The organism is Saccharothrix sp. ALI-22-I, assembly GCF_001984175.1.
GTDB lineage: Bacteria > Actinomycetota > Actinomycetes > Mycobacteriales > Pseudonocardiaceae > Actinosynnema.
In genome coordinates this window covers 57,672-112,430 of record NZ_MTQP01000063.1, presented here as the reverse complement: position 1 = coordinate 112,430, position 54,759 = coordinate 57,672, and the positions used below count along the sequence as shown (strand labels likewise).

Genomic DNA, 54,759 nt, shown 5'->3' with positions numbered 1-54,759 from the left:
CGACGGGGATGCCGGGGCCCCAGGTGCGCAGGGACACCGCGATGCGCAGCGACCGGGCGCTGGTGATGGCGGCGGTGTGGTCGGTTCCGGGGGCGAGGACGTCGAGGAGCAGGGCGGCGTCGGCGACGTGGCGGGTGATGGGTCCGGCGGCGACCAGGCCGTTCCAGACGTCGCGGTCGGGGTCGAGCGGGACGTGGTCGCGTTGGGGTTTGAGGCCGAACAGGCCCGTGCACGCCGAGGGGATGCGGATGGAGCCCGCGCCGTCGGTGCCGATGGCGGCGCCGACGAGACCGGCGGCGACGGCGGCGGCCGATCCCCCGCTGGACCCGCCCGGTGAGTGCTCGGGTGACCAGGGGTTGCGGGTGGCGCCGGCCCAGGTGGACTCGGTGTAGGGCCACAGGCCGAGTTCGGGCATGCGGGTGCGGCCGACGATGACGGCTCCGGCGTCGCGCAGGCGGCGGACGATCTCGCAGTCGGCGGGTGCGGGTGTGTCGACGGCGGCGGTGCCCTTGGTGGTGGGCAGTCCGGCGATGGCGAGGTCTTCCTTGACCGCGACGGGCACGCCGAGCAGGGGCGCGTCTTCGCCGCGGGCGCGTCGGGCGTCGGCGTGGTCGGCCTCGGCGAGGGCTCGGTCGGTGAAGACGGCCCGGAACGCGTTGAGGCTGCGGTCGTGGCGGTCGATGCGGCGCAGGCATTCGGCGACGAGGTCGCGTGAGGTGAGCGCGCCGGATCGCAGCAGCTCGGCCTGTCGGGCGGCGCCCGCGAAGCACGCGTCGGTCAGGTCCATGTCCGGACTCTAGGGCAGGACGGGGCAGGACGGGGTCGGGTGATCCAGTGGCGCGCAGCGTGATCCGCAGGCGGAGCGGATCGGAGGCGCGGTGGGTGGTCTGCGGTGGGTGATCCGTTGGCGGGGTGCCGGTGGTGGGGTCAGGGGTGGGCGGCCGGGTTCGGGGTGATCGGGTGGTGCCGGTGGAGGCGGCGGTGGTGCACGTTGCGCGCGACCAGCAGTCCGATCAGCAGGAGCGGCCACGGGAACGGCAGGGGTGAGGCGATCCAGGCGACGGTGAACAGCAGCAGGACCACGGGTAGCAGGGGCGGTCGGTGGCGTGCGGGCGCGGAGGGTGGCGGTGGTGGCGGGGCGGGTAGGTCGGCGGTGAGCGCGACGAGTTCGTGGCGGTGGACGGCGGTGTAGGCGGCGGCGATGCGTTCGTCGGCTTCGGCGAGGGTGAGGCGGCCTTCGCCGACGGCGTCGCGCAGGCGGGCGGCGGTGTGGTCGCGGTCGGTGTCGGAGGCGCGCTGCGGGGGATTCGGCTGCGGAATGCCGATCTGTGGGGTGCCGGTGTGGGGGGTGCGGATCGGTGGGGGGTTCTGCGGGGTGTCCATGTCTGCGATGGTCCGCTCGGGCTCGTGTCGCGGCGTCGGTCGGGAGGCGGTGACTGGAGTTACGTCCGTCGACGTACGCGTGCGGGCATGATCGGGGGTATGTCCTCGTGGCTGGTGCCGTTGGCGGTGGCGTTGGTCGTCGTCTGGGTGGGTGTGCGTCATGTGCGCGCGTCCCATTCGGACACGTTGCTGGACGAGCACGCGCGGCGGCGGGTGGGGTCGGAGGCGGCGCCCGCGCCGGTGTCGGTGTGGCGGGAGGCCAACCGGTTGTTCCGGTCGGGTGAGGAGGAGGGGTTGTTGCTGTTGGCCGAGATCGGCCGGCAGGCGCCCCGGCGGCGGCAGGCGGTGGTGGACACGTGGCTGGCGGCGTTGCGGGGCGGGGTGAGCCTGGGGTTGGACGCGCCGTGGCGCACGGCGGTGCAGCGGGAGCTGGTGGCGCACCTGCGGCCGGGTGAGGACTTCTGGCCGGGGATGGATCTGGTCGCGCCGGGCGCGATCCTGGTGGAGCTCGATCTGTCGGGGTGCCGGGTGAACCGGGTGGACCTGATGGGCGCGGTGTTCCTGGGCGACGCGCGGTTCGAGGCGATGACGGTGACGGGTGACGCGACTTTCGCGGGCGCCCGGTTCCTGCGGCACGCGGTGTTCACGGATGCGTTGTTCGCGCGGTCGGTGTCGTTCGGGGCGGCGGTGTTCACCGGGAACGTGTCGTTGCGGTCGGCGCAGGTGGCGGACCAGTTGGTGTTCGCGCGGGCGAAGGTGTCGGGTCGGGCGGACCTGCGGCGGGCCGAGGTGTCGGGTCGGGCGGATTTCCGGCACGTGCGGTTCGGCGGGCGGGCGTTGTTCGGTGACGTGGTGTTCCACCAGGACGCGTGGTTCCGGCACGCCTGGTTCCGGGGCCGCACGGATGTGGGGTCGGCGTTGATCGGTGAGGCGGCGGAGTTCGGCCACGCCCGGTTCGGCCGCCGCGTCATGCACTGACGGCGGCCGGTCGGGTGCGGACGGGCAGCGGCTGGATGCGCCCGCGCACGCGGCGACGGTCCCGGACCGGGACCCGCTGGAGTTTCATCGATGCGACCCGCTCCTGGCACAGCATGCGCCTCGGGGCCGTCGGTCGACCCTGCCTGGTCGACGCGTGGTTCAGCGGGCACACTGGGTAACTGGTCGGAGCGGAGGGAGGCGCGATGGTGGGGGACGTGCTGGACGTGGTGGTCGCCGGGCTGACCGCGGGCGCGGCGGCCGGGGTGAAGGACACCGCGTCGTTGGCGGTGAAGGACGCCTATGCCGGTCCGGTCGGCGGGTTGCGCCGGCGTTCCGGGCCCGCCGTGGCCAAGGAACTCCACGATGCCGCTCACGACGACTCCGCGCTGGACCGGGAGCAACGGGTCCGGGAGCAGTTGCTCCGGGCGCTGGACGGGGCGAGCACCACCCCGGACGACGGCCTGGTCATTGCCGCCCGCGACGTACTCGACCGACTCGGCCCGGCCGGCAAGTACACCGTCGATGCCCGCGAGGCGCAGGGCGTGCAGATCGGCGAGCACAACTCGATGACGCTCAATCCCGGCCCCCGACCCGGGCGGTGACCGTGCCCGCCGACGAGCCGGGGCGTCCGGCGGTCGACGCCCGGTACGGGCAGGGCATCCAAATCGGCGACCACAACACCCAGCACGTCCACCTCACGGCCTCGACCCCGGCAAGCAGCGCCGTGGTGACCACGATCCACGCCGAGCCCGGCATCGAGGTCTTCGTGGGGCGGGCGCCGCAGATCGAACGGTTGGCCGCGGCCCTGGCACCTGCCGACGGTGAGGCTTGCGGCCCGGTGGTCGTGTGCGCGGTGCAGGGCATGGGTGGGATCGGCAAGACCGCCCTGGCCCGGCGGGCTGCGGCGGAAGCGGTGAGCCGGGGCTGGTTCCCGGGCGGCGCGGTGTTCGTGGACCTGCGCGGCTACGACCTCGTCCTGGCGAACCGGATGCGCCCCGGGCAGGTGTTCGCCCCCGTGCTGCGGGCGCTGGGTGTGCCGCCCGAGGAGATCCCGGCCGACGCCGCGCAACAGCCGACCGCCTACCACCAGCACCTCGACGCGCTGGCCGCCCAGGGCCGGCGGGTGCTGGTGGTGCTGGACAACGCCGCCGACCTCGCCCAGGTCCAGGACTTGCTGCCCACCCCGATGGCCGCGCGTACCCACCGGGTGGTGATCACCACCCGGGACACCCTGCGGCTGCCCGGCGTCGACCGGGTGGAAGTGGGCGTGCTCGCACCGCCGGAGGCGGCGGAGTTGTTGCGGGCCACGCTGGACCAGCGTGCCCGGGTCCGCGGGCTGCCCGCAGACCCCCGGCCAGGTGCCGAGACCGCCGCGGTGGCGGAGGTGCTGCGGTGGTGCGGGTGGCTGCCGCTGGCGGTGGTGATCGCCGCCGGCGTTCTGGCCGAGGAACCGGACCTGGCCATCGGCGAACTCGCCGCCGACCTGGCCGATGCCCGCACCCGGCTGGACGTGCTGGACGATGGCGCCGGCGGCGTCCACGCCGCGTTCCTGACGTCCTGGCAGCGGTTGCGCGCCCGGGACCCGCAGGCGGCTCGGTTGCTGTGTCTGCTGACCACCGGGCCCGGCCCGGACATCGGTCTGCCCGCGGCGGCGGCGGTGCTGGGGGCGTCCGAGGCGGCGGCCCGGGTGCGGTTGCGGGTGCTGACCCGCGCGCACCTGTTGTCGGGCGGCCCCCGGCGCTGGGCGTTTCACGACCTGCTGCGCCTCGACGTCACTCGGCACGCCGTCCAGGACCTGGCGGTCACCGAGGCCGACCTGGCCGCCGCGACCGACCGCGTGCTCGGCTACTACCTGGCCACGACGCGCGCCGCGCTGAACTGGATGGCGACGGTGCGGGCACCCGTGCCGGCGCCGACGGACGGCCCGTTCGCCGGGTGGGAGGAGGGGCTGGCCTGGCTGGACGGCGAACAGGCGCCGCTGGTCGCCGCGGTGGCGGTGGCCGCCGACACCGGCCGGGACCGGCTCGCTGTGGACCTGGCTTCCGGCCTGGCGCGCTTCCTGTCCTGGCGGCGACAGGTGGCCGACTGGGTCGCCGTCGCGCAGATCGCCGACCGGGCCGTACGCCGACTGGCCGACGTGCCCGGGACGATACGGGCGATGGAGAACCTGGGGGCGGCCCTGGTGGAGGCCCGACGGTTCGAGGACGCCGTCTCCAATCTCACCACCGCCCGGCTGGCCGGCCGGGTGTTGTTGGACGACATGGCTACCGAAGCGCGGGTGTGCGACAGCCTGGGGTTGGCGCTGCAGGGCATGGGGGATTCCCTGTCGGCCGCGCACGAGCACGGCAACGCGGTCGGGATCTTCCAGGAACTCGGTGACCGGCGCGGCGAGGGGGCGGCATGGAGCAACCTGGGGATCGCGTGGCAGCACCTGGGCCGGTTCTCGGACGCCGTCGGCGCCCACTGCGAGGCCAGCGAGATCTTCCGGGAGCTCGGCGATCGGCGCAGCGAGGGAATGGCGCAGGGCAACCTGGCGGTGGCCTTGCACGCGATGGGCTGGTGGAACGAGACGATCAACGTGCTCTCGGCCGTCCGTGACGTTTTTCGGGAGATCGGCGACCGGCACAGCGAGTGCCAGGCGTGGACCGATCTGGGCGCGTTGTTCCGCCGGCTGCGCCGGTTCGACGAGGCCGTCACCGCGTTCACCGCCGTCGCAGACATCTGCGCGGAGATCGGGGATCGGCGCGGCGAAGCCCAGGCGTGGCGCGACCTGGAACAGACCTTCGCGGCCGCCGGCCGGCCCGACGACGCCCGCCGCGCCGCTGAGCGGGCGGCACCGGCGGTCGAGGCCGACGGCGCTGAGGAGCCGGTCCGGTTCCTGCGCGGGTGGCGGATCCGTTCGGAGTCTGAATAGGACATGCGGTAGATGGCCAAGCGCGGCGGCACTGCCTTGAGCAGGTCGGTCGCGGCGGTGCCGCCGGCGAAGGCCACCGCGACCGGCACCTCGGGGGATCCTGGGCAGCTCCGGGTCACGAGACGCGTCCGTCTGCCTGAACCCGTTGACCGATCCGGATTGTTCTATAAGAATTAGAACATGCTCTTCCGGGTTGACTCCAGCAGCAGCACCCCGCTGGGAGACCAGATCGCCGCCTGCGTCCGGAACGCCCTCATCAGCGCGACCCTGAGCCCGGGTGAGCGGTTGCCGCCCGCTCGGGAACTCGCGTCCTCGCTCGGGGTGAACATGCACACCGTGCTGCGGGCCTACGCGGCACTGCGGGACGAAGGGCTGATCGAGTTGCGGCGAGGACGTGGCGCGGTGGTCATCTCGGCCGCACCGGATGAGCGGGCACGGCTGGCCGACGCGGTGCGGGAGGTCGCCGCGACGGCCCGGCGAATCGGCATGGGCGCCGACGAGGTCGTCGCCCTGATCAGGGAGGCGTTCGCATGAACCAGGTCCTGCGGTGGCTGACCGGCCTCGTCCTCTTACCCGGTGCCGTGCTGGGCGTCACCGCCGTGGTGGTGTCGGGCTGGGCGGGCAGGCTGCCGGAACGGATTCCCAACAAGGGTGGGGGCGGCAGGCCGGTGCTCAGCACGCTGGCCACCGAACCCCTGATCACCGTCGGACTGACCGTGATCACCGGGCTGTGGCTGCTGGGGGTGGTGGTGTTCTTCCTGGCCCGGCTGCTGCCCGCCCCGGCTGTGCACTGGGCGCGCACCGTGACGCAACTGGTGGTGGCGGTGCTGGTCACCGCGTTGTGCGGTGCGCTGCTCCTCGTCCTGGCCTCGGCCCTGGACGCGCGCAGTCCCGAGGAAGTGCGGACGCCGTCGGCGCTGTTCACGGTCGGGCTGCCGGTGGCGGTGCTGGTGGTCGGCGCGTTCGCCTTCGCACTGGCCGGGCGGCGTTCCTCCGGGTTGCCCGTGGCCGGTGTGCCGCCCGCGGACGCGGTCCGGTTCCCGCTGGCCAAGGGTGAGCGGGTGCTGTGGAGCGAGCACCGCGTGCTGCGTCCGCTGGTGTGGGCCGCCGCCGGGCAGGCACTGATCGGGGTGGTCATGGCGGTGGTGTTCGGACTGTCGCTGGGCGCCGGGTACGCGCCGGTCGGTCTGGTCGTGGCGCTCACCGCGGCGATGACGCTGGCGGTCAGCCGGTACCGGCTGGTGGTGGACGAGCACGCGGTGCGGGTGGCCACCGGACCGTTCCGGCGCGAGTTCCCCCTGACCACCGTCGAGCACGCCACCAGTTCCCCCCTGGACGCCGGCGACTGGCTGGCGGCCGGGGTGCTTTACGGCTACGGCACCGTGATGACGCCCGCGCCGGGCTCGGCCGTGCGGCTGGTGTTCGCCGACGGCAGCAGGTTCACCGTGGGCTGCGAGGACGCCGACACCCTGGCCGCGCTGATCAACAGCCTGCGTCACCGTCAGCACACGGCCTAGCCTGCGCGGTGGTTGCCGTCGGCACGACAAGGCGACGTCCCTACACCCCGGCGATCAATCACAGCGACTTTCACGACGAACACGCGACAGATGAATACGCGACCTCACCAGTCGGCGACCCCTGATACCCGGCGCGTGAAGCGGTCCTCGGAAGGCTTCGGGCGACGCAGCCGGCGGGTGGGTTCCGGCCCGGCTTCGCGGACGCGGGCGTTCGGGTGGAGAGCCGGTGCGGTGCGGGTCAGGCGGTGCGGGTGCGGTGGTCGGCTACGTGGACGCGGTTGGCGCAGCGGGTGGTGCAGTAGCGGCGGCGGCCGTTGCGGGAGGTGTCGATGTAGACGGTGTCGCAGCCGGATCGGTCGCAGCGGCCGAGGCGTGAGGGGTCCTCGCAGACGGCGTGGGCGAGGCCGGCGGCGGTGAACGCGCGGAGCCGGTGCGGTGTGGGCAGGTGTTCGGATGCGAAGTGCAGGTGGGGGGCGCGGCCGTCGTGGGTGGAGATGTAGGGCTTGGCGGCGGCTTCGGCGAGCAGGTCGTTGACCAGGGCGATCTGGTCGGGGGTGCGGTCGAAGACGGGGGACAGGCGGGCGGCCCAGTCGGTGAGTTGCCGGGCCTCGTCGGCGTCGAGGGTGGTGACGGGGCGGTAGTCGTGCTCGCGCAGCAGGTCGAGCAGGGTGTCGGCGCTGCTGTCGGGGTCGGCGTTGACCAGCGCGGCGGCCAGTTCCGCGGCCGCGCCGCCGTAAGGGTTGAAATGCACTGAACCATGACATCACGCTGGTGGCGTGAACACCAGATGCCCTTGTTGCGGGTGGCCCAGCGCCGAGCACGTCTATCCGGTCTCGTCCCACCGCTCGGTGGACTACGTGCGCTGCGTGTGCGGGGTGTGGATGGTGGTGGAGGCGGGCCTGGTGGTCGCGACGGCGGGCGTGTCGGGATCGGCCGGGTTCGCGTCTCCGTGACGGGTCGGGGTCAGCCGACGGGGATGAGCTGTTCCACGGCGGTGACGACGAGCTCGGTGGCCTGGGCGGGGATCGCGCCGCAGCTCGCGGGCCGGGCGGCGGGCAGGTCGCGGGCGTCGACGGTGACGCGCCAGGCGCGGCCGTCGGTGTGGTGGACGGTGTCGCCGCGCACGGTGAGCACGTCGCGGTGTTCGCCGATGTGGTCGCGGACGGCGAGTTCGGCGGCCTGGCCGTGCGGGGTGTGGGTGGAGCGGCCGCGGCAGCGTTCGGTGACGACGTGTCCGCGGGCGGCCCGGTCGAGCAGCCCGGCGGCGAAGTCGGTGTCGAGGCGGCCGTAGGTGTAGCCGGTGGGCAGCAGCACGCCGGTGGGCGCGAAGCGGTGGCCGCCGGTGTGGGTGCACTCCCAGACGGCGTCGGGCCGGGTGGCGGCGAGGTCCTCGGCGAGGGGCCGGCCGCGCAGGGCGCAGCACACGTCACGGCGGCTGTTGGTGCACACCAGCAGCAACGGGTGGGTCACGGGCGTGCCGAAGCCGGTGGAGCGGCCCGAGCCGAGGGCGGCGAAGTCGAGGTCGAGCAGCGCCTCGGGTGCGGCGAGGTCGGTCTGTTCCAGCCACGGCCGGCCGGGGGTGGTGGCGGCGAGGTAGACGCGGCGCGGGGTGTCGTGGTGGGTGTCGGCGTGGCGGCCGGGGCGGCGGATGAGCAGGACGCGGACGCCGCGCTCGGCGGCGCGGCGGGCGAGTTCGGCGCCGAGCGCGGGGTCCAGGCGGCTCTGGGTGAGGGCGTCGCGTCCCCAGGGGCCGGGTTGTTCGAGGCAGATCCACGCGGCGGCGGTGGCGGCGGTGCCCGCCTGGGGTTCGTCGAGGTTCTCGGAGATCGCGGCGCAACGCGGCTCGGTCACGGCTCCAGAGTGCCCTGGCGGCACCATTCGAGTGACACCGGGGGCCGTATTCACACTTTCGTGCGCCTGAGGGCTGCTGTGAGTGGGTGTCCGGGTGGGTGTTCGCGTTGGGTGGACGCCAAGTGACCGCGGGAACCCGGGGGTGGGACGTAGGTTCGGGGGCATGATGATCACGGGTGAGGCGGCGGGGGTGCAGTTCGTGGCGGTGCCGCCGGCGGCGGGCGGTCGGCGCCTGGTGGTGGTGTGGCACCTGTTGGGCGAACCGGGGACGCCGGAGGCGATGGCCGAGGCGCTGCCGTTGACGGGCGTGGACGCGTGGCGGGTGTACGCGGCGCTGCCAGCGTGGGGCGAGGGCCCCGATCCGGTGGTGCTCGGGTACGCGCCGATGGTGGAGTCGGCGGTGGCCGCGATGCCCGCGCTGGTCGAGGCGGCGCGGGACCGGTTCGGGTGTGACGGCGGGCCGGTGGACCTGGTGGGCGGTTCGGCGGGCGGGCACATCGCGTTGACGACGACGGCGCGGGGCGTGGTGCCGGTGCGGCGGGTGGCGGTGGTGAACCCGGCGGTGACGGTGGAGGCCGTGGTGGAGGCGTCGATCGGGACGGGCGCCCTCGACTCCTACACCTGGACCGACGCCTCACGCGCGGCGGTGGAACCGCTGGACGTGCTCGCACGGGCGGAGAAGCTGACGATTCCGCTGCTGGTGGTGCGCGGCGAGCAGGAGTACCCGGCGTTCCGGCCGGTGCAGGCGGCGTTGTGCGCGGCGGCGCCGGACGCGCGGCTGGTGGACGTGCCGGGGTTGGCGCACATGCTGGTCACGCAGCAGGACCGGGTGGACGCGGAGATGAGCGCGTGGCTGGCCTGATCGTGGTGACCGGCGGCAGCCGGGGCATCGGCGCGGCGGTCGTGCGGCGCGTCGCGTCCGACGGGCACCGCGTGGTCATCGGCTACCGCGCCGCGTCGGCCGAGGCCGAGGCGTTGGCACGGGAGGTCGACGGGGTCGCGGTGCGGGCGGAGGTGTCCGACGAGACCGACGTGGACGCGCTGTTCGACACCGCCGCCGCGCTCGGCCAGGTCACCGGCGTGGTGGTCAACGCCGGCATCACCAGCCCGGTGGGGACGCTGGCGCAGCTGCGGACCGAGGACCTGCGGCGGGTGATCGAGGTGAACGTGGTGGGCGCGCTGCTGTGCGCGCGGCGGGCGGCACGGGACCTGGTTGCGGGCGGGGCGATCGTGTCGGTGTCCTCGGCGGCGGCCACGCTCGGCTCACCGGGCGAGTACGTGCACTACGCGGCGAGCAAAGCGGCCGTGGACGCGATGACGATCGGCCTGGCCAAGGAACTGGGCCCGCGCGGGATCCGGGTCAACGCGGTCGCGGCGGGCACGGTCCGCACCGCGATCCACGAGCTGTCCGGGGTGCCGGACCGGCCGCGGCGGGTGGCGTCGAGCATCCCGTTGGGTCGGCCCGGCGAGCCGGAGGAGATCGCCGAGGCGGTGGCGTGGCTGTTGAGCGACGCCGCGTCGTTCACGACCGGCGCGGTGCTGCGGGTTGCCGGGGGGCTGTGAGCACGCGCGGCCCGTCCTCGGTGATCGCGACGGTGTGCTCGACGTGCGCGGCGCGGCTGCCGTCGACGGTGTGCAGGGCCCACCCGTCCTCGGCGGCGTAGTACTCGTCGCTCCCGCCGGCGTGGAACATCGGTTCGATGGCGATCGCCATGCCGGGCACCAGCGTGAGACCGCGGCCGGGTGTGCCCTCGTTGGGCACGCCGGGCGCCTCGTGCATGGCGCGGCCGATGCCGTGGCCGCCGAAGTCCGCGGGCATGCCGTAGCCGGCCGCGCGGCCGATGACGCCGACGGCGTGCGACACGTCGCCGAGCTTCGCGCCGGGCACGGCGGCGGCGATCCCGGCGTCCAGCGCGCGCCGGGCGGTGTCGATGAGCAGCAGGTCCGCGGGGTCGGCCTCGCCGACGACGAAGCTGATCGCCGAATCGCCGTGCCAGCCGTCGAGGTGGGCGCCGCAGTCGATGCTGACCAGGTCGCCCTCGCGCAGCCGGTAGCGGTCCGGGATTCCGTGCACGATGAGGTCGTTGACCGAGGCGCAGATGACACCGGGGAACGGGGTGGGCGCGAACGAGGGCAGGTAGTTCAGGAACGACGACCCGGCGCCCGCGTCGCGGATGACCTGGTGGGCCACCTCGTCCAGCTCCAGCAGGGAGACCCCGACCCGCGCCCGGTCGCGGACCGCGGCCAGCGCGTCGGCCACGACGACGCCGGCGGCGCGCATCGCGTCCAACTCACCGGGGCTCTTCAACTCGATCACCACATGCTCCCAACCGTGATAGTAATACCGGTATTACTATCACAGCATGGTGCGACAGCCTCTCACCCAGTCCGACCGCGACCGCGGGGAACGCCTCGGCGAACTGCTGCGCCGGGCACGGGGGCAGCGCAGCATGGTCGACGTCGCCGCCGCGGCCGGCATCTCGGTGGAGACCCTGCGCAAAATCGAACGCGGCCGCGTGCCCACCCCCGCCTTCTTCACCGTAGCGGCACTGTGCGAGGCCGTCGGACTGTCACTGGACGGGCTGTCCCGCGCCCTGGAACCGCAGAGACTGTCGGCCTAGTGGAGCAGTTCGTCCGCTCGGTGACCACCCCGCGCCCCGTGCCGCTGACCCCCGACATCCTGCTGCACACCGCCGACGACATGATCACCCTCTGGGAACGCACCGGCGCACCCGAACCCCCGTTCTGGGCATTCCCGTGGGCAGGCGGACAGGCCCTGGCCCGACACGTGCTCGACCACCCCGGACTCGTCGCGGGACGCCGGGTACTGGACATCGCCTCCGGCTCCGGCCTGGTCGCCGTCGCCGCCGCCCGCGCCGGCGGACACGTCACCGCCAACGACATCGACCCGACCGCGATCGCGGCGATCACCCTCAACGCCCGCGCCAACGACGTCACCGTCACCATCACCACCGGCGACCTCCTCGACACCACCCCCGACGTGGACGTCCTGCTCGCCGGTGACGTGTTCTACGACCGCGACATGGCCGCACGATTCGAATCGTTCCTGCTCGCCGCACACCACCGCGGCACCCTGGTACTAGTGGGCGACCCGCAGCGGTCCTTCCTGCCACACGGCTGGACACGGGTCGACGCCTTCCCGGTCCCCGTCCCCCCGGACCTGGAAGGCGTCGCACTGAAGACGACGACCGTCTGGCGCCCCGCCCCCTGACCCGACCCCGCCCCTCCGCCCCCGCCGGCTGCCGGACCTTCCCGACGAACTCGACCAGGTCCGCGCTGAACACGTCGGGGGTCTGCACACCGGGGTAGTGGCCGCCCCGGTCGAACTCCGACGGGCAGCCCACCCGTCACCTACCGCCGATAGGCGAACCTGTCGGTCGCCGCGAGCACCGCCTCCGACATCCCCGGATCGGACCCCGCGTGCGACGCGCCCTGCACCACCACGAGCTCGGCGTCCGGCCACGCCCGGTCCAACTCCCACGCCGTCCACAACGGACCCTGCAGATCCAGCCGGCCGTGCACCAGGACCGCCGGGATGCCGTGCAGCCGCCCGACGTCACGCAACACCCGACCGTCCTCCAACCACACCCGGTGCCGGAAGTAGTGCGCGGTGATCCGGGCGAACGCCGTCCGCCACGCCGGATCCATCATCCGCGGACCCGGCCTGTAGTCCGGGTCCAACGAGATGATCGAGAACTCCCAGTCCGTCCAGTCCGTCGCGGCCTTCTCCCGCACCGCCGGATCCGGGTCGTTGAGCAGCACGTCGTAGGCCGCGACCAGATCGGTCGCGCCCTCGCCCGCGCCCAACCTGAACCTCGACCACTGCTCGGGGAACAACATGCCCAGCCCGTTGTACAGCCAGTCCAACTCGACGTGCCGGCTCGTGGTGATCGCGACCAGCACGACCTCGGTCACCCGGTGCGGGAACAACTCCGCGTAGTGCAGACCCAGCGTCGAACCCCACGACCCGCCGAACACCATCCACCGATCGATGCCCAGATGCTCCCGCAACCGCTCGATGTCACCCACCAGGTGCGCGGTCGTGTTCACCGACAGATCCGTCGAGTACTCGCTCGCGTGCGGCCGACTGCGGCCACTGCCACGCTGGTCGAACAGCACGATCCGGTAGGCCTCCGGATCGAACCGGCGACGCATACCGGGGGAGCAGCCCGTGCCGGGACCGCCGTGCAGAACCACCACCGGCTTCCCGTCCGGGTTGCCGCACGTCTCCCAGTACACGAGATTGCCATCGCCGACGTCCAACATCCCGTGCTCGTACGGCTCGATCTCCGGGTACATCACCACTCCTCACAAATGCAACAGTGCTGTTACGTTAGGGGAGTGGACCACACCTCGGCCGACCATTTTCTCGGCACCCGCCTCCGCCACCTGCTCGACCTGCTCGAAGGCGACGTCTCCCGCGTCTACACCGACCTCGGCCTACCGGGCTTCCGCTCCCGCTACACCCCGGTCATCAGCCTCGTCAACACCGGGGGACCGCAGTCCATCCGCGACCTCGCCACCACCATCGGCGTCACCCACTCCGCCATCAGCCAGACCGTCAACCAGATGCGCCGCGACGGCCTCGTCGAACTCGAACCCGGCGACGACGCCCGCAAACGGATCGTCCACCTCACCGACCACGCCCGCGCCATCCTCCCCACCCTCGACGCCGAATGGCAGGCCACCACCGCCGCCACCCGAGACCTCGACGCCGAACTGCCCTACCCCCTCACCGACCTCGTCGACGCCGCCCTGCGGGCACTGGGGGAGAAGCCCCTGCGCGACCGCATCCACGACCACATGTGACACCAACAGCTCACGACACGGGGGAGTACCGCGCCACCAGCTCCGCACCCAACCGCGCCAACTCCGCCCGCACCCCGTCCGACTCCACCACCTCCACCAACGCACCCCACCCCGCCAACACCTGCGCGATCATCAGGGCGGTGGTGGCCGACAACCGCAGCCGCACCCGCCCCTCCACCTCACCCAACACCTCACAGTGCCGCCCGAACTGATCCCGCAACACGAACACGTACCGCGGCTCCACCGACACCACCGCCGACACCGTCGACCGCCGCCGCTCCACCACCGACACCACCCGCTCCCACGCCGACGACAGGTCGAAATCCGCCGGCCGCACGAACACCTCCCCCGTCACCCGCGCCGACACCACCCGATCCACCGGAACGTCCGCTCACCCGCCTCCGTACCCGCCACCAGGTACCAGACCTCGTCCTTGTCCACCAACCCCCACGGCTCCACCACCCGCTCCGACCGCGACCGCCCACGCCCCTCGTACACCAACTCCACCCGACGCCGCCGCACCACCGCCTCCTGCAACACCTCCACCAACCCCGGCCGGTCACGCCCGACCCGACCCCACCCCGCCACATCCACCACCACCGCGTCCGCCGCAGCCTGCGCACCCTCCCGGAACGTCTCCGGCAACGCCCGCACCAACTTCCGCAACGCCGCCCGCACCTCCGCCGACCCCGCCGCCGCCGGACCCACCAACAGGAACAACGCCTGCGCCTCCGAGGAGGTCAACCCACTCAGATCCGTCCGCGCACGCCCCACCAACCGCCAACCACCACCACGCCCCGGCTGCGGGTACACCGGCACACCCGCCGCCGACAACGCCTCCAGATCCCGACGCGCCGTCGCCACCGAGACCTCCAACTCCCCGGCCAACTCCGCCGCCGTCACCCGCCCCCGCGCCTGCATCAACAGCAGAGTGGCCACCAACCGGTCCGCACGCATGGACCCAGTCTCGCCGCAAAAGTGCTCAGTCGGTGAGCACTTTGACCGCCAGGCTGGTACCAGCGAGACAACGACAACCGGAAGAGGAACCACCATGCTCCGCGGACTCACCACCACCAGCTTCTTCGCCGACGACCTCGACGCCGCAGCCGCCTGGTACACCGAACTGTTCGGCATCGAGCCCTACTTCACGGTCCCCGGCGGCTACATCGAATTCCGCATCGGCGACTACGAACACGAGTTCGGCATCGTCAAGAGCGACTACGCACCGCACGACGTCCACACCGGGCCTGCCGGAGCGATCGCGTACTGGGCCGTCGACGACCTCCAGGCCACCCTGGAGCGCCTCACCGAACTCGGCGCCAAGCCACACGACGAGCCGAAGGTCCGGGGCGAAGGCTTCGTCACCGCCAGTGTCGTCGACCCGTTCGGCAACGTCCTGGGCATCATGACGAACGTGCACTACTTCGACGTGCTGGGGAAGCGGTCCTGAACGCGTTACTTAACATAATGTAGATTATCGGCGTTACGGACAGGCCGGTGAACAGGGGCCGAGGCGCGGACCGTCCACACAGGCCGGACACGTTGTTCCGCACACCGTCGACCGGTGCCCGACGCGCCGTCGCGAACGCGCACCCGCGGCAACCGCCCGTGCGGACGACACGGCGCGACGGGCACCGACGGGCTTCGGCGAGCGGGACGGGCCACTGACGGTCGAAGGTCGCTCACCCCGGAACACCACCGTAGAAACGTCACAGTGACGGATCAGGGTCGTGTCGGCGGGCGTCGAGCCGACGCGCACACCGGGCTTCCGATCCATGTTGATCAACCGGGGTGGCCGGACGCCTCGGACCTTCGGCGGGTTCGCGTCATGCCCCGGCCGTGCCCTGGAGCACGTGACGGTGACGAGCTCACGCAAGTGCGTGTTCCAGGGGCGAATCCGGCCGGCTGCGGGGTGTCCGAGAGGGGCATCCCCCGGTCGGGGCCCGAACCCCTTCCGGACCTCTTTTTGATGGATAATTGCCATTATCCATCAAAGATCTTGATATCCGGGGGACCGGCGTCGCAGGTCATGTACATCGACCGGTCGATGCCGGGACCGCAGTCCTCCCCTGTCACGACGATTCTCGTGCACGCCGGCGATACTGCTGCCCCCTCCCCGGTCCCGAACGGCGATCCCCCTCGCGCGGAGCCCGTCCAGCGCGTCCGCCGCCGCGCCGGCCTTCTTGTCGACGAGGGCACGGTGGCGTACCCGGAGCAGGGTGTGTGCAGCCTCGTCGAGGTCGGGTGTGCCGTCGACCCAGCGGGTGAACTGCGCCTCGTGCGGATCGGCAGTCCCCCGCCACGGGTAGCCGAACCGCACGAACGCCTCGCGCAGTCCCCCGGTCGGCAGGTCGGTCGCCCGGACGCGGGCGAGTTCGTCCGTGTCGTGATCCAGGACGACGAGGTCCCGGCCGTCGGTGAACACCGCGCCCGTCCGGTCGCGGCGCAGGTGCAGCGCGGAGCCGTCCTCGTGCACGGCGATGTGGTCGCGGTGCACGGTCACCACCGGGCTTTGCCTGAGGGCTGTCGAGGCCAGCCATGTTCCTGTCGCGGCGCCGAGGAGGGTGAGTACGGGCACTGCCCACGCGGTGGGCAGCTGCGCGGCGATCCGGAGTGGGGCGGGGGCCGAGCCGGTGAGCTCCAGCAGCCAGTTCGCCAGTGGTGCGGTTGCGAAGGCGGCGCCGCAGCCGAGCGCGGTGCCGCCGGCTCGTAGCAGCCACAGCCATATCGCCGACATCCTGACCGTGACGGCGTCGTGGTCGGTGGTTGTCCCCATTATTTCCCCTCCGAGTCCTGCGGTGGTGGTGTGAGGTAGCGGGCGACGGTGCGCCGGAGTGCGGCGCCGGGGTCGTGTGCGGGATCGGCGTTGTCGTCGGGTTTTGTCGGTGGTGTGCGGTAGGAAGATCCACATGCGTGTGCTTGCCGCTCAGGAGTCGTTCTTCCTCGCCCGTCGGCCGCGGAAGGATTCGCCGCACACCACCGCGGCCTACCGGCGTGATCTGGCGGGTGTCACCGCGTTGTTGTCGGAGGTGACGGGTACTCCCCCGGATCGGTTGGAGATCTCGGATCTGACGGGTCGCAACCTGCGGGAGGCGTTCGGGGTGTTCGCGGATTCGCACGCGAAGTCGTCGGTGTTGCGGGCGTGGTCGACGTGGAACCAGTTCCTGACGTTCTGCGTGGCGGAGGATCTGGTGCCGGGTAATCCGATGGGTGCGGTGGCCAGGCCGAAGACCCCTCCCCTGGTGCCGAAGCCGTTGCGGGGTGAGGACACGCCGGAGCGGTTGTTGACGGCGGCCGCGGAAGGGGCGCGGAAGGGGCGTGATCCGTGGCCGGAGCGGGATGTGCTGGTGTTGGCGTTGGGGTTGGTGGCGGGGTTGCGGTCGGCGGAGATGCGGACGTTGACGTTGGCGTCGGTGGTGGGCCGGCCGGGTGAGCGTCGGTTGCACGTGGCGGGCAAGGGGAATCGGGACCGGTCGGTGCCGATCGAGCCGGCGATGGACCGGATCATCGAGCAGTACCTGGTGTCGTGTCGGCGGCGTTTTCCGCAGGCGCGGTTCGACCGGGGGTCGGCGTTGGTGCGGGATCGGCATGGGGAGCCGATCGGGCGGGGTGGGTTGGAGTATCTGGTGCGGTCGTGTTTCCGGTGGGCGGGGTTGCACGACCGGGTGCCGTCGGGGGCGAATCTGCACGCGTTGCGGCACACGTTCGCGACGCGGTTGGCGGAGGACGGTGCGTCTGCGTCGGAGATCATGGCGTTGTTGGGGCATGCGTCGTTGGCGACGTCGCAGAACTACATCGAGGCGACGGCGCGGGAGCGGCGTGCGGCGGTGGCGGGCAATCGGACGTATGTGTCGTTGGCGCGGTTGCCCCATCGGGAGTAACGATCACTCCGCGTTAATCCTTTTGGGTGACTTGCGTGAGTGGATGTTCGCACAGGTGTACGCAGGTGTTATGAGGGCTGTGTGGCGGGGTTCGGTGTCGTTCGGGTTGGTGGTGTTCCCGGTGCGGTTGGTGGGGGCGACGCGGGATCACGGTTTCCGGTTCCACGAGGTGCATCGGGCCGATGGTGGCCGGTTGCGGCATCGGCGGGTGTGTTCGGTGTGCGACGCCGAGGTGGATCCGGAGGGGGTGTGCAAGGGGTACGAGTTGCCGGACGGCCGGTTGGTGTTGTTGGAGGCGGAGGATTTCGAGGGGTTGGCCGGTCCGGTGGAGCCGACGATGGAGGTGGTGCAGTTCGCGGCGGCGGACGAGGTGGATCCGATTCTGTTCGGCCGGTCGTATTTCGTGGAGCCGGAGCGGGTGGCGGTGCCGTCGTACGCGGTGTTGCGTGATGTGTTGACGCGGTCTTCGCGGGTGGCGGTGGTGCGGATGGGATTGCGGCGCCGTGAGGTGTTGGGGGTGTTGCGGCCTCGGGGTGGTGTGTTGGTGTTGCACACGTTGTTGTGGCCGGACGAGGTGCGGGAGCCGGATTTCGATTCGGTGGACGTGGGCGTGGGTGCGGCGGAGGTTCGGCTGGCGGAGTCGTTGGTGGATTCGATGACGGCGCCGTTCGATCCGTCGGTGTTCTCGGACGGGTATCGGGAGGCGTTGGGGGCGTTGATCGAGGCGCGGGCGGCGGGTGACGGGATTCCGGTGAGCCGGGCGCCGGGCGAGACCGGTGGCGAGGCGCATTTGTTGGATGCGTTGCGGCGGAGTCTGGAGCGGGTGCGGTCGGGGCGGATCCGGCGGGAGGAGTAGTGGGCGCTGCCCCGGTGTGGGTGGCGTGGCCTGATTGTTAGACCGTTCAGGTGACGTACTGGTGCGGATCGTGCCGTTCACGGGTAGTCACATGGCATGAGGTCCGTGTGGCGTGGGGCGATCTCCTTCGGGTTGGTGACGATCGGTGTCCGGTTGTACACGGCCACGGAGGAGCACGACTTCCGGTTCAACCAGGTGCACCGGGAGGACGGTGGGCGCATCCGGTACCGACGGGTGTGTCAGGTGTGTGGCGAGGAGGTCGCCTACGCCGATATCGCGAAGGGCTACGAGCTCGACGACGGTCGGGTCGTGGTGATGGACGACGAGGATTTCGACAAGTTGCCGATCAACACCGATCACGCGATCGACGTGTTGGAGTTCGTGCCGGTGGAGGAAGTCGATCCGATTTATTTCCAGAAGGTTTATTATCTGGAGCCGGACAAGGCGGCGACGCGTCCGTATGTGCTTCTCCGTACCGCTTTGGAGCGCAGTGGGCAGCTCGCGGTGGTGAAGATCACGATTCGTCAGCGGGAGACGTTGGCGATGTTGCGGGCGCGGGACGACTTGTTGGTGATGCACACGATGTTGTGGCCGGATGAGGTGCGCAAGGCCGATTTCGAGTTCCTGGAGTCGGAGGTGGATGTCCGGCCGCAGGAGTTGAAGATGGCGTCGTCGTTGGTGGAGAGCATGGCGGGGTCGTTCGATCCGGGTGATTTCACCGATGACTACACCGAGGCGATGCAGAAGGTGATCGAGGCGAAGGCGGCGGGTGCGGAGTTGCCGGAGCGGCCCGAGGAGGAGGCCGGTGAGGTGATCGACCTGATGACGGCGTTGGAGCGGAGTGTGGAGCAGGCGAAGTCGGCGCGGGGTGGGAAGCCGGCGGCGCGGAATGCTCCGGCGCGGAAGCCCGCGGCGAAGAAGACCGCTTCCTCGGACGGGTCGTCGTCTCGTGGGTCGTCGTCCGGTGGGTCGTCGTCGCGGAAGGCTCCGGCGAAGAAGAAGGCGAAGCCCGCCTAGGCGCGGCGGCGCGGATGGGCGGGGATCTTTCGGAGTACCGGCGCAAGCGGGTGGCGGGGCGGACGCCGGAGCCCGTGCCCGCCGATGACGTGCTGCCGCGGGGTGGTGACGACACGTTCGTGATCCAGGAGCACCACGCGTCGCGGCTGCATTGGGATGTGCGGTTGGAGCGGGGCGGGGTGTTGGTGTCGTGGGCGGTGCCGAAGGGGTTGCCGCCGGAGCCGGGGACGATCCGGTTGGCGGTGCGCACCGAGGATCACCCGTTGGAGTACGCGTCGTTCTCGGGGGTGATCCCGAAGGGTGAGTACGGCGCGGGTGAGATGGTGATCTGGGACCGGGGCCGGTACGAGACGGTGAAGTGGTCCGACCGCGAGGTGGACGTGGTGTTGCACGGTTCGCGGGTGCAGGGCGAGTTCGTGTTCTTCCGCCGTGATCCGGCCGGTGGGAGTGGCTCGGCGAAGGACTGGATGGTGCGGCGGCGGCACGAGGCGGTGCGTCCGGACTGGGTGCCGTTGCCGGAGTCGTTGCCGCCGATGTTGGCGACGGCGGCGCGGGAGTTGCCGCGGCCGGAGTCGCGGTTCGCGTTCGAGTTCAAGTGGGACGGGGTGCGGGCGGTCGCGCGGGTCGAGGGTGGCCGGGTGCGGTTGACGAGCCGGTTGGGCAACGACGTGACGGGGACGTATCCGGAGTTGCAGGGTCTGGGTGCGCAGTTGGGTGCGACTCAGGTGTTGTTGGACGGCGAGATCGTGGCGTTGGCGGGTGGGCGGCCGAGTTTCGGGGCGTTGCAGCAGCGGATGCACGCGTCGGCGGCGCAGGCGCGGCGGTTGGTGGCGCGGACGCCGGTGACGTTCCTGGTGTTCGACGTGTTGCACCTGGACGGCTCCCCCACGCTGGATCTGCCGTATTCGCGGCGGCGTGAGCTGTTGGAGGGGCTGGGGTTGCGGGGGGCGCACTGGTTGACGCCGAAGGCGTTCCCCGGTCAGGGGGCGGCGGTGTTGGCGGCGAGCCGTGAGCAGGGCCTGGAGGGGGTGGTGGCCAAGCGGCTGGATTCGCGGTACGTGCCGGGTCAGCGGTCGCCGCACTGGGTGAAGGTGACGGGGGTGGTGACCCAGGAGGTGGTGATCGGCGGGTGGCGGCCGGGGGTGGGCAAGCGCGCGGGTCTGGTGGGTGCGTTGCTGCTGGGCATCCCCGATCCGGGCGGCCCGGACGGTGCGCTGGTGTTCGCGGGGTCGGTGGGGACGGGGTTCGACCAGGCGGAGTTGGAGCGGTTGACGGCGCGGTTGGGGTCGTTGGAGGTGACGCGGTCGCCGTTCGTGTCGGAGGTGCCGCGGGAGCGGGCGCGGGGTGCGCGGTGGGTGCGTCCGGAGTTGGTGGGCGAGGTGGCGCACCGGCAGTGGACGACCGACGGGCGGATGCGGTTCCCGACGTGGCGGGGGTTGCGGCCGGACAAGGTGCCCGGGGAGGTGCGGCGGCTTGACGGGTGACGCGCTGGTGAAGGTGGAGGGGCGTCGGTTGAAGCTGACGAACCTGGACAAGGTGCTGTACCCGGAGGTGGGGTTCACCAAGGCCGAGGTGATCGACTACTACACGCGGATCGCGCCGGTGTTGTTGCCGCACCTGAAGGATCGGCCGGCGACGTTGCGGCGGTATCCGAACGGGGTGGACGGGACGTCGTTCTTCGAGAAGAACGTGCCGTCGCACGCGCCGGAGTGGGTGCGCACGGTGCGGGTGGGGACGCCGGGGTCGTCGCGGGGTGCGGAGTTCGCGGATTTCGTGGTGGTGGAGGACCTGGCGACGCTGGTGTGGTTGGCGAACCTGGCGGCGTTGGAGTTGCACGTGCCGCAGTGGACGGTGGGTGCGCGGGGTGCTCGCCGCTCCCCCGACCTGGTGGTGTTCGACTTCGACCCGGGGCCTCCGGCGACGGTGGTGGAGTGTTGTCGGGTGGCGTGCCGGGTGCGGGAGGTGTTGGAGTCCGACGGGTTGACGCCGTTGGTGAAGACGAGCGGGTCGAAGGGGATGCAGGTGTACGCGCCGGTGCGGGTGTCGGCGGCGGAGCGGACGTCGGAGTACGCGAAGGGGGTCGCGCGGCGCCTGGCGGGTGAGTCGCCGGACGAGGTGGTGTGGCGGATGACGAAGGCGCAGCGCACGGGGAAGGTGCTGATCGACTGGTCGCAGAACAACCCGGCGAAGACGACGGTGGCGCCGTATTCGTTGCGGGCTCGGGCGCGTCCGTCGGTGTCGACGCCGGTGACGTGGGACGAGGTGGAGGCGTGTCGGGGGCCGGAGGACCTGGTGTTCCTGGCCGACGAGGTGCGGGAGCGGGTGGAGGCGGAGGGTGACCTGTTCGCGGTGGGAAAGCCGTCGCCGCTGCCCCGGTAGGTGTCGTAGTCTGGCCGACTGCCTATCGAGGGGATGATCATGCGGCGTCAGGCGAGTACGCGCGAGGAGATCAAGGCGTTCTGGGTGGACGAGGCGCCCGTGCTGAACTCGACGGTGCACCTGGCCGAGTACGACCCGGCGTGGCCGGGGCTGTTCGAGCGGGAGGCGGCACGGATCCGGTCGCTGCTGGGTGAGGTGGTGCTGGGGTTGGAGCACGTGGGGTCGACGTCGGTGCCGGGGCTGGCGGCGAAACCGATCGTGGACATGCTGCTCGTGGTGGCCGATCCGGCGGACGAGTCGGTGTACGTGGCGCCGTTGGAGGCGGCCGGGTACCGGTTGGTGATCCGGGAGCCGCAGTGGTACGGGCACCGGGCGCTCAAGGGCCCGGACACGAACATCAACCTGCACGTGCACGGGCCGGCGAGTCCGGATGTCGCGCGGATGGTGGCGTTCCGGGACCGGTTGCGGGCCGACGACGCCGATCGGGCGTTGTACGAGCGGACCAAGCGGGAGTTGGCGGCGCGGACCTGGACCTACATCCAGGAGTACGCCGACGCGAAGAACGCGGTGGTGGACGACATCATGACCCGCGCCTGAATCCCGGTGCGATCCGGTCGGTGGGAGCCCTATCCTGGCCCGCTGGTCTACGGGAGGGGTCGGCTGTGGGGTCGTGGGAGGACGAGAGCCGGGAGGACGAGGTCCGGGCGGCGTTCGTGGGCGGGATGCCCGAGTTGCGCGGCCGGGTGGTGTTGGTGGACTACGACCCGGCGTGGCCGGGGCTGTTCGAGCGGGAGGCGGCGCGGATCCGGGCGGCGTTGGGTGACGTGGTGGTGGGGTTGGAGCACGTGGGGTCGACGTCGGTGCCGGGGCTGGCGGCCAAGCCGATCGTGGACATCGTGCTGACGGTGGCGGATTCGGCGGACGAGTCGTCGTACCTGCCGGCGTTGGAGGCGGTGGGGTACGTGTTGCAGATCCGGGAGCCGGAGTGGCACGAGCACCGCATGTTCAAGGGCCCGGACACCAACGTGAACCTGCACGTGCATTCCGCGGGTGATTCGGAGCCGCCGCGGATGGTGGCGTTCCGGGACCGGCTGCGGGTCTCGGAGGCGGACCGGGTGCTGTACGAGCGGACGAAGCGGGAGTTGGCGGCCCGTGACTGGACCTACCTGCAGCAGTACGCGGACGCGAAGGCCGACGTGGTGGCCGACATCATGACCCGCGCCTGACCTCCGCCGTCCGCCACCCCGGTCCCCGCTCCGCCCCGGTCCCTGCTCCGCGGCGGATCGGTTCCGGGGCGAATCCGGTCCGGGGTGGCGGACGGGTGCGGGAGGATTCGCGGGTGCGGTTCGGGGTGTTGGGTCCGATGCTGGTGCGGCGCGCGGACGGGACCGAGGTCCGGGTCGGCGGGCCCCGGTTGCGGGCGTTGTTGGCGGTGCTGGTGGTGGACGCGGGCCGGGTGGTCGGGGTCGACCGGCTGATCGACGCCCTCTACGGGTCGCAGCCGCCCGCGGGGGTGGGCAACGCGATCCAGTCGCAGGTGTCGCGGCTGCGGTCGTTGTTGGACGTGGAGGTGGAGCGCTCCCCCGCCGGGTACCGGCTGGTGGTGGACCCGGGTGAGGTGGACGCGCTGCGGTTCGAGGAGCTGTTGGCGCGAGGGTTGCCGGGTGAGGCGTTGGCGTTGTGGCGTGGTCCGGCGTTGCGGGACGTGGGTGACGCGCCGTTCGCGGCGGTGCGGGCGGCGCGGTGGGAGGAGCTGCGGCTGCGCGCGGTGGAGGACCACGACGTGGCGTCGGTGGGGTTGTTGCGGGAGTTGGTGGCGGTGCACCCGACGCGGGAGCGGTTGGTGGCGCGGTTGATGCGGGTGCTGCACCGGGAGGGGCGGCAGGCGGAGGCGCTGGAGCTGTTCGGGCGGGCGCGCCGGGTGTTGGCCGACGGGTTGGGGGTGGACCCCTCCCCCGTGTTGGCGGCCGCGCACGGTGAGGTGGTGCGGGGTGAGCGGCCGCGGGCGCGGCACGTGCTGCCGGCGCAGCTGACCAGTTTCGTGGGTCGGGCGGAAGAGCTGCGGCTGGTCGGGAGGGCGTTGCTGGAGTCGCGGCTGGTGACGTTGACCGGCCCGGGTGGTGCGGGCAAGACGCGGTTGGCGGTGGAGGCGGCGGGCCGGGACCCGGGCGAGGTGTTCTTCGTGGACCTGGCGCCGTTGGCGGTGGGCGGTGACGTGCCGCGGGCGGTGGTGGCGGCGTTGGGGTTGCGGGAGGACGGGGTGGGGCCGGTGACGGCTCCGGTGGCGCGGTTGGCGGCGGCGTTGCGGGACCGGCCGGTGCTGGTGGTGTTGGACAACTGCGAGCACGTGGTGGCGGACGCGGCGGCGTTGGCGGGCGGGCTGTTGGCGGCGTGTGCGGGGTTGCGGGTGTTGGCGACGTCGCGGGAGGCGTTGGGGGTGACCGGGGAGACGGTGCGGCCGGTGCCGCCGTTGGGTTCGGGCGGGGTGGATTCGCCGGCGGTGCGGTTGTTCGCGGACCGGGCGGTGGCGGTGAACCCGTCGTTCCGGTTGGACCCGGTGACCGCGGGGCCGGTGGTGCAGATCTGCCGGGCGCTGGACGGGTTGCCGTTGGCGATCGAGTTGGCGGCGGCGCGGGTGCGGTCGTTGCCGGTGGCGGAGGTCGCGGCGCGGTTGGGTGACCGGTTCCGGTTGTTGTCGCGGGGCAGTCGGGCGGCGGCGCCGCGGCATCGGACGCTGCACGCGGTGGTGGAGTGGAGTTGGGGGCTGCTGGACGACGACGAGCGGGTGTTGGCGCGGCGGCTGACGGTGTTCCGGGGTGGGGTGACGTTGGCGGGCGCGGCGGCGGTGTGCGGGGTGGCGGGCACGGACGAGGTGTTGCCGTCGTTGGCGGACAAGTCGCTGGTGGAGGTGTCCGGGGACCGGTACCGGATGTCGGAGACGGTCCGCGAGTTCGGCGCGCGGCGGCTGGTGGAGTCCGGCGAGGAGCAGGCGGTGCTGCGCGCGCACGCGGAGTACTTCCTGGGGTTGGCGGTGGAGGCGACGCCGCACTTGTTCCGGTCGGAGCAGGTGGAGTGGTTGGGGCGGTTGGCCGCGGAGCACGACAACTTCACCGCGGCGGTGCGGTGGGCGGTCGGGCACGACCACGCGCTGGCGTTGCGGTTGACGGCGGATCTGGTGTGGCCGCTGTGGTTGCGGGGGTTGCGCACGGAGGGCGCGTCGCTGTCGGCGGAGGTCGTGCGGGCGGTGGGTCCGGTCCCGCCGGAGGGGTTGGGCGAGGAGTACCTGGTGTGCGTGGTGAACGCGTCGTCGACGGGGCAGGTGCTGCCGTGGGCGCCGTCGCCGAGGCAGCCGTCGCCGGAGGGGATGACCGGTCCCCCGACACGGCCGTTCCTGACGGTGTTGTGGGGCATGGCGCACGGGGCGCCGAAGCTCGACGCGCCCGCGTCGGACGCGCTGCGGGCGCGGCTGCTGGCGCCGGACCCGTGGAGCCAGGCGTTGGGCCGGTTGGGGTCGGGGATGCAGCACCAGTACTCGGGGCGGCTGCGGGTGGCGTACGAGGAGCACACGGCGGCGTTGGCCGGGTTCCGGGCCGTGGGCGAGCGGTGGGGCATGTCGTTGGCGTTGTCGCAGCTGGCCGAGTTGGCACGGGCGCGCGGGGATCTGGCGCGGGCCGTGGGGTTCCTGGACGAGGCGTTGGCGTTGTCGCGGCAGTTCGGGGCCACCGAGCACACGGCGAGCCTGTTGTGCCGGCGGTCGGAGTGGGCGTGCCACTCGGGGGACCTGGACGGCGCGGCGGCCGACGTGGAGGCGGCGGCGGAGTTGGCGCGGTCGCAGGGTGCGGTGGAGACGTTGGCGCAGGCGTGGCTGGGGGCGGCGGAGGTCGCGCGGCGACGCGGGGACCTGCCGGCGGCGCGGCGGTGGTGCGCGGAGGCGTTGCGGGTGTGCCCGGAGGGGTGGTTCGGGCCGGAGGAGGTGCGGGGGCTGATCCACGTCGCCGCGGGGCGGGTGGAGCTGGCGTGCGGTGATCACGGGGCTGCCGTGCGGGCGTGGGGGCCGGCGTGGGTGGTGGCGCGGGAGTGGGGCAACCAGATGCTGGCGGCGCGGGTGGTCGACGCCCACGCCGCGTTGGCGGTGGCGGTGGGTGACTGCGAGCGGGCGGCGTTGCTGGCGGGCGCGGCGCGGGGGTTGCGGGGCGAGAGCGCGGTGGTGGACCCGGACGTGCTGGAGGTGGAGCGGGCGGCGCGGGAGGTCCTGGGTGGCCGGTTCGACGTGCTGTCGGCGCGGGGGGCGGCGTCGGGGTTGGACGGGGTGGCGGCGCTGCTCGACGCCTGAGCGTTCCGCGCTGTCGGCCGGACAGCCTGACGGCCGCGCCGCCCGGCTCTGGCCGGACGCGGGGGTGCACGGCGTGCTGGGCGGCGATCTCGGCGTGGTGGCGGGCGCCGCGCTGTCGGCGCGGCCGGTCCCGCGGTCCTCGGGCAGCCTGTGGAACGGGCCGTGATCGGTGACCTCGGCGCCGCACGTGGAGCAGAGCCGGCGGACCGGCACCCGGCGTCGTCGGGTCAGCGTCGTCGGGTGCCGGTCCGCCGGGTCAGCGGGGTGGGAAGTCGCGGAGCCGGTCGACGAGGAAGTCGGGGTCCTCCAGCCACGGGAAGTGGCCGCCGCCGGGCTGTTCGACGTAGCGGGCGCCGGGGATCAGGTCGGCCAGTTCGCGTACCAGGTGCGGCGGGGACACCGGGTCGGCGTCGGCGGCGTACACCAGGACGGGGATGTCGAGGTCGGCGAGCGCGCGGCGGGTGTGGCCGGGGCTGAACGCGCCGTCGGCGGCGTACCCGGTCTGGGCCGCGGGGGACGCCTCGGTGGTTTCGGCGGCGGCGTGCGCGCGGGCCCGGTCGTCCCAGCGGCCGTAGAACAGGGGTGCGGCGGCGAGCCGGTTGGCGGGGGTGTCGTTGCCGGCGCTCCACGCGGTGAACGCGGCGGCGGCCTCGGTGATCCACGGTTGCCCGGCGTGGGCGCGCAGGTGGCGGGCCCAGTCCTGTTCGGTGGGGGTGGTGCCGATCGCGCGCAGCGAGGGGGTGAGCAGGATCAGCGACGCGAGCCGGTCGGGGTGGTGTTCGGCGTAGGCCATGGCGATGCCCGCGCCGGCGGAGTGGCCGAGCAGGTCGATCCGTTCCAGGCCCAGGTGTGCGCGCAGGGCGTCGACGTCGGCGGCGAGCCGGTCGCGCCGGTAGGTGGCCGGGTCGGCGGGGGTGTCGGAATCGCCGGTGCCGCGGTTGTCGAGCAGCAGCAGGGTGCGGTGCCGGTCCAGTCCGCCCAGGTCGCCGAGGTAGGCGCCGGCGCGTCCGGGGCCTCCGGGCACGCACACCAGCGGTGGTCCGTCGCCGGTCTCGTGGTAGGCGAGGGTGGTGCCGTCGTAGGTCGTGAAGCGGGCCATGGCGGTGATCTTCTCCTAGGCTTGCCGCATGCCGAGAATCGCCACCGCCGATACCGCGTCCCGCGACGAGTTGGTCGCTTTCCTCCGCCCCCGCCACCGGGCACTGTTGATCACGACCCGTGCGGACGGGCGTCCGCAGGTGTCGCCGGTGTCGTGCGGTGTGGACGACGAGGGCCGGATCGTGGTGTCCACGTATCCGGGGCGGGCGAAGTCCCGCAACGCCCGCCGTGACGAGCGGGTGACGGTGTGCGTGCTGTCCGACGACTGGGACGGCCCGTACGTGCAGGTCGACGGCCGCGCGGAGGTGCTGGACCTGCCGGAGGCCCTGGAGCCGCTGGTGGAGTACTACCGCTGCATCGCCGGCGAGCACCCGGACTGGGACGAGTACCGGGAGGCGATGCGCCGCCAGGGCAAGTCCCTGATCCGCGTGACGATCGACCGCTGGGGTCCGATCGCGACCGGCGGCTTCCCACCCGAACTCGCCGACTGACCCCCCTCCTCCGGCCGGCCACTCCCCCGCCACCACCTGCCCGGGGTATGGATGTCAGGGTCGGTCAGTCGGGTTTGCGGGTGCCGGCGCACCAGGTGCCGCCCCAGCCGGGAGGGTTTTCCAGCAGGGCGAACACGGTGCCGGCGGGGTCGGCGACGGCGGCGACGACGCCGGTGGGGACTTCCCGGGGGCCGATGAGGACGGTGCCGCCGAGTGCGGTGGCCTCGGTGGCGGTCCTGGTGGCGTCGGGGACGGCGAAGTAGCAGGTCCAGCCGCCGTCGGCGGTGAGGCGGCCGGCGACGGGGCGGCGGTCGTCGGCGAGGGCGGCGTCGTAGAGGGTGAAGTCGGCGCCGGGGTCGCGGACCTGCCAGCCCAGTTCGCCGGCCCAGTAGTCGTCGGCGGCGGGGTCGCCCATGAGTTCGAGCCAGCAGGGTTCGCCGGGGCGGGGTCGGGGTGCCCAGGGGCCGTGCAGGACGCGTCCCCGGTCGACGGCGGCGCCGTCGAGTTCGCGCGGTCCGGTGCCGGCGAAGACGACGCGCCAGCCGGGGGTTCCGGGGCGGACGTGGGTGGCGAGGCGGTCGCCGACCCAGCCGGTGAAGGAGCCGTCGGGTTCGGCGATGACGGCCCAGCCCAGCAGGCGGGCGTAGAACTCGGCGATGGGTTCGGGGTGGGGGGTGCTCAGCTCGACGCGGCGGACACCGCGCGCGGGGCTGTCGGGTGTACCGGGCACGGCGGTGGATTCCCATCGGGGCGGCGGGATCAGGCGGAGATCAGGCGGAAGACATCAGGCGGAAGACCGGTGGAGATCAGGCGGGGAAACGGCGGGAATGGGCGGAGGTCAGGAACGCGCCCTATCCTCCGCACCGACCGGGCGTGGCGACAATGCTCCGTTCGGCGGTAAGGGCTGCGCCGAGAGGACCTGCGTGAGCGGGATGGGCCTGCCCAGGTGGAATCCCTGGCCCACCCGGACGCCCAGCCGCATCAGGGCTTCGACCTGGGCGGGGCGTTCGACCCATTCGGCGACGGCGGACAGGCCCAGGCCGCGGGCGATCTGCACGATGCCGGCGACGAGGACGGCGTCGGTGGAGCGTTCGTCGATGCCGCGGACGAACTCGCCGTCGATCTTGATGCCGGTGATGGGCAGGTGTTTGAGGTGGACGAACGAGCCGAACCCGGAGCCGAAGTCGTCCAGTGTGATGCGGCAGCCGAAGCCGCGCAGCTGCATCGCCAGGGCGCGGGCGGCGTCGAGGTTGGTGACCGCGGCGGTCTCGGTGATCTCCAGGCCGAGGCGTCCGGGTGCGACGCCGGCGGTGGCGAGCCGGTCCAGGACGAACCCGCCGAAGTCCTCGTCCTCCAGGGTGCGGCCGGAGATGTTGACGTTGAACCGCAGTTCGGGGTCGGGGTGCCGCACGAGGGCGTCGATCGCGGTGGACAGCACCCACCGGTCGATGTCGAGCACGAGGTTGGAGCGTTCGGCCTCGGGCAGGAACTCGGCGGGCCCCAGGTAGGGCTCCTGCCCGTCCTCCAGGCGCAGCAGCAGTTCGTGACCGAGGGTCTTGCCGGTCGCCAGCTGCACCATGGGCATGGCGTGCAGGGCCAGGGCGCCGTTGTCGAGGGCGGCGCGGAGCCGGTCGAGGACGGAGACCCGTTTGGCGGTGTCGGCGTAGTGGCCGGGTTCGTAGACGGTGACCCGGTTGCGGCCGGCGGCCTTGGAGGCGTAAAGGGCGAGGTCGGCGTTGGCCAGGACGAGTTCCCACGTGTCGCCCGGCCCGTACTCGGCGACACCGGTGGAGACGGTGGTGCGGCTGGCGGCACCGACGAGCGGCAACGCGGCTACGGCATCCCGAAGTTCTTCGGCGACGACCGCGGCGTCGGCGAGGGCGCAGCCGGGCAGGACGACGGCGAACTCGTCACCGCCGAGCCGGCCGATCAGCCGGGAGGGGTCCAGGCGGGAGCGCAGCGCGGCGGCGAGGGCTTTCATGAGGCGGTCGCCGACGGCGTGGCCGCGCAGGTCGTTGACGTCCTTGAAGTTGTCCAGGTCCAGCAGCAGCATCGCGCCCGGCCCGGTGGCGAGCTGCCGTTCCAGTTCGCGGGTGACGGCACGCCGGTTGGCAAGGCCCGTGAGGGGGTCCTGTTCGGCCAGGGCGAGCAGTTCGTCGTGGACGCGGCGGGCCCGGGTGATGTCGTGCGCGGTGCCCAGCACGCGCTGCGGCGCGCCGTCCTCGTCGGCGACGATCTCGCCGAAGCACTCGAACCAGCGCTCGGTGTGCCGGTCGGCCAGCGTCATGCGGTGGGTGTAGGAGAACCCGGCGCCCGACCGCATCGCCTCCTGCAGGGTGGCCTGGATCATCGGCAGGTCGTCGGGGTGCACCAGCGCGGCGTAGGTGTCGAAGTCCAGTTGCGTGTCGGGCGGGAACCCGAACAGCTCCAGCAGCGTGTCCGACCAGACCACGCGGTCCTCGGCGATGTGCCACTCCCACGTGCCCATCCGGCCCAGCACCTGGGCGCGGCGCAACGCGTCGGCCTCGTGGGTGGCCTCCAGTTCCCGGTCGCGCCACGCGGTGACGTCCACCACCCGGTACAGCAGCTCCCCACCCGAGCCCGAGTCGGAGCCGGAGCCGGAGCCGGAGTCGAACCGCTGGCAGGTGACCTCCAGCCAGCGGTGGCCCTTGCGGTAGGCACTGGGGGTGAGCAGCGCGAGACCGGGGCGGGGGCGGTCGGGGGCGCCGGGCAGCAGCGCGGGCAGCGACCGGCCGACCACGTGGTCCACGCCGACGCCGAGGATCTCCGCCAGCGCCGGGTTCACCCACGCCAGCGTGCCGTCCGCGTCCGTCACACCGAAACCGACGTCGGCCCGGTCGAGCACCTCCCGGTGCAACGCGCCGTCGCCGTTCACGCGCCCCTCCTCGCCACCCCGCGCGACATGATGGTCGAGAGCACGCGAAAGGGGCAAGCCGACGCGATTCAGCGCAACCGCTCCAGACCCCGCGCGGTGTCGGCCAGCTCCCCGGCCAGCCGCCGCAGTTCCGCCCGCGCGGCGCCGTCCGCGGCGGCGGTGGCGACGTCCTCCGCGGCGCACCGCAGCTGGAACAGCCGGTCCTGCAGATCGGCCAGCTCCCCCGCCGACAGCACCACGGCGTCCTCGGGCAGCCCGCCGCGCTGCACGGCGGCACGGCGTTCGTAGGCGCGTTGCCGGCAGGGCTGCGCGCAGTACCGGCGCGGCCGCCCGATCCGGCCGCTGTCGGGCAGGCGGCGTCCGCACCAGGCGCAGTGCCTGGCTTCCTCACGGCGCGCCGCGACGGCCTCGGTCACCAACTCCATGGCGCGCGACGGTATCCGGCTACCCGCCGGTCACCCCCGCGCCACGCCGCCAGGGCAGACTCCGGGTGTGACCGCGAACCACCCGTACCTGTCCGGACCGCACCCCCGGGCGTTCGCCCACCGGGGCTGGCACCTCGCCGAACTGGCGGGGATGGAGAACTCGCTGGCCGCGTTCCGCCGCGCCGCCCGGGAGGGGTTCCGGTACCTGGAGACCGACGTGCACGCCACCTCCGACGGTGTCGTGGTGGTGCACCACGACACGGTGCTGGACCGCACCACCGACGGCACGGGTCCGGTGGCGACGCAGCCGTGGTCGGTGGTGCGGCGCGCGAACGTCGGGGGGCGGGAGCCGATCACGCGGCTGGAACACCTGCTGGAGGAACTGCCCGACGCGCTGGTCAACATCGACGTCAAGGCCGACTCGGCGGTGGTGCCGGTGCTGGAGGTGCTGCGCCGCACCGACGCGCTGCACCGGGTGTGCCTGGCGTCGTTCTCCGAGAAACGCCTCGCGCGGCTGCGCCGCCTGGGCGGGCCGGGGCTGCTGACGTCGATGGGGCCGCGGTCGGCGGGCGCGCTGTGGGCGGCGGGCCGGATGCCGCTGGTGGGGCTGCCGGTGCGGGGCATGGTGGCGCAGGTGCCGGTGAACCAGGGCCGGCTGCTGGTGGTCGACGGCCGGTTCGTCCGCGCCGCGCACCGCCGCGGTCTGGAGGTGCACGTGTGGACCATCGACGACGAGACCGCGATGCGCGCGCTGCTGGACCTGGGCGTGGACGGTCTGGTCACCGACCGCCCCGACCGGCTGCGCGACGTGCTCGTCGCCCGCCAGGCGTGGGCCGGCGGCTGACCCCCGCGGGTACCACCGGCGACCGGTTGGCAACAGCTTGGTGGTGATCACCACCAACGGGTGGCGGGCGATATACAGTCCGCCCCCATGAGCGTGGCCGACAGCACCGCACCCGCCGTGGACCGCAAGCGGGAACAGCGCGGGTGGACCTGGTACGACTGGGCGAACTCGGTGTTCCCCACCTCGGTGGTCACCGTGTTCCTCTCCGGCTACCTCACGGCGGTCGCGAAGGAAGCGGCCATCGCCGACACCGCCCGCAACGGCCCGGACGCCTGCGCCGACGGGTCGCTGCGGCAGTGCGACATCTCCCTGTTCGGCGCCTACTTCCCCGCCGGGTCGCTGTGGGGCTACCTGCTGTCGATCGCCACGGTCGTGCAGGTCGTGGTGCTGCCGGTGATGGGCGCCATCGCCGACCGCACCCAGAACAAGCGCCGCATGCTCGGCGGGCTGGCGTTCACCGGCTCCGCCGCCACCATCGCCCTGGCCACCGTCAGCGGCGACAACTGGCACCTCGGCGTCGGCCTGTTCATCCTCGGCAACATCTGCTACGGCGCGTCCGTGGTCGTGTACTACGCGTTCCTGCCCGAGATCGCCGAACCCGACGAACGCGACGCCGTGTCCTCCCGCGGCTGGGCGTTCGGCTACCTCGGCGGTGGTGTCGCGCTGGCGGTGCAGCTGGCGCTGTTCATCGGCCACGACGCGGTCGGGTTGAGCGAGGGCGCCGCGGTGCGGGTCGGGTTCGTGCTGTCGGGACTGTGGTGGGCCGGGTTCACCCTCATCCCGCTGTCCCGGCTCAAACGGCACCAGGCGCCGCACGGCACCGAGTCCGGCGCGTCGGTGGTCACCGCCGGGTTCGCCGAACTGCGCCAGACCGTCAAGCAGGCCCGGCTGTTCCCGCTGACGCTGGCGTTCCTGGGCACCTACCTCATCTACACCGACGGCATCGCCACCGTCGCCAACGTCTCCGCCCAGTACGGCCGCGACGAGCTCCGGCTCGAAGAGACGGTGCTGATCACCACGATCCTGATCGTGCAGTTCGTCGCGTTCTTCGGCGGCATGCTGCACGGCCGGCTGGCCAGGTCGTGGGGCGCCAAGCGCACCATCATGGTCAGCCTGTGCGTGTGGATCGTGGTCATCGGCGCGGCGTTCTTCGTGCAGGCCGGGCAGCAGACCCAGTTCTACGCGCTCGCCGCCGGCATCGGCCTGGTGCTGGGCGGCACCAACGCGCTGTCGCGGTCGCTGTTCAGCCAGATGATCCCGCCCGGCCGCGAGGCCCAGTACTTCTCCCTCTACGAGGTCGGCGAGCGCTCCACGTCGTGGCTGGGCCCGCTGGTGTTCGCCGGCGTCGGGCAGGCCACCGGGTCGTTCCGGCTGGCGATCATCTCGCTGGTGATCTTCTTCGTCCTCGGGTTCGTGCTGATGATCTTCGTGCCGGTGCGCCGGGCCATCGTCGCGTCCGGGAACCCGGTGCCCGCCAAGGTGTGAGCCCTACCGGTCGGTCGCCGTCGGGTCGGTCGCCGTCGGGACGCGGGCCGTCCACGGCCGGACCACGACCACCACGGCGGCGACGGCCGCGATCAGCCATGCCACCAGCATCGTCACCACCGACAGCTCGAGGATGAACAGCACCGACACCACGCCCGCCAGGAGCCCGACCGGCACCGTCGCCCACCACAGCCGCGGCACCGGCGGAGCCTCCCGGTGGAACCCCAGCAGCACCGCCGCCACCGTCGCCCACACCGGCAGCTGCCACAGCACCGTCAGCCACGGCAGGAACCCCACCTCCATCGCCGACAACACCGGCACGAGACCCGCCACGCCCAGCAGCCCGGCGACGACCCGGCCCACGGCGCGACGCCCCGACACCAGCGCCGCGAACGCCGCGAACGCCACCACCGTCAGCGGGTCGTACCACCAGCGCTGCTGCTCCCAGGGGGACCAGGACGAAAAGCCCGGCGTGGCCGACAGCGCCGACAGCGCGGACACCGTCCACGACTGGGCACCCGCCACCAGCTGCGCGAGCAGACCCGTCAACGCCACCAACCGCACCACGGCCCCCGCCGGGCGGCGCGCGCCGAACCGCACCCGCACCGCCAACCCCACCGTCGCGCCCACCTCGCCCCAGCCGGGCCACCCGTACTCCAGGTCCAGCCCGTCGGTCCGGTCGGCGAGGAAGGTGTCCACCATCTCCTCCTCGCGCTCCTGCCGGTACCAGGCGGGCAGCACCCGCAGCAGCGCCCGGTAGCGGCGCTCCAGGTTCGACCTCCCCCGGTCCGCACCCTCGGGGTCCGGGCTTGCCGGGTCCGACTTTCCGGGGTCCGGGCTCACAGCGCACCCCTCGCCCGCAGCACCGACGACGCGGCGCGCACGTTCGCCGACAACCGCGCCACCTCCGCCGACAACGCCCGCACCCCCGCGTCGGTCAACCGGTAGTAGCGCCGCAACCGGCCCTGGTGCACCTCCTCGCGCTCCCGCTCGGCCAACCCCTCCACGACCAGCCGGTCCAGCACCCCGTAGAGCGTGCCCACCCGCAGCACCATCCGCCCCTCCGACAACCCCTCGACCGCGCGCACGATCGCGTACCCGTGCAACGGCTCCTCCGCCAACGCGGTGAGCACCAGGAAGGCCTGCTCCGACATACCTCTCACACCGCAGGTTATATCGCGAAGCGGTATATCTCGGCAACAATCCTGGACACCGGATGTCCGGGATCCGGCCAGAGTGGTGACCACGAAGATGGCCGAGGGCCTTCGCCGACCTCGGCGTCGCCCTGCGCGCCGCCGGCCTCGACTACCGCCACGTCGCACGACCGGGCACCCACGTCGTCGACCACGACGCCGACCGGCTGACCGTGCTCCCGGACCGCGTCACCCGCATCCGGGGCGACACGCCACCCGCCCGGACCCTCCTCGGCGTCGCCGCGCTCGCCCTGCCCGGCATGCCGTTCGAGGTCGACGCCGTCGCCGCCCGCCGACGCCGCGATCACCCCCGGGGGCGGGCAGCGGCGCGGCCGGGAACGCGACCGCCCCGCGCGCGGGCGCCTCCTGTGGTGGACCGACGCACGGAGGAGGCAACGGCAGCCGCCCTGATATCGCCCATTAGGGTGGCCCGCCGTGGAACCGATCACTCCCGCCCAGGACCCGACCGACGCGCTGTCCTCCGTGCCCGCCTCCGGCGCCGGCCGCGGCCTGGCGCCGACCGGGCGGCTCCGGTTCTTCTTCGGCCCCATGGACTGCGGCAAGTCGACCCTGGCGCTGCAGATCGACCACAACCAGGCCCGCCAGGGCCGCCGCGGCCTGCTGCTGGTCCGCCACGACCGCTCCGGCACGCCGACCATCTCCAGCCGCATGGGCCTGGCCCGCAACGCCCTGGAGGTCCACGAGGACATGGACCTGTGCGCCCTGGTCCGCGACCGCTGGGCCGGCGGCGCCCGGGTGGACTACCTCATCGTCGACGAGGCCCAGTTCCTGTCCGCCGCCCAGGTCGACCAGCTCGCCGAACTCGCCGACGACGCCCACCTGGAGGTGTACTGCTTCGGCCTGGCCACCGACTTCCGCAGCGCCCTGTTCCCCGGCTCGCAGCGCCTGTTCGAACTCGCCGACGAGCTCAACGCCATCCAGGTCGAGGTGCTGTGCTGGTGCGGCCGACCGGGCCGGTTCAACGCCCGCGTCCACGACGGCGACGTGGTGCGCGCCGGCGACACGGTCCTGGTGGCCGACACCGCCCCGGACACCGTCGAGGTCCGCTACCAGGTCCTGTGCCGCACCCACTACCGCACCGGCGACCTCGGCCCCCACACCGTCAGCAGCGGCCAGCTCAGCCTCGCCTGACCCCCGGACCCCCACCCCGCGTCGGCCCCGCGTCACGGCCCCTGGTGGACGAGCCCCGCCGCGCCGTCCCACAATGGGGAACCCTTGTTGCCGAAACCGGGACACGATCATGAGCAGCGCAGCGGCCGACCGCGACACCGACCCGACCGGGGACCCGGCCGACGTCCCGCTGGGCGACGTGCTCGGCAAGGTCGGTGAACGGCTCCGCCACATCCGCACCAGCCGCGGCGCCACCCTCGCCGACCTGGCCGACGCCACCGGCATCTCCAAGAGCACCCTCTCGCGCCTGGAGTCCGGCCAACGCCGCCCCAGCCTGGAACTGCTGCTGCCCATCGCCCGCGCCCACCGCGTCCCCCTGGACGAACTCGTCGGCGCGCCACCCGTCGGCGACCCCCGCGTCCGCCTCGTGCCCGTCCGCCGCCACGGCATGACCGTCCTGCCGCTCACCCGGCAGCCCGGCGGCCTGCAGGCCTACAAGATGATCATCCCGCCGCGCGGCGAGCCCGACCCGCGCACCCACACCGGCTACGAGTGGCTCTACGTGCTGTCCGGACGGCTGCGGCTGATCCTGGCCGAGCACGACGTCGTGCTCGGCCCCGGCGAGGCCGCGGAGTTCGACACCCGCCTGCCGCACTGGTTCGGCCCGGCCGGCGCCGAACCCGTCGAGGTGCTGAGCCTGTTCGGCAAGCAGGGCGAGCAGATCCACATGCGCACCGGCCGCAAGACCTGACCCCCGCGGCACGGCACCCGGTCCGTGTCGCCCCGACCCGCCACACTGTGCCCATGACAGGCAGGCGCAGCGCCGGCATCCTGCTCCACCGGGTGGTCGACGGCGAACCCCAGGTCCTCCTGGGCCACATGGGCGGCCCGTTCTGGGCCCGCAAGGACGACGGCGCGTGGTCCATCCCCAAGGGCGAGCCCGACGGCGACGAGGACCCCGAGACCACCGCCCGCCGCGAGTTCGCCGAGGAGTTGGGCCTGCCCGTGCCCGACGGCGACCTGGTGCCGCTCGGCGAGGTCCGCCAGTCCGGCGGCAAGGTCGTCCAGGCCTGGGCCCTGGCCGGCGATCTGGACCCCGATCAGGTGGTTCCGGGCACGTTCACCCTCGAATGGCCCCGCGGTTCAGGCCGGGTGCGGGAGTATCCCGAGGTGGACCGCGTCGCGTGGTTTCCCCTGGTCCAGGCGCGGGTGAAAGTGGTGAAAGCCCAACAGGAACTGCTCGACAGACTGGTCGAGAAGCTGTTTTTCGGGCAGCACTGAAGTCATCGAGGCAATAAAGCATCCGGCTGGACGTTTGGGTGCGGTCCGGACGGGTGATTTCATCATCGTGCCCGCCACCCGAGACAACCGTGCCGCCACCCAGCGTGGCGACGCCACCGAAAACCCTCGAAATAACTTTGCGTGACCGTAACCATGACCACCGTCACTTCCGCCGCGTTAAACCCGCCGTAACGTCGCCCTACGTGGCCGGTCTAAGCTGTCGCAGCCGCACGACTTCTACCGGGACTGCTCCATTCGTGTGATGAGGTAGCCCGGTAGCTTGATAACGCGTCACGAACCGGCCGCGATTGCATCCTTAAGGAGGAAGCCTTCGTTGACGGGTGAAAGACGTCACTGTGGGCGACGATGACCGTGAAGCCGGGAACGAACGGAGCAGTCCGATCGTTGCACTCGGTGAGCAACAAGCCTGGGCCCCGGCCCTGAGCCGAGCGAAAGGACACCGCCATGGCCGACCGCGTTCTACGGGGTAGCCGGCTCGGAGCAGTCAGCTACGAGACCGACCGCAATCACGACCTCGCCCCGCGCCGGTCGGTGCGGTACGCCTGCCCCAAGGGCCACGACTTCGAGGTCCCGTTCTCCGACGACGCCGAGATCCCGCACACCTGGGAGTGCCGCCTCCACGGCCAGGTGTCGAAGATCATCGACGGTGCGGTTCCCGAGGAGAAGAAGGTCAAGCCGCCGCGCACGCACTGGGACATGCTCCTGGAGCGTCGCACGATCCCGGAGCTCGAAGAGCTGCTGGACGAGCGGCTGGAAGAGCTGAAGGGGCGGCGCACCCGCACCGCCTGAGCCGTTGTGACGTGTGAGGGGCCCGCCGGATTCGTCCGGCGGGCCCCTCACACGTCGCGCATCCGCGTGGTCAGCGGTTGCTGGGTGTCTTCGCCTTCGGCGCGAACAGGTCGCGCAGCTGGGTCGCGCGTCGCCGCACGCCCCACTTGGTGACCCGCCACAACGCTTCGCGCACGATGTTGCCGCTCATCTTCGACTCGCCGATCTCACGCTCGGTGAACGTGATCGGCACCTCCACGACCCGGTGGCCGAGTTCGATGGTGCGCCAGGCCAGGTCGATCTGGAAGCAGTAGCCCTGGGAGGCGACCGTGTCCAGTTTGAGCCGCTGGAGCACCTCGGCGCGGAACGCGCGGAACCCGCCGGTGATGTCCTTGACCTTCGCGCCCAGCGCGACCTGCGAGTACACGTTGCCGCCGCGGGAGATCAGCTCCCGGTACTTCGGCCAGTTCACCGTGCTGCCGCCGGGCACGTACCGCGATCCGAGCACCAGGTCCGCGTCGTGCAGCGCGTCGAGCAGCCGCGGCAGGTCCTCGGGGGCGTGGGAGCCGTCCGCGTCCATCTCCACGACCACCGCGTAGCCGCGCTCCAGTGCCCACCGGAAGCCCGCCACGTAGGCCGCGCCCAGTCCCGCCTTCTCGGTGCGGTGCATCACGTGGACCCGGTCGTCCGCGGCGGCCATCTCGTCGGCGAGCTGTCCCGTCCCGTCCGGACTGCCGTCGTCGACCACGAGCGCGTGCACCTTCGGCAGCGCCGTGTGCAGCCGCTTCACGATCTTCCCGATGTTGTCCCGCTCGTTGTAGGTCGGGATCACCACCAGCACCGGCCCGAGCTCGCGGTCAGGCTGCGCCTGCTGGTCCGCCATCCGTTTCCTCCTCGCCGACACCCGCACCAGGGGTCGGACGCGATCGTCGTTTCGTCGTCAAGCTGAACGCCACGGCCATGAGGCCCAGAGCGGTCATCACCCACTCGGGCCATGCGCCGAGCCGGGTGGCCAGCGTAGCCTCCCCCCGCAGCGGCACCGTGGCCACCAGTGCGTCGGGGGTGAACATGCCGCTGCGGTGGGTGACCGAGCCGTCCGGGGCGACGAGGGCGCTGACCCCGCTCGTGGCCGCGACCACCACGGATTTGCCGTGTTCGACGGCGCGGAGCCGGGACATCGCCAGCTGCTGGTAGGTCATCTCGGTGTAGCCGAAGGTGGCGTTGTTGGTGGGGATCGCGATGAGGTTCGCGCCCGCGGTGATCGAGTCGCGCACCACGCTGTCGAACGCGACCTCGTAGCAGGTGTCGATGGCGACCTTGGCCGCGCCCATGGTGAAGCCCTGGGGGTCGGTGCCGGGTTGGAACGTGCCCGCGCGGTCCACGGTCTCGCTGAAGATCCGGAAGAACGAGCGGTAGGGCATGGTCTCGCCGAAGGGCTGCAGCTGCCGTTTGGTGTAGGTGTCGGTGGCGCCGATACCGGGTTCGTAGAGCACGACGGTGTTGCGGGGCAGCCGGTCGTCCTGGTCGATCACGACGGCGCCGACGGCGACGGGGGCGTTGATCGCCTCGACGGCGCGTTGGATCTGGGCGGCGGCGTCGACGTTGCGGAACGGGTCGATGTCGGAGGAGTTCTCCGGCCAGATGACCAGGTCGGGCTGTTGGGCGCGGCCGGCTTTCACGTCGTCGGCCAGTTCCAGGGTGCGCTTGACGTGGTTGTCGAGCACGGCGCGGCGCTGGGCGTTGAAGTCCAGGCCGGCGCGCGGCACGTTGCCCTGGATCGCCGCGACGGTCACCGAACCCTGGTCGGGGTCGGTGTGCACCAGCGCCGTGGCCGCGATCCCCGCGGCCAGTGGCAGTACGACGGCGGTCGCGCCGAGTTTCCAGTTGCGCCCCAGGTGGGCGGCGCCCAGGCCGGTCAACGCGACGGCGAACCCGACCAGCGGCGCCCCGCCGACCGAGGCCAGGGGCAGGTACCAGCCCTCGGGCTGCCCGAACGCGATCTTTCCCCACGGGAACCCGCCGAACGGCACCACCGCGCGCAGCGCCTCGTCGGCGACCCACACCAGCGCCATCCACAGCGGCGCGCCCGGCACCCGCGACACCACCGCCATCGCGGCCGTCCCGACGCCGATCAGCACCGCGCACAGCAGCGCCAGCGGCAGCCACGCGATCAGCCCGACGAACTCGCCGGTCCACCGCAGCAGCGGAGCCATGAACCCCAGCCCCCACACCACCCCGAGCCCGAACCCCGCCCGCGCCCGCCGCCCGTACAGCAGCACGCCGAGCACCGCGAACCCGACCGGTGCCAACCACCACGTCGTGCGCGGCGGGAAGCTGAGGAACACCGCCCCGCCACCCGCGGCCGCCAACAGCACCCGCAGCAGCGTGCCGCGCACGTCCCGGCGACGACGGATGGGGGGCATGTCGGCGACGGACTGATCCGACGTCACGGGGGCAGCGACCACCGGATCAGCCTACGAGCCCCCGATCACGATCCCGCCGCCGGCCGGCGAGCCCCCGGTCACATCACCCGGTAGCGGCGCGGTCGTGCTCTTCACGGTGACGCCGGGTGACAGGGCGGGCGGCGGTGACGGGCGGGTGGGTGGTGTGGTGACGTGTCGGGGTGGTGGAGGTTGCCCTGGGATTGGGTGGGGGCGGGCGGGGGTATCAATCAGGGTTCCCACTGATGCCGGTGGGCTTCGGCGCGGGGATGGTGGAGTCATGACCACGTTGACCAGGCCTCAGAACCAGAAGATGATCGCGGGCGTGTGCGCGGGACTCGCCGCTCGCTTCGGGTGGAAGCCCGGGACGGTGCGGTTGTTGTTCGTGTTGTCGTGCCTGCTGCCCGGACCGCAGTTCGTCGTCTACCTGGTGTTGTGGGTGATGATGCCCAAGCGCCCCTACTGACGGGACCGCACGAGGGCCTCGATGCCGTCGAGCACGCGTTCCAGGCCGAACGTGAACGCGTGCTCGCCGTCGTGGGCCGCGCCGTGGGCTTCGCCCGCCGCCGCTCCGACGCGGGCCGCGGTGGGGAAGCGCTGCGGGTCGAAGACCTTCGCCAGGAACGGCGCGGCGGCGTGCCACCACTGTTCGTCGGTGAGGCCGGTGCGTTGTTCGGTCTGCGCGGCTTCGACGGCGACGCGGGCGGCGGCCTGGACGTGGGCGAGGACGAGGGTGAGCACCGAGTCCATCTCCAGGTCGGTGAGGCCGATGCCGTCCACGGCGCCGAGTTCGTAGTCGTACTTGGCCGCGACGTTGGGGCCGAGGACGGCGCGGTTGCCGGCGACCTGGAGCAGCCAGGGGTGGCGCAGGTACAGGGCCCAGTTCTCGCGGGCGATTTGGGTGAGCCTGCCGCGCCATCCGCCGGGCACGTCGGTGGGCCGCGCGGTCTCGCCCTGCACGGTGTCGACCATCACGTCGACCAGTTCGGCTTTGCCGGGGATGTGGGTGTAGAGCGACATGGTGCCCACGCCGAGCCGGTCGGCGACGCGCCTCATGGACAGCGCGCCGAGGCCTTCGGTGTCGGCGAGGGCGACGGCCGCGGTGACGATGCGGTCCACGCCGAGGTCCTTGCGGGCGGTCCGTCCGGTGGTGCGCCACAGCACCGCGAGGGTCCGGGCCGGGTCGCCGGTGCCGCTGTGTTCGGTCGTCACGCCTGGTCACCCTACGGGTGGTTCAGTCGGCGAGCGCGGCCCGCACGATCTCCAGCGCCTCGTGGGCGGTGAGGCCCTGCTCGCGTGCGGTGGCGGCGTAGGAGCGGGCGGCGCGCAGGACGCGTTGGCGGCCGCGCTCCCCCGCGGCGCTGACCACGGTGCCGGCTCTGCCGCGGGTCTCGATGAGACCCGCCTCCTCCAGTTCCCGGTAGGCGCGGGCCACGGTGTTGACGGCGAGGCCGAGTTCGGCGGCCAGCGCGCGCACGGTGGGCAGCCGGGTGCCGACGGCCAGTTCGCGGTCGGTGATCTTGCGGGCGAACTGGGACCGCACCTGCTCGTAGGGCGGCACGGGGGAGACCGGGTCGAGGCTGATCACGTGGTCGATAGTGGCAGAGGTACGGTCCCGGGGTCGGGTACGGCCACGGGGTGACGATGAGTCGCGGATGGGCCACGGTGCGTGGCAGGGTGTGTCCGTGCTCCACAGATGGCTGCTCGTCGTCGGCCTGGCGTTGATCACCGGCGTGGCCGCGTTCGTGCTGGTCTTCGCGCCGGGTGACCGTGTCGCGGGCACGGCGGTCCCCTACTGCACGGATCTGCACCTGCTGTTCGCCACCGACGAGGACATGCGGCGGGTCGCCGGCGAGTTGCGCCGTGACGGCAGGGTGCGGGAGGTGCGGGAGGAGCGGACGAAGGCGGAGAACCACGAGCGGCTCACGGCGGAGCTGCGGGCGTCCGGCCGTGACGATCTCGCGGACGCCGCCCGGCCGGCCGACACGCCGGCGACCGTCCGGGTGGTCGAGGCGTTCGGTGTGGACGCGGAGGCGTTCGCCGAGGAGCTGAGGTGGCAGTACCGGGTCACCTACGCCGACGCGTGCGAGGACCCGGAGGAGTGGGAGGGAACTAATTAGGCACACGTTTCCAGACGGCCGCAGCCGCCCAATGGATCACGCCGGTGGGTGCCCTCCGGGGCGGTCCTGACCGCTCATCTCTTGTTTGCGGCTTCCACCTCGGCCAGGCGGTGAAGAATTTCTTCCGACAGTTCACGGAACTCGCGATAGCACTTCTGCACATATCCCAGGGTACTACCGATGGCCCCATCGGCAGAGCGGAGTCGGTCCAGTCGCATTGTCGGCTGCATGATCACGTATCCCAGAGGAGCCATCAGGCCAGCCGGCGCCGGGATCGAATCGGGCACTCTCGGCAAGATCGTCTGCTGCCAGATCGAGCGCCATTCGCGAAGCGTGGGCCCGAGGTTGATCAAGCCTCTCAACGAGAACAGATCAGCCGCCAGCGGCATCAGGACTGTGTCCGCCGCCAACAGTGCGGCGCGGTTGATCGCCCCGAGATTGGGGCCGACGTCGATCAGGACGATATCCGCCTTCACCGCCCGGGCGGCCGCGCTTATAATACGATGAAATGCAGTGGTAGCCCTCACGGCGGCCATATCCGTGCCGGTGAAGCTACGCGGCCACGCGTCCGACAGCTTCTCTTCGAAAGCGCTCAATTCCAGATCGCCGGGCAGAAGCCACAGAGTGTCCCTGACGCGAATGGGATCGTACAGCTCGACATCTCCGAGACCATCCATGATCGGCCGCACCGGCGCGGCCAAGGTGCCGGGGTTCTCCGCATCGAACATGGGCCCCAGACGCGGCTGGAGTGTACCCAGCACAGGACTCGTCTCTTCGCCCCACAGCTCGGCGAGGTCGCCCTCGCCGAGGAAGGCGGCAGTCAAGTTCGACTGCGGGTCCAGATCCACCGCAAGAACCCGCGATCCGAGGCGTTCCATCATGTGCGCCAGGTGATAGGTCAAGGTCGCCTTGCCGACGCCGCCTTTGTTGTTGAACAGGGCGAGTGAGATCACCGGACCCTCCTCGACACAACCGACCACGACGAGTCGTCGACCTGATACTCCGCAGGAGGGTTGCCGTTGCGTTCCAGCGCGACTCTCACCCGTCCGATCCCACGCCCGAAGCGGTTCACGTATCCCAACGACTTCATCGCTCCCGCCAGAGCGGGGTTCCGGTAGTCGTTCACTCGGTCGAAATTGTCCGCGCGCACTTGCCCGAAAGGATCGCCCGGATTTGTCACCTCAATCCTGTCATTGAACCAGGCAATTCGCACAGGCGCATTGGGTGACTCGTAGTTACGATGCATCACGGCATTCATGCAAATTTCCCGCAGCGCTTCGAAGGGGTAGTCCGGACGCGCTTCCTCACGAAAGTCGTCGGCCGCCGCGAGTTGTGTGCGCAGATGACCTGCCCGAGAACCTTGCGGTCTCTCGCGTGCTCTTTGAACTCGAGGCTCGGCGTCTCCTGGGTTCCCAACGAGACGGACAGGTCTTCACTCATGAGGAGATCTTGTCAGACGAAACGATCGGCGTGCCGCCCCGAGTCGATACGTGGCCGGTCGTCAGGCGGGTCCGGGTGCGACGACGGTGCCTCGTGCGCGGGTGACCACGATCGGCGGGTCGAGGACGTCGGCGGCGGAGGGGCCGCGGTGGGGGGCGGAGCGGCAGACGACGCGGGCTTCGAAGTCGATTTCGCGGGAGCGGGTGCCGACGCGGATGAGGGTGGCGGTGGCCTCGATGACGTCGCCGGCGTGGATGGGGGCGGTGAATTCGACGGTGGAGTAGCCGGCGAAGAGTCCTTCGTCGCCGTCGGTGCGGATGAGCAGTTCGGTGGCGACGTCGCCGAACAGGCCCAGGCCGTAGGCGCCGTCCACGAGGTTGCCGCCGTAGTGGGCGTGGGAGTGGGGCACGTAGCGGCGGTGGGTGACGGCGAAGCCCTCGACGGCGGCAACCTCGGTGGGGTTCACGCGTTGTCCTTCCTGGTCTGCACGGCACTGGTGTGCACGGCCCTGGTGTGCATGGCGTGCACGAGGTAGCTGGCGACTTCGCCGGGTGTGGTGCCGCGGCCGAAGACGCGGTCCACGCCGAGTTCGGCGGCCATGAGGGGGTCGAAGCGGGGGCCGCCGGCGATGAGCAGCGGGCGCCGCTCCCCCATGGCCTCGCGGAACGCCGCCGCCATCTCGCGGGTGTTGAGCAGGTGGGCGTCGCGTTGGGTGACGACCTGGGAGACGAGCACGGCGTCGGCTTTCCCGTCGCGGGCGCGGCGGACCAGTTCGGGTACCGAGACCTGTGCGCCGAGGTTGACCACGGTGAGTTCGCGGTAGTACTCCAGGCCTTTCTCGCCGGCGAAGCCCTTGATGTTGAGGATGGCGTCGATGCCGACGGTGTGCGCGTCGGTGCCGATGCACGCGCCGACCACGACGAGTTTGCGGCGCAGGAGTTTCTTCAGCGCGGTGTTGACCTCGGTGGGCGAGAGCAGCGGGTATTCGCGCTGCACGACCCGCACCTCGTCGAGGTCGACGAGGTGGCGGACGGAGCCGTAGACGACGAAGAAGGTGAAGTCGTCGCCGATGGGGTGGGAGTGCACGACCATGGCGGGGTCGATGCCCATCTTGTTCGCCAGCTGCTGGGCGGCGCCGTCGGCTTGGGGGCCGGCCGGGACGGGCAGGGTGAACGAGGTCTGCACCATGCCGTCGCCGGTGGTGTCGCCGTAGGGTCGGACGTGGCGTTTCACCGGGCCTCCAGCAGTTCCGAGGCCGGGTTGGCGTATCCGTCGGCCTTCTCCACGACGCCGTCGGCGCCTCTGCCGCCGTCGGCGGGGCGTTTCATCAGGCCGAACGTGCCGTCGGCGATGGCGTCGAGCAGTCCGTCCTCGACGATGCGGCCGAGCAGGTCCACGGCTTCGCCCAGCACCTGGTGGGCGCGTTTGACGATGAGGCCGTCGGGGGCGGGCCGGAAGTCCTCGGCGAGGCCGCCAGCGGCGTTGAGCACGTAGCGGACGTTGGCGAGGGCGAGGTCGCGGTCGGACAGGAACGGGGTGACGACGGCTTCGGTCATCATGCCGACGAGCAGGATGCTCTGGCCGGTGAGGACGCCGGCGAGGTTGAAGAACCCGTCGAGCAGGTAGCCGTTGAACACGTCGCCGGTCATGTGCTTGGTGGGTGGCATCCACTTCAGCGGCGCGTCGGGGAACAGTTCGCGGGCCAGCAGGGCGTGGGCGAGTTCGAGGCGGAACGACTCGGGGACCTTGGGGTTGATCTCGAAGGCGTGGCCGAGGCCGAGCAGGTGGTCGGGCAGGCCCGCTTCGTGGGCGAAGTGTTCGTTGAGCAGTTGGGAGACGGTGACGGTGTGGGCGGCGTCCACGGCGTCGGCGGTGGTGAGGTAGTTGTCCTCGCCGGTGTTGATGACGATCCCGGCGCGGGCGTGGACCTGGCGGGAGAAGCGCTGGTCGACGAAGGTGCGGATCGGGTTGATGTCGCGGAACAGGATGCCGTACATGGAGTCGTTGAGCATCATGTCGAGGCGTTGCAGGCCGGCGAGGACGGCGATCTCGGGCATGCACAGGCCGGAGGCGTAGTTGGTGAGCCGCACGTAGCGGCCGACCTCTTTGGACACCTCGTCCAGGGCGGCCCGCATGATGCGGAAGTTCTCCTGGGTGGCGTAGGTGCCGGCGAACCCGTGGTGGGTGGCGCCTTCGGGGACGTAGTCGAGCAGGGACTGGCCGGTGGAGCGGATGACGGCGATGACGTCGGCTCCGGCGCGGGCGGCGTTGCGGGCCTGGACGACGTCCTCGTCGATGTCGCCGGTGGCGACGATGAGGTAGATCCAGGGGCGTTGCGGCGGGTCGCCGAGTCGGGCGACGAGCCGGTCGCGCTGTGCGCGGTTGCGGTCGACGGTGCGCAGGCCTTTGGTGACGGCGGTCGTGGCGGCTTTGCGGGCCCGTTCCCGGTCGCGTCCTTCGGGCAGCGTGTAGCGGATCTGTCCGGCGGCGGTGGCCTCGGCCAGGTCGGTGAGCGTGGCGAGGTCGTGCTGTTTGAGGGCGTGGAAGACCGGGAGGACGACGCCGTGTTCGAGGCCGCAGTGGTCGCGGACGGTGTCGACGACGCGGTTGACCCAGGGGACGTCACCGGCGCGGTGGGTGGAGTCCGCGCCGGTGATGCCGGCCAGGCGGAGCGTGGCGCGCTCGACGGCCACCGTGGTGTGGGCCTTGGCGAGGGCCACCACCGGCTCGGCAGCCCGCGCGGCGAGCTCCCGCGCCGTGGCGACCACCGTCGGGTCGAGGTCGAGCAACGCCATCGCTCACTCCTGTTCTACGTGGTCGGGCCGGGCCGGACGTCCGGTCCCCCGTGCCGTCGCGGGGGTCCGTCGCGGCAGGTCCCGCGCCGGGGCGGCGGGGTTCATCGGGCGTCCTTGTCGTAGATCGTGCGGCCGCGCAGGACGGTGCGCAGGCAGGTCGGGGCGGGGCCGTCGAGGGCGGGCAGGGCGGGGACGCGGGAGCGGGGGTCGGTCGACCAGCGCTGCACCCGGCTGTCCGGCGCGGCGACTTCGAGTTCCCCGGCTTCCCACACGGCGTAGGTGGCGGGCGCGCCGGGCTGGAGGGTGCCGGTGACGCCGTCGTCGACGCCGGCGGCGCGCCACCCGCCCCTGGTGTGGGCGTTGAACGCGGCTCTCGGGGAGATGCCGTGGCCGTCGGTGCGGTGGTGGACGGCGGCCTTGATCGCGGCCCACGGGTCGACGGCGGTGACGGGGGCGTCGGAGCCCAGGGCGAGGATCATGCCGGCGGCGGCGAGCCGGGAGAACGGGTTGAGCGCGGTGCCGCGTTCCGGGCCCAGGCGCCGGGTGTACATGCCGTCGGGGCCGCCCCATTCGTGGTCGAACAGGGGTTGCACGGAGGCGACCACGCCCCAGGAGCCGAGTTTCGCGGCCTGCTCGGCGGTGATCATCTCGACGTGTTCGAGGCGGTGGCGGCGGGCGGCGAGCGCGGGGACGCCGACGGCGGCGGCGGCTTTCCCGAAGCCTTCCACGACGGCGGCCACGGCGGCGTCCCCGATGACGTGGAAGCCGCCCTGCAGCCCGGCTTCGGTGCAGGTGATCAGGTGCCGGGCGATGGCGTCGGCGTCGAGGTAGAGGGCGCCGGAGGTGTCGGCGTCGGCGTACGGGGAGCACAGGGCGGCGGTGTGGGAGCCGAGGGCGCCGTCGACGAACAGGTCGCCCGCGAGGCCGCGCACGGGCAGGTCGACCGGGTCGAGGCCGCCCCAGTAGCCGACGACGTCGAGGGTGTCGGTGGCGAGCAGGTCGGCCAGGTCGTCGAGGCCGGAGATGTCGGGGCCGGCGCACTCGTGCACCGACGCGATGCCGCGTGACGCGGCGTGGGCCAGGAACGCCTGTTGCGCGGCGCGGCGCCGGGCGACGGGGATGGCGTCCTTGGCGGCGCGGCGCACGTGGTGGTGGGCGGCGCGGGACAGGGGGCCGTCGGGTGACCAGCCGTCGGCGTCGCGGGCGGCGGGGGCGAGGTCGACCAGTGCGGTGGAGGCCAGCGCGGAGTGGACGTCGATGCGGGACAGGTAGACCTGTGCGCCGCGGGCGGCGGTGTCGAGTTCGGCCCTGGTGGGCGGGCGGTTCTCCGGCCAGCGGGTCTCGTCCCAGCCGTGGCCCCAGATCAGCGGGCCGTCGGCGGCGCGCACGGCGTCGAGCAGGTCGGCCAGGGTGCGGCAGCCGGTGAGGTCGAGGCCGGTGAGCAGGAGGCCGGCGGAGGTGGCGTGCACGTGGGCGTCGACGAACGCGGGGGCCACGAACGCGCCGTCGAGGTCGACGATGTCGGCGTCGGGGTGCAGGGTGCGGCCGACGGAGTCCTGGCCGAGCCACACCACGGTGCCGTCGGTGATCGCCATGGCGGTGGCGTCGGGTGTGGTCGGGGAGTGGATGCGTCCCCCCACGAGCAGACGCGTCGAGGTACTCGTCGACGCCGGGACGCCGTTCACTGTAGTCACGCTTGTTGAGTCTGCCTGTGCTCGAACAGGGCCCGCACGGCAGGTTCGGCGCGCAGCAGGTCCAGGGCGAAGGCGGCGTGACCAGGCACGTAGCCGTTGCCGACGAGCATTTCGACGTCGGCGGCGAGGCCTTCGGCGCCCAGGGCGGCGGCGGGGAAGGAGGTGGCCATGGAGAAGAAGACCACGGTGCCGCCGTCGGCGGTGGCCAGGATGGCGCCGTGTTCGCAGCCGGGCACGTCGACGCACACGACGGTGACGTCCGCCTTGTCGCCGACCGCGTCGGCGACGGCGAGGGGGTCGCGGGCGTCGGCGACGACCACGGTGTCGGCCAGTCCGGCGTCGCGGACCGCGGTGGCCTCGCGTTCGGTGGGCACGAGGGCGACGAGGCGGGACGCGCCGGCGCGGCGGGCGGCGGCCAGGGACAGCGACCCGGATTTGCCTCCGCCGCCGAGCACCAGCACGGACGGCGCGTCGCGGCGGCGCACGACCCGGTCGGTCAACGCGGGCGCGCCGCACACGTCCAGCACGGACAGGGCGAGTTGCGCGGGCAGGTCGTCGGGCAGCACGGCGGCGATGGACCGGCCGAACAGCACCGCGGTGCCCTCGCACGGCACCTGTTCGTCGGTGCCGTCCCAGCGGGCGAGGCCGTCGGTGATGCGCAGCGGTGTGAGGGTGAGCGACACCAGCGTCGCGATGCGGTCGCCCACGCGCAGCCCGAGGGGTGAGGACGCGCCGACGGCGCGGACGGTGCCCAGCAGCATCCCGCCCGATCCGGTGACGGGGTTCTGCATCTTGCCGCGCGAGGCGACGATGTCGAGCACCGCCTGCCGCACCCCGGCGACGCCGTGCTGTTCGCGCAGCTGCCGGTAGGAGGCGGCGTCGAGGTTGAGCCGCGCGACGTCGACCACGACTTCGTCCGGGCCGCAGTCCGGGGAGGCGTCCAGTCGCCACGCCTGCTGCGGCAGCACCCCGGCGGGTTCGAGGACGCGGTGCAGACCGTACGGCGAAGTCATGGAAATCCTTCGGTCGACAGGGCCGGGACGCGGATATCTTCACGTGCGGCGTCGAGATTCCGCAAGCATCTAAGCCCACTTGGGTCAGGCCGGGAGGATTTGTCGCCGTCACGCGCAGCCCCTCGTCGCGCGCGGTGGCCCTCGGCTGCCGGTTCGGGCTCCGCCGCGGCGCGTCGCGTGGACGCGCCGGCGGAGGGCCCTCTCGTGCGGTGGTGCGGTGTGCCGTCTCCCTGCCGACCGCCCCCGATGGCGGTCGGCAGAGGGGTCGGGTCAGGGCTGTGGTGCGTCGACCGGTCGGGTGATCCTGCGGCGCACGCGCATGACGATCGCCAGTGCCAGCACGACCGCGAGGATGCTGTAGGCGACCGCGGCGAACGGGCTGGTGACCAGCGCGGACAGTGAGCCCTGGCTGATCTGGAGGGTGCGGCGCACCTGTTCCTCGGCCATCGGTCCCAGGATGAGGCCGACGACCAGTGGCGCGACGGGGTAGCCGTGGCGCCGCATGAAGAACCCGACCACGCCGATGACCATCAGCACGATCAGGTCGTCCACCACGAAGTTCACCGCGTAGGTGCCCAGCGCGGCGAACAGCAGGATGCCCGCGTACAGGTAGGGGCGCGGGATCTGCAGCACCTTGACCCAGATCTTCACCAGCGGCAGGTTGAGCACCAGCAGCATCACGTTGCCGATGTAGAGCGACGCGATCAGCGCCCACACCATGGCCGAGTTGTTGGTGAACAGCAGCGGCCCGGGTTGGATGCCGTAGCTCTGGAACGCGGCCACGATCACCGCGGCCGTGGCGGTCGTGGGCAGGCCCAGTGTCAGCAGCGGCACCAGCACCCCGGCCGCGGCGGCGTTGTTGGCGGCCTCCGGACCGGCGACGCCTTCGATGGCGCCCTTGCCGAACTCCTCGGGCCGTTTGGCCAGCTTCTTCTCCGCCGCGTAGGACAGGAACGTGGACACGTCCGCGCCGCCGGCGGGGACCGTGCCGATGGGGAAGCCGATGAGCGTGCCGCGCAGCCACGGCTTCCACGACCGCCGCCAGAACTCGGCGGTCATCCACTTCCCGCCGACCGGCACGACCTCGACCGGGCCGTGCCGCATCCGGGCCGCCACGTACAGCGCCTCGCCGACGGCGAACACGCCGACCGCGACCACGACCACGTCGATGCCGTCGGACATCGTCGGCACGCCGAGGGTGAACCGCTGCTGCCCGGTGAGGGTGTCGGTGCCGACCAGGCCGATGAACAGGCCGATGCCCAGCGACGCCAGCCCGCGCACCGGGGAGGCGCCCAGCAGCGCGGCGACGGTGGTGAACGCGACGACCATGAGCGCGACGTAGTCCGCCGGGCCGAGGGTCACCGCGAGGTCGGCGATGGTGGGCGCGAGCGCGGTGAGCAGGATCGTGGCGATGGTGCCCGCCACGAACGACCCGATCGCCGCGGTGGCCAGCGCCGCCGCGCCCCGCCCGGCGCGGGCCATCCGGTTGCCTTCCAGCGCGGTCACGATCGACGACGACTCGCCCGGCGTGTTGAGCAGGATCGAGGTGGTCGACCCGCCGTACATGCCGCCGTAGTAGATGCCGGCGAAGATGATCAGCGCCGCGGTGGGTTCCAGCGAGTAGGTCAACGGCAGCAGCAGCGCCACCGTCATCGCCGGGCCGATGCCGGGCAGCACGCCGACGGCGGTGCCGAGGGTGACGCCGAGCAGGGCGTAGAGCAGGTATTCGGGCTGCGCGGCGGTCGCGAAGCCCTCCAGCAGCGCGGTGAGGTTACCCATCGAGCAGTGGCACCCCCTCGAACACGCCGGCGGGCAGCGACAGGCCCAGCCCGGAGGCGAACACGACCTGCACGACCAGCGCGAGCACGACCGCGACGACGAGCGCCTTCCACCAGATCGCGCCCAGCGTCCACGCCGCGCCGAAGAACAGCACCATCGCCGCGACCGGCCAGCCGACCAGGTCGATCAGCGCCAGGTGCGCGACCAGCACCGCGACCAGTTTCGCCACGGTCGCCCAGTCGGTGCGCACCGACGTGTCGATGTCCTCGGCGTCCTCGGCGGGGCCCAGCCGGCCGCGCAGGGTGGCGACGATCGCCATCACCCCGGTCACCACCAGCAGCGCGCCCACCGCGTAGGGGAAGGCGCGCGGCCCGACCGAGCCCAGCGGGCCGCGCGCGGTGATGGTGGTCGCGTCGACCAGGGTGAACACCCCGAGCGCCACGACCAGGCCACCGAAGACGTACTCCTCGACTTTCGCCGAGGTCGGGACCGACGCTGTGCCCGAGGGCGTGTCGGGGCCCGGGACTGTGTCGGACGAGGTCACTTGACCAGGCCGATCTCCTGCAACACCGGCTTGATGCGGCCGATCTCGACGGTGAGGAAGGTGGAGAAGTCGTGGCCGGTGAGGAAGGTGTCCGCCCAGCCCTTCTTCTTCAGCTCCTCCTGCCACTGCGGGCTGGCGTGCATGTCGGTGACGAGCTTGACCAGCTTGTCCTTCGCCGCGACCGAGATCGACCCGGGCGCCACCACACCGCGCCAGTTGATCAGCTCCACGCCCGTGCCGAGGTTCTTGAACGTGGGCGCCTTGACCTCGGGGTGCTCCTGCGAACCGGAGGTGCCCAGGGCGCGCAGCTTGCCCGCCTTGATCTGCTCCAGGTACTCGCCGACACCGGAGATGCCCGCGTCGACCTTGCCGCCCAGCAGCGCGGCCAGCGACTCGCCGCCACCGGAGTAGGGCACGTAGTTGAGCTTGGACGGGTCGATCTCCTTGGCCTGCAGCAGCATCGCGGCCAGGATGTGGTCGGTGCCGCCGGCGGAGCCGCCGGTGATCGACACGCCCTGACCCTTCTGGTCCACGGCCGTGAGCAGGTCCTCGATCGTCTTGTACGGGGAGTCGGCGGGCACCACGACCACCTCCTCCTCGGCGGTGAGCCGGGCGATCGGGGTGGTGTCCTCCAGCCGCTTGTCCACGCCGTTGGTCTCGACCGCGCCGACCATCACCAGGCCGGTGACCATCAGGTAGTCCTCGGACCGCTCGTTCGCGATCTTCTGCAGGCCGACCGTGCCGCCGGCGCCGCCGACGTTGCTGACCTGCACCGAGTCCGCCAGCTTGGCGCCGGTGATCGCCGCCTGCATGGCGCGGCCGGTCTGGTCCCAGCCGCCGCCGGGGTCGGCCGGGACCATGATCTCCAGCCTGCCGACCTCGCCCGCCGCGCTGCTGCCGCCGCCCCCACACCCCGCGAGTACCAGGCTCGCGGCCGCCACGGCCGCGAGAAGTCGGGTGTGCTGTCCTGCCATCGGGTCCTCCACCACAAACACCAATTCGGCCTGCCGGCCAAGCCCGGTGCGCCGTCGCTCCGGTGCGCGGGAACGGTAGGAGCACGACCGGCGCGGGGACGGGCAAAGGTCGTAAGGGCCGTATTGGTCGTTTTGGTCGTGGTCGGGCTCACAGGTAAGAATGCGGGCCATGCGTCGCCGCTCGATCCCCCTCGGCGTCACCCTGCTCGTGCTGCAGGTCGTCATCGTGCTGGCCACCACCAGCGCGGCCGGGCTGTTGGCGGCGAAACTGCAGAGCGACCGGATCCGCGAGTCGTACATGGACCGGATGCTGTCGGTGGCCGAAAGCGTGGCCCGGCTGCCCACGGTGGTCGAGGCGTTCGACTCGCCGGACCCCCCGGCGACGATCCAGCCACTGGCGGAACTGATCCGCAAGGCCTCCGGCGTCACCTACGTCGTGGTGACCGACCGCAACGGCGTCCGCTACGCCCACCCCGACCCCGACCGGATCGGCGAGAAGGTCTCCACCGACCCCAGCACCGCGCTGTCCGGACAGGTGTTCGTCGGCACCGAGACCGGCACCCTGGGCACGTCGCTGCGGGCGAAGGTGCCGGTGCGGTCGCCGTCGGGCGACATCATCGGCATGGCCTCGGTCGGCATCCTGGAAAGCGCGCTGGCCGCCGACCTGGCCGAGGACCTGCCGCGGCTGATCGGCTGGCTCGCCGCCGCCGCGCTCGTCGGCGTGCTGGGCGCGGCACTGGTCACCCGGATGGTCCGCAAACGCACGTTCCGGCTCGAACCCGCCGAGATCGCCCAACTGCTGGAGACCCGCGACGCGATGCTGCACGGCATCCGCGAAGGCGTCGTCGCCGTCGACGACCGCGAACGCCTCGCCCTGGTCAACGACGAGGCGATGCGGCTGCTCGGCCTCACCGAGGATCCCACCGGCAAACCCGCCGCGGCCGTGCTGGAGGACGGCGGGCTGCTCGACCTGGCCCGCACCGGCGACGACGTCGCCGACCGGCTAGTGCTGGCCGGCGAACGCGTCCTGGTCGCCAACCGGATGACCGCCAAGACCGACGGCCGGCCCGTCGGCATCGTGCTCACCCTGCGCGACCGCACCGAACTGCACGACGCGCTGCGCGAACTCGACGGCCAGCGCACCGTCACCGAAGTACTGCGCGCCCAGGCCCACGAGTTCACCAACCACCTGCACGTCATCAGCGGCCTGGTCGAACTCGACCGCCGCGAGGACGCCGTGCGCTACATCGAACGGGTCGGCGGCGCCGGATCGGTGACCTCCGACATCATCGGCGGCGCCATGACCGACCCCGCGCTCGCCGCGCTGCTGCTGGCCAAGTCGTCCACCGCGCACGAACGCGGCGTCGCCCTGCGGCTGGACCCGTCGTCCACCGTGGACTCCCGCACCGGCGACGACGCGCTGACCGTGCTGGGCAACCTGGTCGACAACGCCGTGGACGCGGTGTCCACCGGCGGGACCGTGCGGGTCCTGGTGCGGTCGGACCCGTCGGGCGTGCGGGTCGTCGTGGACGACGACGGGCCGGGCGTGGAGGAATCCCAGCGTGGACGGATCTTCACGCTGGGCGTGAGCTCCAAGGCGCCGCGAGGCGCACACGGACGAGGGATCGGACTGGCATTGGTGTCCAGAGTGGTCACCCGGCGCAGCGGCCGGGTAAGGATCTCCGAATCGGAACTGGGCGGCGCGTCGTTCGACGTGTGGCTGCCGGAGGCCGTCCGATGACCGTGCGCACGCTCGTCGTGGACGACGATTTCGCCGTCGCCGCCGTGCACCGCGGCTTCCTGGAGTCGCTGCCGGAGTTCACCGTCGTCGGCGAGGCCCACGGCGGCGGCGAGGCACTGCGCGCGGTCGAGGCGCTGCGCCCCGACCTGGTGATGCTCGACATCCACCTGCCCGACATGTCCGGGCTGGAGGTGCTGGCCCGGCTGCGCGCCCGCCCCGGGCCGCCGATCGACGTCATCGCGGTGACCGCGGCCCGCGAACGCGAGACCGTGCGGCAGGCGATGTCCCGCGGCGTCGACCACTACCTGGTCAAACCGTTCACCCGCGCCGCGTTCCTGGACCGCATGCGCGAATACCTCGCCCGCCGCACCGAAGTGCAGCGCCTGGGCCCCTGGCTCGACCAGGACGAGGTCGACCAGCTCCTGCAGCACCGGCCCCGCGTCGCACTGCCCAAGGGCCTGTCCCCCGTGACGCTGAAACTCGTCGTGGACGCGTTGAGGACCACCGACGTCGACCTCTCGGCCCAGGAGGTCGGCGACCGCGCCGGGCTCTCCCGCGTCAGCGCCCGCCGCTACCTCGAACACCTCGTCACCGTCGGCAAAGCCGAGGTCCTGCCCCGCTACGGCATGGCCAACCGGCCCTCCCA

Annotated in this window: 59 protein-coding genes and 1 pseudogene (2 of these 60 running past the window's edge); 31 read left to right on the top strand and 29 right to left on the bottom strand. The window is 72.1% G+C overall.

Annotation, left to right across the window (positions count from 1 at the left end):
- Positions 1-787: the 5' portion of an amidase gene (locus tag ALI22I_RS23935; RefSeq protein ID WP_077007786.1), read on the bottom strand. It extends 590 nt beyond the left edge of the window; the window shows 787 of its 1,377 coding nt (coding positions 1-787); the start codon lies at positions 785-787; the stop codon falls past the left edge of the window.
- 140 nt (positions 788-927) lie between these two features.
- The gene (locus ALI22I_RS23930) at positions 928-1,383 is read right to left on the bottom strand and encodes a DUF1707 SHOCT-like domain-containing protein (RefSeq protein ID WP_083751966.1); all 456 of its coding nucleotides are present in this window, start codon (positions 1,381-1,383) and stop codon (positions 928-930) included.
- A 99-nt stretch (positions 1,384-1,482) separates the two neighbouring features.
- Here ALI22I_RS23930 and ALI22I_RS23925 point away from each other — a divergent pair, with 99 nt between their 5' ends.
- The 5 genes from ALI22I_RS23925 (at position 1,483) to ALI22I_RS23905 (ending at position 6,792) form a co-directional block, all read left to right on the top strand.
- Positions 1,483-2,361 carry a pentapeptide repeat-containing protein gene (locus ALI22I_RS23925; RefSeq protein ID WP_077007785.1) on the top strand — a complete coding sequence of 293 codons (879 nt, stop codon included), beginning with the start codon at positions 1,483-1,485 and terminating at the stop codon, positions 2,359-2,361.
- 203 nt (positions 2,362-2,564) lie between these two features.
- A complete protein-coding gene (locus ALI22I_RS23920; protein WP_077007784.1) occupies positions 2,565-2,963 on the top strand; it encodes an RIP homotypic interaction motif-containing protein in 399 nt (132 codons plus the stop codon).
- Positions 2,960-5,275 (top strand): tetratricopeptide repeat protein, encoded by a 2,316-nt coding sequence (locus ALI22I_RS23915; RefSeq protein ID WP_077007783.1) that lies wholly within the window; start codon positions 2,960-2,962, stop codon positions 5,273-5,275. The genes ALI22I_RS23920 and ALI22I_RS23915 overlap by 4 nt, the downstream gene beginning before the upstream one ends.
- A gap of 180 nt (positions 5,276-5,455) precedes the next feature.
- Positions 5,456-5,809: a GntR family transcriptional regulator gene (locus ALI22I_RS23910; RefSeq protein WP_077007782.1), complete on the top strand. Its 354-nt coding sequence runs from the start codon at positions 5,456-5,458 to the stop codon at positions 5,807-5,809.
- Entirely contained in the window at positions 5,806-6,792 is a 987-nt protein-coding gene (locus ALI22I_RS23905; protein WP_077007781.1) for a hypothetical protein, read from the top strand. The genes ALI22I_RS23910 and ALI22I_RS23905 overlap by 4 nt, the downstream gene beginning before the upstream one ends.
- 238 nt (positions 6,793-7,030) lie before the next feature.
- Here ALI22I_RS23905 and ALI22I_RS23900 read toward each other — a convergent pair whose 3' ends face one another.
- Positions 7,031-7,543: a CGNR zinc finger domain-containing protein gene (locus ALI22I_RS23900; RefSeq protein WP_077007780.1), complete on the bottom strand. Its 513-nt coding sequence runs from the start codon at positions 7,541-7,543 to the stop codon at positions 7,031-7,033.
- Between the two features lie 25 nt (positions 7,544-7,568).
- Between ALI22I_RS23900 and ALI22I_RS51105 the strand changes: the two genes are divergently transcribed.
- Positions 7,569-7,745, top strand: coding sequence for a hypothetical protein (locus ALI22I_RS51105; RefSeq protein ID WP_179118334.1), 177 nt, complete (start codon positions 7,569-7,571; stop codon positions 7,743-7,745).
- Positions 7,746-7,755: 10 nt separating this feature from the next.
- Here the strand turns inward: ALI22I_RS51105 and ALI22I_RS23895 are convergent, their stop codons facing one another.
- Positions 7,756-8,643 carry a sucrase ferredoxin gene (locus ALI22I_RS23895; RefSeq protein WP_238598532.1) on the bottom strand — a complete coding sequence of 296 codons (888 nt, stop codon included), beginning with the start codon at positions 8,641-8,643 and terminating at the stop codon, positions 7,756-7,758.
- Between the two features lie 163 nt (positions 8,644-8,806).
- On the opposite strand from ALI22I_RS23895, the gene ALI22I_RS23890 reads away from it, so the two are divergent.
- Together ALI22I_RS23890 and ALI22I_RS23885 are read left to right on the top strand one after the other, a co-directional pair.
- Positions 8,807-9,505, top strand: coding sequence for an alpha/beta hydrolase fold domain-containing protein (locus ALI22I_RS23890; RefSeq protein WP_077007778.1), 699 nt, complete (start codon positions 8,807-8,809; stop codon positions 9,503-9,505).
- Positions 9,493-10,206 carry an SDR family oxidoreductase gene (locus tag ALI22I_RS23885; RefSeq protein ID WP_077007777.1) on the top strand — a complete coding sequence of 238 codons (714 nt, stop codon included), beginning with the start codon at positions 9,493-9,495 and terminating at the stop codon, positions 10,204-10,206. The genes ALI22I_RS23890 and ALI22I_RS23885 overlap by 13 nt, the downstream gene beginning before the upstream one ends.
- On the opposite strand, the gene map is transcribed toward ALI22I_RS23885, so the two are convergent.
- Entirely contained in the window at positions 10,166-10,960 is a 795-nt protein-coding gene (gene map / locus ALI22I_RS23880) for a type I methionyl aminopeptidase (protein ID WP_077007961.1), read from the bottom strand. The two genes, ALI22I_RS23885 and map, sit on opposite strands and share 41 nt — an antisense overlap.
- 46 nt (positions 10,961-11,006) lie before the next feature.
- On the opposite strand from map, the gene ALI22I_RS23875 reads away from it, so the two are divergent.
- Positions 11,007-11,264, top strand: a complete 258-nt coding sequence (locus tag ALI22I_RS23875; RefSeq protein ID WP_077007776.1) for a helix-turn-helix domain-containing protein — start codon at positions 11,007-11,009, stop codon at positions 11,262-11,264.
- Complete coding sequence (locus ALI22I_RS23870) at positions 11,264-11,875, top strand: class I SAM-dependent methyltransferase (protein WP_077007775.1); 612 nt, start codon at positions 11,264-11,266, stop codon at positions 11,873-11,875. The genes ALI22I_RS23875 and ALI22I_RS23870 overlap by 1 nt, the downstream gene beginning before the upstream one ends.
- Before the next feature lie 140 nt (positions 11,876-12,015).
- Here the strand turns inward: ALI22I_RS23870 and pip are convergent, their stop codons facing one another.
- Complete coding sequence (gene pip / locus ALI22I_RS23865; RefSeq protein ID WP_077007774.1) at positions 12,016-12,963, bottom strand: prolyl aminopeptidase; 948 nt, start codon at positions 12,961-12,963, stop codon at positions 12,016-12,018.
- 42 nt (positions 12,964-13,005) lie between these two features.
- Here pip and ALI22I_RS23860 point away from each other — a divergent pair, with 42 nt between their 5' ends.
- The gene (locus tag ALI22I_RS23860; RefSeq protein WP_238598531.1) at positions 13,006-13,473 is read left to right on the top strand and encodes a MarR family winged helix-turn-helix transcriptional regulator; all 468 of its coding nucleotides are present in this window, start codon (positions 13,006-13,008) and stop codon (positions 13,471-13,473) included.
- 10 nt (positions 13,474-13,483) lie between these two features.
- Here the strand turns inward: ALI22I_RS23860 and ALI22I_RS23855 are convergent.
- Positions 13,484-14,430, bottom strand: a pseudogene (locus tag ALI22I_RS23855) (helix-turn-helix transcriptional regulator).
- Positions 14,431-14,524: 94 nt separating this feature from the next.
- On the opposite strand from ALI22I_RS23855, the gene ALI22I_RS23850 reads away from it, so the two are divergent.
- Positions 14,525-14,923 carry a VOC family protein gene (locus ALI22I_RS23850; protein ID WP_077007772.1) on the top strand — a complete coding sequence of 133 codons (399 nt, stop codon included), beginning with the start codon at positions 14,525-14,527 and terminating at the stop codon, positions 14,921-14,923.
- A 540-nt stretch (positions 14,924-15,463) separates the two neighbouring features.
- Here ALI22I_RS23850 and ALI22I_RS23845 read toward each other — a convergent pair.
- A complete protein-coding gene (locus tag ALI22I_RS23845; protein WP_077007771.1) occupies positions 15,464-16,249 on the bottom strand; it encodes a YqeB family protein in 786 nt (261 codons plus the stop codon).
- A 133-nt stretch (positions 16,250-16,382) separates the two neighbouring features.
- Here ALI22I_RS23845 and ALI22I_RS23840 point away from each other — a divergent pair, with 133 nt between their 5' ends.
- From ALI22I_RS23840 to ALI22I_RS54760, 8 genes are all read left to right on the top strand, one after another.
- Positions 16,383-17,354, top strand: coding sequence for a tyrosine-type recombinase/integrase (locus tag ALI22I_RS23840; RefSeq protein ID WP_077007770.1), 972 nt, complete (start codon positions 16,383-16,385; stop codon positions 17,352-17,354).
- A gap of 70 nt (positions 17,355-17,424) precedes the next feature.
- Complete coding sequence (ku, locus tag ALI22I_RS23835) at positions 17,425-18,210, top strand: non-homologous end joining protein Ku (protein WP_077007769.1); 786 nt, start codon at positions 17,425-17,427, stop codon at positions 18,208-18,210.
- A gap of 96 nt (positions 18,211-18,306) precedes the next feature.
- Positions 18,307-19,227: a non-homologous end joining protein Ku gene (gene ku, locus ALI22I_RS23830; protein WP_077007768.1), complete on the top strand. Its 921-nt coding sequence runs from the start codon at positions 18,307-18,309 to the stop codon at positions 19,225-19,227.
- A gap of 14 nt (positions 19,228-19,241) precedes the next feature.
- Positions 19,242-20,711: a non-homologous end-joining DNA ligase gene (ligD, locus tag ALI22I_RS23825; RefSeq protein WP_077007767.1), complete on the top strand. Its 1,470-nt coding sequence runs from the start codon at positions 19,242-19,244 to the stop codon at positions 20,709-20,711.
- Positions 20,701-21,606: a non-homologous end-joining DNA ligase gene (gene ligD / locus ALI22I_RS23820; protein WP_077007766.1), complete on the top strand. Its 906-nt coding sequence runs from the start codon at positions 20,701-20,703 to the stop codon at positions 21,604-21,606. The genes ligD (ALI22I_RS23825) and ligD (ALI22I_RS23820) overlap by 11 nt, the downstream gene beginning before the upstream one ends.
- A gap of 39 nt (positions 21,607-21,645) precedes the next feature.
- Entirely contained in the window at positions 21,646-22,203 is a 558-nt protein-coding gene (locus tag ALI22I_RS23815) for a GrpB family protein (RefSeq protein WP_077007960.1), read from the top strand.
- Positions 22,204-22,268: 65 nt separating this feature from the next.
- On the top strand, positions 22,269-22,832 hold the full coding sequence (locus ALI22I_RS23810; RefSeq protein ID WP_077007765.1) for a GrpB family protein: 564 nt from the start codon (positions 22,269-22,271) through the stop codon (positions 22,830-22,832).
- Between the two features lie 95 nt (positions 22,833-22,927).
- Complete coding sequence (locus ALI22I_RS54760) at positions 22,928-25,939, top strand: BTAD domain-containing putative transcriptional regulator (protein ID WP_274522995.1); 3,012 nt, start codon at positions 22,928-22,930, stop codon at positions 25,937-25,939.
- 256 nt (positions 25,940-26,195) lie between these two features.
- Here the strand turns inward: ALI22I_RS54760 and ALI22I_RS23800 are convergent, their stop codons facing one another.
- On the bottom strand, positions 26,196-27,038 hold the full coding sequence (locus ALI22I_RS23800) for an alpha/beta fold hydrolase (RefSeq protein WP_077007763.1): 843 nt from the start codon (positions 27,036-27,038) through the stop codon (positions 26,196-26,198).
- Between the two features lie 28 nt (positions 27,039-27,066).
- Here ALI22I_RS23800 and ALI22I_RS23795 point away from each other — a divergent pair, with 28 nt between their 5' ends.
- Positions 27,067-27,528, top strand: coding sequence for a PPOX class F420-dependent oxidoreductase (locus tag ALI22I_RS23795; protein WP_077007762.1), 462 nt, complete (start codon positions 27,067-27,069; stop codon positions 27,526-27,528).
- A 64-nt stretch (positions 27,529-27,592) separates the two neighbouring features.
- Here the strand turns inward: ALI22I_RS23795 and ALI22I_RS23790 are convergent, their stop codons facing one another.
- The 3 genes from ALI22I_RS23790 to ALI22I_RS23780 form a co-directional block, all read right to left on the bottom strand.
- Positions 27,593-28,258 carry a VOC family protein gene (locus tag ALI22I_RS23790; protein WP_077007761.1) on the bottom strand — a complete coding sequence of 222 codons (666 nt, stop codon included), beginning with the start codon at positions 28,256-28,258 and terminating at the stop codon, positions 27,593-27,595.
- A gap of 108 nt (positions 28,259-28,366) precedes the next feature.
- Positions 28,367-30,424 (bottom strand): putative bifunctional diguanylate cyclase/phosphodiesterase, encoded by a 2,058-nt coding sequence (locus tag ALI22I_RS23785; protein ID WP_238598530.1) that lies wholly within the window; start codon positions 30,422-30,424, stop codon positions 28,367-28,369.
- Between the two features lie 68 nt (positions 30,425-30,492).
- Positions 30,493-30,849: a hypothetical protein gene (locus ALI22I_RS23780; protein WP_077007760.1), complete on the bottom strand. Its 357-nt coding sequence runs from the start codon at positions 30,847-30,849 to the stop codon at positions 30,493-30,495.
- Between the two features lie 67 nt (positions 30,850-30,916).
- Here ALI22I_RS23780 and ALI22I_RS23775 point away from each other — a divergent pair, with 67 nt between their 5' ends.
- Entirely contained in the window at positions 30,917-31,693 is a 777-nt protein-coding gene (locus tag ALI22I_RS23775; RefSeq protein WP_077007759.1) for a glycerophosphodiester phosphodiesterase, read from the top strand.
- An 87-nt stretch (positions 31,694-31,780) separates the two neighbouring features.
- Positions 31,781-33,178: an MFS transporter gene (locus ALI22I_RS23770; protein ID WP_077007758.1), complete on the top strand. Its 1,398-nt coding sequence runs from the start codon at positions 31,781-31,783 to the stop codon at positions 33,176-33,178.
- A gap of 3 nt (positions 33,179-33,181) precedes the next feature.
- Here the strand turns inward: ALI22I_RS23770 and ALI22I_RS23765 are convergent, their stop codons facing one another.
- From ALI22I_RS23765 to ALI22I_RS51100, 3 genes are read right to left on the bottom strand one after another with little or no spacing between them, the layout of a single operon-like run.
- Complete coding sequence (locus ALI22I_RS23765) at positions 33,182-34,021, bottom strand: hypothetical protein (RefSeq protein ID WP_077007757.1); 840 nt, start codon at positions 34,019-34,021, stop codon at positions 33,182-33,184.
- Entirely contained in the window at positions 34,018-34,332 is a 315-nt protein-coding gene (locus tag ALI22I_RS23760; RefSeq protein ID WP_077007756.1) for a PadR family transcriptional regulator, read from the bottom strand. Before ALI22I_RS23760 ends, ALI22I_RS23765 begins: the two co-directional genes overlap by 4 nt.
- A 17-nt stretch (positions 34,333-34,349) precedes the next feature.
- The gene (locus ALI22I_RS51100; RefSeq protein WP_179118332.1) at positions 34,350-34,679 is read right to left on the bottom strand and encodes a hypothetical protein; all 330 of its coding nucleotides are present in this window, start codon (positions 34,677-34,679) and stop codon (positions 34,350-34,352) included.
- Positions 34,680-34,806: 127 nt separating this feature from the next.
- Here ALI22I_RS51100 and ALI22I_RS23750 point away from each other — a divergent pair, with 127 nt between their 5' ends.
- The 4 genes from ALI22I_RS23750 (at position 34,807) to ALI22I_RS23735 (ending at position 37,593) form a co-directional block, all read left to right on the top strand.
- Complete coding sequence (locus ALI22I_RS23750) at positions 34,807-35,523, top strand: thymidine kinase (RefSeq protein ID WP_077007755.1); 717 nt, start codon at positions 34,807-34,809, stop codon at positions 35,521-35,523.
- A 169-nt stretch (positions 35,524-35,692) separates the two neighbouring features.
- Complete coding sequence (locus tag ALI22I_RS23745; RefSeq protein WP_238598556.1) at positions 35,693-36,253, top strand: helix-turn-helix domain-containing protein; 561 nt, start codon at positions 35,693-35,695, stop codon at positions 36,251-36,253.
- A gap of 53 nt (positions 36,254-36,306) precedes the next feature.
- Positions 36,307-36,783, top strand: a complete 477-nt coding sequence (locus ALI22I_RS23740) for an NUDIX domain-containing protein (RefSeq protein WP_077007753.1) — start codon at positions 36,307-36,309, stop codon at positions 36,781-36,783.
- 465 nt (positions 36,784-37,248) lie between these two features.
- Positions 37,249-37,593 (top strand): RNA polymerase-binding protein RbpA, encoded by a 345-nt coding sequence (locus ALI22I_RS23735; RefSeq protein WP_077007752.1) that lies wholly within the window; start codon positions 37,249-37,251, stop codon positions 37,591-37,593.
- Between the two features lie 70 nt (positions 37,594-37,663).
- Here ALI22I_RS23735 and ALI22I_RS23730 read toward each other — a convergent pair whose 3' ends face one another.
- Complete coding sequence (locus ALI22I_RS23730) at positions 37,664-38,455, bottom strand: polyprenol monophosphomannose synthase (RefSeq protein ID WP_077007751.1); 792 nt, start codon at positions 38,453-38,455, stop codon at positions 37,664-37,666.
- A complete protein-coding gene (gene lnt / locus ALI22I_RS23725) occupies positions 38,430-39,995 on the bottom strand; it encodes an apolipoprotein N-acyltransferase (protein ID WP_077007958.1) in 1,566 nt (521 codons plus the stop codon). Before lnt ends, ALI22I_RS23730 begins: the two co-directional genes overlap by 26 nt.
- 298 nt (positions 39,996-40,293) lie before the next feature.
- Here lnt and ALI22I_RS23720 point away from each other — a divergent pair, with 298 nt between their 5' ends.
- Positions 40,294-40,479: a PspC domain-containing protein gene (locus ALI22I_RS23720; protein ID WP_077007750.1), complete on the top strand. Its 186-nt coding sequence runs from the start codon at positions 40,294-40,296 to the stop codon at positions 40,477-40,479.
- Here the strand turns inward: ALI22I_RS23720 and ALI22I_RS23715 are convergent.
- Together ALI22I_RS23715 and ALI22I_RS23710 are read right to left on the bottom strand one after the other, a co-directional pair.
- A complete protein-coding gene (locus tag ALI22I_RS23715) occupies positions 40,473-41,225 on the bottom strand; it encodes a TetR/AcrR family transcriptional regulator (RefSeq protein ID WP_077007749.1) in 753 nt (250 codons plus the stop codon). The genes ALI22I_RS23720 and ALI22I_RS23715 overlap by 7 nt on opposite strands.
- A 22-nt stretch (positions 41,226-41,247) precedes the next feature.
- Positions 41,248-41,601 (bottom strand): GntR family transcriptional regulator, encoded by a 354-nt coding sequence (locus ALI22I_RS23710; protein ID WP_077007748.1) that lies wholly within the window; start codon positions 41,599-41,601, stop codon positions 41,248-41,250.
- Between the two features lie 97 nt (positions 41,602-41,698).
- Between ALI22I_RS23710 and ALI22I_RS23705 the strand changes: the two genes are divergently transcribed.
- On the top strand, positions 41,699-42,133 hold the full coding sequence (locus ALI22I_RS23705; RefSeq protein WP_143532390.1) for a hypothetical protein: 435 nt from the start codon (positions 41,699-41,701) through the stop codon (positions 42,131-42,133).
- 74 nt (positions 42,134-42,207) lie between these two features.
- Here the strand turns inward: ALI22I_RS23705 and ALI22I_RS23700 are convergent, their stop codons facing one another.
- The 10 genes from ALI22I_RS23700 to ALI22I_RS23655 form a co-directional block, all read right to left on the bottom strand.
- Positions 42,208-43,086, bottom strand: a complete 879-nt coding sequence (locus ALI22I_RS23700; RefSeq protein ID WP_077007746.1) for a ParA family protein — start codon at positions 43,084-43,086, stop codon at positions 42,208-42,210.
- Positions 43,083-43,391 carry an ATP-binding protein gene (locus ALI22I_RS23695; protein ID WP_179118331.1) on the bottom strand — a complete coding sequence of 103 codons (309 nt, stop codon included), beginning with the start codon at positions 43,389-43,391 and terminating at the stop codon, positions 43,083-43,085. The genes ALI22I_RS23700 and ALI22I_RS23695 overlap by 4 nt, the downstream gene beginning before the upstream one ends.
- Positions 43,392-43,634: 243 nt before the next feature.
- Positions 43,635-44,039, bottom strand: coding sequence for a hotdog fold domain-containing protein (locus ALI22I_RS23690; RefSeq protein ID WP_077007745.1), 405 nt, complete (start codon positions 44,037-44,039; stop codon positions 43,635-43,637).
- Positions 44,036-44,806: an OAM dimerization domain-containing protein gene (locus tag ALI22I_RS23685; protein WP_143532389.1), complete on the bottom strand. Its 771-nt coding sequence runs from the start codon at positions 44,804-44,806 to the stop codon at positions 44,036-44,038. The genes ALI22I_RS23690 and ALI22I_RS23685 overlap by 4 nt, the downstream gene beginning before the upstream one ends.
- The gene (locus tag ALI22I_RS23680) at positions 44,803-46,368 is read right to left on the bottom strand and encodes a lysine 5,6-aminomutase subunit alpha (RefSeq protein ID WP_077007744.1); all 1,566 of its coding nucleotides are present in this window, start codon (positions 46,366-46,368) and stop codon (positions 44,803-44,805) included. Before ALI22I_RS23680 ends, ALI22I_RS23685 begins: the two co-directional genes overlap by 4 nt.
- A 101-nt stretch (positions 46,369-46,469) precedes the next feature.
- Positions 46,470-48,062 carry an amidohydrolase gene (locus ALI22I_RS23675; RefSeq protein ID WP_083751964.1) on the bottom strand — a complete coding sequence of 531 codons (1,593 nt, stop codon included), beginning with the start codon at positions 48,060-48,062 and terminating at the stop codon, positions 46,470-46,472.
- The gene (locus ALI22I_RS23670; RefSeq protein ID WP_077007742.1) at positions 48,059-49,075 is read right to left on the bottom strand and encodes an L-erythro-3,5-diaminohexanoate dehydrogenase; all 1,017 of its coding nucleotides are present in this window, start codon (positions 49,073-49,075) and stop codon (positions 48,059-48,061) included. The genes ALI22I_RS23675 and ALI22I_RS23670 overlap by 4 nt, the downstream gene beginning before the upstream one ends.
- A gap of 270 nt (positions 49,076-49,345) precedes the next feature.
- Positions 49,346-50,854: a tripartite tricarboxylate transporter permease gene (locus ALI22I_RS23665; protein ID WP_077007741.1), complete on the bottom strand. Its 1,509-nt coding sequence runs from the start codon at positions 50,852-50,854 to the stop codon at positions 49,346-49,348.
- Positions 50,847-51,398 carry a tripartite tricarboxylate transporter TctB family protein gene (locus tag ALI22I_RS23660; protein WP_077007740.1) on the bottom strand — a complete coding sequence of 184 codons (552 nt, stop codon included), beginning with the start codon at positions 51,396-51,398 and terminating at the stop codon, positions 50,847-50,849. Before ALI22I_RS23660 ends, ALI22I_RS23665 begins: the two co-directional genes overlap by 8 nt.
- Positions 51,395-52,372 (bottom strand): Bug family tripartite tricarboxylate transporter substrate binding protein, encoded by a 978-nt coding sequence (locus ALI22I_RS23655; RefSeq protein ID WP_077007956.1) that lies wholly within the window; start codon positions 52,370-52,372, stop codon positions 51,395-51,397. Before ALI22I_RS23655 ends, ALI22I_RS23660 begins: the two co-directional genes overlap by 4 nt.
- Before the next feature lie 169 nt (positions 52,373-52,541).
- On the opposite strand from ALI22I_RS23655, the gene ALI22I_RS23650 reads away from it, so the two are divergent.
- Both ALI22I_RS23650 and ALI22I_RS23645 read left to right on the top strand, forming a co-directional pair.
- Positions 52,542-54,113 carry an ATP-binding protein gene (locus ALI22I_RS23650; RefSeq protein ID WP_238598529.1) on the top strand — a complete coding sequence of 524 codons (1,572 nt, stop codon included), beginning with the start codon at positions 52,542-52,544 and terminating at the stop codon, positions 54,111-54,113.
- Positions 54,110-54,759, top strand: the 5' portion of a protein-coding gene (locus tag ALI22I_RS23645; RefSeq protein WP_077007738.1) for a response regulator. Its footprint extends 19 nt past the window's final position; only the first 650 of its 669 coding nucleotides appear in the window; it begins with the start codon at positions 54,110-54,112; the stop codon falls past the right edge of the window. Before ALI22I_RS23650 ends, ALI22I_RS23645 begins: the two co-directional genes overlap by 4 nt.

Bases quoted from the DNA above. Each gene is read 5' to 3' on its own strand.
- ALI22I_RS23650 (WP_238598529.1), top strand. From the start codon at position 52,542: ATGCGTCGCCGCTCGATCCCCCTCGGCGTCACCCTGCTCGTGCTGCAG.
- ALI22I_RS23695 (WP_179118331.1), bottom strand. From the start codon at position 43,391: ATGAATGCCGTGATGCATCGTAACTACGAGTCACCCAATGCGCCTGTG.
- ku (WP_077007769.1), top strand. From the start codon at position 17,425: ATGAGGGCTGTGTGGCGGGGTTCGGTGTCGTTCGGGTTGGTGGTGTTC.
- ALI22I_RS23840 (WP_077007770.1), top strand. From the start codon at position 16,383: ATGCGTGTGCTTGCCGCTCAGGAGTCGTTCTTCCTCGCCCGTCGGCCG.
- ALI22I_RS23930 (WP_083751966.1), bottom strand. From the start codon at position 1,383: ATGGACACCCCGCAGAACCCCCCACCGATCCGCACCCCCCACACCGGC.
- ALI22I_RS23910 (WP_077007782.1), top strand. From the start codon at position 5,456: ATGCTCTTCCGGGTTGACTCCAGCAGCAGCACCCCGCTGGGAGACCAG.
- ALI22I_RS23735 (WP_077007752.1), top strand. From the start codon at position 37,249: ATGGCCGACCGCGTTCTACGGGGTAGCCGGCTCGGAGCAGTCAGCTAC.
- ALI22I_RS23920 (WP_077007784.1), top strand. From the start codon at position 2,565: ATGGTGGGGGACGTGCTGGACGTGGTGGTCGCCGGGCTGACCGCGGGC.
- ALI22I_RS23655 (WP_077007956.1), bottom strand. From the start codon at position 52,372: ATGGCAGGACAGCACACCCGACTTCTCGCGGCCGTGGCGGCCGCGAGC.
- ALI22I_RS23670 (WP_077007742.1), bottom strand. From the start codon at position 49,075: ATGACTTCGCCGTACGGTCTGCACCGCGTCCTCGAACCCGCCGGGGTG.
- lnt (WP_077007958.1), bottom strand. From the start codon at position 39,995: ATGCCCCCCATCCGTCGTCGCCGGGACGTGCGCGGCACGCTGCTGCGG.
- pip (WP_077007774.1), bottom strand. From the start codon at position 12,963: ATGTACCCGGAGATCGAGCCGTACGAGCACGGGATGTTGGACGTCGGC.
- ALI22I_RS23925 (WP_077007785.1), top strand. From the start codon at position 1,483: ATGTCCTCGTGGCTGGTGCCGTTGGCGGTGGCGTTGGTCGTCGTCTGG.
- ALI22I_RS23740 (WP_077007753.1), top strand. From the start codon at position 36,307: ATGACAGGCAGGCGCAGCGCCGGCATCCTGCTCCACCGGGTGGTCGAC.
- ALI22I_RS23850 (WP_077007772.1), top strand. From the start codon at position 14,525: ATGCTCCGCGGACTCACCACCACCAGCTTCTTCGCCGACGACCTCGAC.
- ALI22I_RS23875 (WP_077007776.1), top strand. From the start codon at position 11,007: ATGGTGCGACAGCCTCTCACCCAGTCCGACCGCGACCGCGGGGAACGC.
- ALI22I_RS23760 (WP_077007756.1), bottom strand. From the start codon at position 34,332: ATGTCGGAGCAGGCCTTCCTGGTGCTCACCGCGTTGGCGGAGGAGCCG.
- ku (WP_077007768.1), top strand. From the start codon at position 18,307: ATGAGGTCCGTGTGGCGTGGGGCGATCTCCTTCGGGTTGGTGACGATC.
- ALI22I_RS23780 (WP_077007760.1), bottom strand. From the start codon at position 30,849: ATGGAGTTGGTGACCGAGGCCGTCGCGGCGCGCCGTGAGGAAGCCAGG.
- ALI22I_RS23800 (WP_077007763.1), bottom strand. From the start codon at position 27,038: ATGGCCCGCTTCACGACCTACGACGGCACCACCCTCGCCTACCACGAG.
- ALI22I_RS23845 (WP_077007771.1), bottom strand. From the start codon at position 16,249: ATGGGGACAACCACCGACCACGACGCCGTCACGGTCAGGATGTCGGCG.
- ALI22I_RS23905 (WP_077007781.1), top strand. From the start codon at position 5,806: ATGAACCAGGTCCTGCGGTGGCTGACCGGCCTCGTCCTCTTACCCGGT.
- ALI22I_RS23680 (WP_077007744.1), bottom strand. From the start codon at position 46,368: ATGGCGTTGCTCGACCTCGACCCGACGGTGGTCGCCACGGCGCGGGAG.
- ALI22I_RS23890 (WP_077007778.1), top strand. From the start codon at position 8,807: ATGATGATCACGGGTGAGGCGGCGGGGGTGCAGTTCGTGGCGGTGCCG.
- ALI22I_RS23815 (WP_077007960.1), top strand. From the start codon at position 21,646: ATGCGGCGTCAGGCGAGTACGCGCGAGGAGATCAAGGCGTTCTGGGTG.
- ALI22I_RS23665 (WP_077007741.1), bottom strand. From the start codon at position 50,854: ATGGGTAACCTCACCGCGCTGCTGGAGGGCTTCGCGACCGCCGCGCAG.
- ALI22I_RS23770 (WP_077007758.1), top strand. From the start codon at position 31,781: ATGAGCGTGGCCGACAGCACCGCACCCGCCGTGGACCGCAAGCGGGAA.
- ALI22I_RS23795 (WP_077007762.1), top strand. From the start codon at position 27,067: ATGCCGAGAATCGCCACCGCCGATACCGCGTCCCGCGACGAGTTGGTC.
- ligD (WP_077007767.1), top strand. From the start codon at position 19,242: ATGGGCGGGGATCTTTCGGAGTACCGGCGCAAGCGGGTGGCGGGGCGG.
- ALI22I_RS23730 (WP_077007751.1), bottom strand. From the start codon at position 38,455: ATGGCGGACCAGCAGGCGCAGCCTGACCGCGAGCTCGGGCCGGTGCTG.
- ALI22I_RS23720 (WP_077007750.1), top strand. From the start codon at position 40,294: ATGACCACGTTGACCAGGCCTCAGAACCAGAAGATGATCGCGGGCGTG.